Origin of the sequence: Streptomyces sp. NBC_00986, assembly GCF_045162565.1 — a bacterium.
GTDB lineage: Bacteria > Actinomycetota > Actinomycetes > Streptomycetales > Streptomycetaceae > Streptomyces.
The window spans coordinates 5,331,063-5,386,902 of sequence record NZ_CP108733.1 but is presented as its reverse complement, the minus strand read 5'-3'; the positions used below and the strand labels follow the sequence as shown (position 1 = coordinate 5,386,902).

At 69.3% G+C, this 55,840-nt stretch carries 58 protein-coding genes (1 of these 58 running past the window's edge); 39 read left to right on the top strand and 19 right to left on the bottom strand.

Features of this window, described 5'->3' with window-relative positions:
- Both OG504_RS23725 and OG504_RS23720 read left to right on the top strand, forming a co-directional pair.
- Positions 1–731 carry the 3' portion of an ATP-binding cassette domain-containing protein gene (locus OG504_RS23725; protein WP_405991618.1) on the top strand. 64 nt of this gene lie to the left of the window's left edge, so only the last 731 of its 795 coding nucleotides appear in the window; its start codon lies beyond the left edge, outside the window; the stop codon is at positions 729–731.
- 131 nt (positions 732–862) lie between these two features.
- Positions 863–2,053: an aldose 1-epimerase gene (locus OG504_RS23720; protein ID WP_405991617.1), complete on the top strand. Its 1,191-nt coding sequence runs from the start codon at positions 863–865 to the stop codon at positions 2,051–2,053.
- A 315-nt stretch (positions 2,054–2,368) separates the two neighbouring features.
- Here OG504_RS23720 and OG504_RS23715 read toward each other — a convergent pair whose 3' ends face one another.
- Positions 2,369–2,806 carry a hypothetical protein gene (locus tag OG504_RS23715; RefSeq protein WP_019061278.1) on the bottom strand — a complete coding sequence of 146 codons (438 nt, stop codon included), beginning with the start codon at positions 2,804–2,806 and terminating at the stop codon, positions 2,369–2,371.
- A 679-nt stretch (positions 2,807–3,485) separates the two neighbouring features.
- On the opposite strand from OG504_RS23715, the gene hemL reads away from it, so the two are divergent.
- The 9 genes from hemL (at position 3,486) to OG504_RS23670 (ending at position 12,977) form a co-directional block, all read left to right on the top strand.
- Positions 3,486–4,793, top strand: coding sequence for a glutamate-1-semialdehyde 2,1-aminomutase (gene hemL, locus OG504_RS23710; RefSeq protein WP_405996410.1), 1,308 nt, complete (start codon positions 3,486–3,488; stop codon positions 4,791–4,793).
- Positions 4,790–5,476: a histidine phosphatase family protein gene (locus OG504_RS23705; protein ID WP_405991616.1), complete on the top strand. Its 687-nt coding sequence runs from the start codon at positions 4,790–4,792 to the stop codon at positions 5,474–5,476. Before hemL ends, OG504_RS23705 begins: the two co-directional genes overlap by 4 nt.
- Positions 5,477–5,623: 147 nt before the next feature.
- Positions 5,624–6,916, top strand: coding sequence for a hypothetical protein (locus tag OG504_RS23700; protein ID WP_405991615.1), 1,293 nt, complete (start codon positions 5,624–5,626; stop codon positions 6,914–6,916).
- Between the two features lie 77 nt (positions 6,917–6,993).
- Positions 6,994–7,596 (top strand): TlpA family protein disulfide reductase, encoded by a 603-nt coding sequence (locus OG504_RS23695; RefSeq protein WP_398990688.1) that lies wholly within the window; start codon positions 6,994–6,996, stop codon positions 7,594–7,596.
- A gap of 6 nt (positions 7,597–7,602) precedes the next feature.
- Positions 7,603–8,370 carry a cytochrome c biogenesis CcdA family protein gene (locus OG504_RS23690; protein WP_405991614.1) on the top strand — a complete coding sequence of 256 codons (768 nt, stop codon included), beginning with the start codon at positions 7,603–7,605 and terminating at the stop codon, positions 8,368–8,370.
- 3 nt (positions 8,371–8,373) lie between these two features.
- Positions 8,374–10,203 (top strand): cytochrome c biogenesis protein ResB, encoded by a 1,830-nt coding sequence (locus tag OG504_RS23685; protein WP_405991613.1) that lies wholly within the window; start codon positions 8,374–8,376, stop codon positions 10,201–10,203.
- Positions 10,200–11,318, top strand: a complete 1,119-nt coding sequence (gene ccsB, locus OG504_RS23680; RefSeq protein WP_405991612.1) for a c-type cytochrome biogenesis protein CcsB — start codon at positions 10,200–10,202, stop codon at positions 11,316–11,318. Before OG504_RS23685 ends, ccsB begins: the two co-directional genes overlap by 4 nt.
- Before the next feature lie 85 nt (positions 11,319–11,403).
- Positions 11,404–12,024, top strand: coding sequence for an RNA polymerase sigma factor (locus OG504_RS23675; RefSeq protein WP_405991611.1), 621 nt, complete (start codon positions 11,404–11,406; stop codon positions 12,022–12,024).
- Positions 12,021–12,977 (top strand): CU044_5270 family protein, encoded by a 957-nt coding sequence (locus tag OG504_RS23670; RefSeq protein WP_405991610.1) that lies wholly within the window; start codon positions 12,021–12,023, stop codon positions 12,975–12,977. Before OG504_RS23675 ends, OG504_RS23670 begins: the two co-directional genes overlap by 4 nt.
- Positions 12,978–12,990: 13 nt before the next feature.
- Here OG504_RS23670 and OG504_RS23665 read toward each other — a convergent pair whose 3' ends face one another.
- From OG504_RS23665 to OG504_RS23650, 4 genes are all read right to left on the bottom strand, one after another.
- Complete coding sequence (locus tag OG504_RS23665; protein ID WP_405991609.1) at positions 12,991–14,532, bottom strand: ABC transporter substrate-binding protein; 1,542 nt, start codon at positions 14,530–14,532, stop codon at positions 12,991–12,993.
- Positions 14,529–16,667 carry a hypothetical protein gene (locus OG504_RS23660; RefSeq protein WP_405991608.1) on the bottom strand — a complete coding sequence of 713 codons (2,139 nt, stop codon included), beginning with the start codon at positions 16,665–16,667 and terminating at the stop codon, positions 14,529–14,531. The genes OG504_RS23665 and OG504_RS23660 overlap by 4 nt, the downstream gene beginning before the upstream one ends.
- Before the next feature lie 132 nt (positions 16,668–16,799).
- The gene (locus tag OG504_RS23655; RefSeq protein WP_405991607.1) at positions 16,800–17,765 is read right to left on the bottom strand and encodes an isopenicillin N synthase family dioxygenase; all 966 of its coding nucleotides are present in this window, start codon (positions 17,763–17,765) and stop codon (positions 16,800–16,802) included.
- Positions 17,758–18,216 (bottom strand): nucleoside deaminase, encoded by a 459-nt coding sequence (locus OG504_RS23650; RefSeq protein WP_405991606.1) that lies wholly within the window; start codon positions 18,214–18,216, stop codon positions 17,758–17,760. Before OG504_RS23650 ends, OG504_RS23655 begins: the two co-directional genes overlap by 8 nt.
- A gap of 101 nt (positions 18,217–18,317) precedes the next feature.
- On the opposite strand from OG504_RS23650, the gene OG504_RS23645 reads away from it, so the two are divergent.
- Positions 18,318–19,577 (top strand): PucR family transcriptional regulator, encoded by a 1,260-nt coding sequence (locus OG504_RS23645; RefSeq protein ID WP_405991605.1) that lies wholly within the window; start codon positions 18,318–18,320, stop codon positions 19,575–19,577.
- On the opposite strand, the gene OG504_RS23640 is transcribed toward OG504_RS23645, so the two are convergent.
- A complete protein-coding gene (locus OG504_RS23640) occupies positions 19,574–20,518 on the bottom strand; it encodes a transglutaminase family protein (RefSeq protein ID WP_405991604.1) in 945 nt (314 codons plus the stop codon). The two genes, OG504_RS23645 and OG504_RS23640, sit on opposite strands and share 4 nt — an antisense overlap.
- Positions 20,519–20,627: 109 nt before the next feature.
- On the bottom strand, positions 20,628–21,074 hold the full coding sequence (locus tag OG504_RS23635) for a MarR family winged helix-turn-helix transcriptional regulator (protein WP_405996409.1): 447 nt from the start codon (positions 21,072–21,074) through the stop codon (positions 20,628–20,630).
- Between the two features lie 80 nt (positions 21,075–21,154).
- Here OG504_RS23635 and OG504_RS23630 point away from each other — a divergent pair, with 80 nt between their 5' ends.
- Positions 21,155–22,456: an amidohydrolase family protein gene (locus tag OG504_RS23630; protein ID WP_405991603.1), complete on the top strand. Its 1,302-nt coding sequence runs from the start codon at positions 21,155–21,157 to the stop codon at positions 22,454–22,456.
- Between the two features lies 1 nt (position 22,457).
- On the opposite strand, the gene OG504_RS23625 is transcribed toward OG504_RS23630, so the two are convergent.
- Complete coding sequence (locus OG504_RS23625; protein ID WP_405991602.1) at positions 22,458–23,066, bottom strand: TetR/AcrR family transcriptional regulator; 609 nt, start codon at positions 23,064–23,066, stop codon at positions 22,458–22,460.
- A gap of 204 nt (positions 23,067–23,270) precedes the next feature.
- Between OG504_RS23625 and OG504_RS23620 the strand changes: the two genes are divergently transcribed.
- Complete coding sequence (locus tag OG504_RS23620) at positions 23,271–24,011, top strand: VOC family protein (protein WP_405991601.1); 741 nt, start codon at positions 23,271–23,273, stop codon at positions 24,009–24,011.
- A gap of 567 nt (positions 24,012–24,578) precedes the next feature.
- On the opposite strand, the gene OG504_RS23615 is transcribed toward OG504_RS23620, so the two are convergent.
- Positions 24,579–25,562, bottom strand: a complete 984-nt coding sequence (locus OG504_RS23615) for a helix-turn-helix domain-containing protein (RefSeq protein ID WP_405991600.1) — start codon at positions 25,560–25,562, stop codon at positions 24,579–24,581.
- Between the two features lie 198 nt (positions 25,563–25,760).
- On the opposite strand from OG504_RS23615, the gene OG504_RS23610 reads away from it, so the two are divergent.
- The 3 genes from OG504_RS23610 (at position 25,761) to OG504_RS23600 (ending at position 28,073) form a co-directional block, all read left to right on the top strand.
- The gene (locus tag OG504_RS23610) at positions 25,761–26,711 is read left to right on the top strand and encodes an NADP-dependent oxidoreductase (RefSeq protein WP_405991599.1); all 951 of its coding nucleotides are present in this window, start codon (positions 25,761–25,763) and stop codon (positions 26,709–26,711) included.
- Positions 26,712–26,774: 63 nt separating this feature from the next.
- Positions 26,775–27,275, top strand: coding sequence for a cupin domain-containing protein (locus tag OG504_RS23605; protein ID WP_405991598.1), 501 nt, complete (start codon positions 26,775–26,777; stop codon positions 27,273–27,275).
- Between the two features lie 306 nt (positions 27,276–27,581).
- Entirely contained in the window at positions 27,582–28,073 is a 492-nt protein-coding gene (locus OG504_RS23600) for a DUF2505 family protein (protein ID WP_405991597.1), read from the top strand.
- Here the strand turns inward: OG504_RS23600 and OG504_RS23595 are convergent.
- Together OG504_RS23595 and OG504_RS23590 are read right to left on the bottom strand one after the other, a co-directional pair.
- Positions 28,058–29,503, bottom strand: coding sequence for a purine-cytosine permease family protein (locus OG504_RS23595; protein ID WP_405991596.1), 1,446 nt, complete (start codon positions 29,501–29,503; stop codon positions 28,058–28,060). The two genes, OG504_RS23600 and OG504_RS23595, sit on opposite strands and share 16 nt — an antisense overlap.
- A gap of 87 nt (positions 29,504–29,590) precedes the next feature.
- On the bottom strand, positions 29,591–29,890 hold the full coding sequence (locus OG504_RS23590) for a PLD nuclease N-terminal domain-containing protein (protein WP_366497422.1): 300 nt from the start codon (positions 29,888–29,890) through the stop codon (positions 29,591–29,593).
- 76 nt (positions 29,891–29,966) lie between these two features.
- Here OG504_RS23590 and OG504_RS23585 point away from each other — a divergent pair, with 76 nt between their 5' ends.
- Positions 29,967–31,418, top strand: a complete 1,452-nt coding sequence (locus OG504_RS23585) for a menaquinone biosynthesis decarboxylase (protein WP_405991595.1) — start codon at positions 29,967–29,969, stop codon at positions 31,416–31,418.
- Positions 31,415–32,317 carry a menaquinone biosynthesis prenyltransferase MqnP gene (gene mqnP, locus OG504_RS23580; RefSeq protein WP_405991594.1) on the top strand — a complete coding sequence of 301 codons (903 nt, stop codon included), beginning with the start codon at positions 31,415–31,417 and terminating at the stop codon, positions 32,315–32,317. Before OG504_RS23585 ends, mqnP begins: the two co-directional genes overlap by 4 nt.
- Here the strand turns inward: mqnP and OG504_RS23575 are convergent.
- Entirely contained in the window at positions 32,314–32,922 is a 609-nt protein-coding gene (locus OG504_RS23575) for a rhomboid family intramembrane serine protease (RefSeq protein ID WP_405991593.1), read from the bottom strand. The two genes, mqnP and OG504_RS23575, sit on opposite strands and share 4 nt — an antisense overlap.
- Positions 32,923–33,064: 142 nt before the next feature.
- Between OG504_RS23575 and OG504_RS23570 the strand changes: the two genes are divergently transcribed.
- The 6 genes from OG504_RS23570 to OG504_RS23545 all read left to right on the top strand — a co-directional run bounded on the left by OG504_RS23570 (position 33,065) and on the right by OG504_RS23545 (position 37,080).
- Positions 33,065–33,715, top strand: coding sequence for a UbiX family flavin prenyltransferase (locus OG504_RS23570; RefSeq protein WP_405991592.1), 651 nt, complete (start codon positions 33,065–33,067; stop codon positions 33,713–33,715).
- An 88-nt stretch (positions 33,716–33,803) separates the two neighbouring features.
- On the top strand, positions 33,804–34,259 hold the full coding sequence (locus OG504_RS23565) for an Lrp/AsnC family transcriptional regulator (protein ID WP_019061245.1): 456 nt from the start codon (positions 33,804–33,806) through the stop codon (positions 34,257–34,259).
- Positions 34,260–34,307: 48 nt separating this feature from the next.
- Entirely contained in the window at positions 34,308–35,471 is a 1,164-nt protein-coding gene (gene mqnE / locus OG504_RS23560; protein ID WP_327407132.1) for an aminofutalosine synthase MqnE, read from the top strand.
- A gap of 34 nt (positions 35,472–35,505) precedes the next feature.
- Positions 35,506–36,030, top strand: a complete 525-nt coding sequence (locus OG504_RS23555; RefSeq protein WP_366435931.1) for a GNAT family N-acetyltransferase — start codon at positions 35,506–35,508, stop codon at positions 36,028–36,030.
- 75 nt (positions 36,031–36,105) lie between these two features.
- A complete protein-coding gene (locus OG504_RS23550) occupies positions 36,106–36,417 on the top strand; it encodes a DUF4229 domain-containing protein (RefSeq protein WP_405991591.1) in 312 nt (103 codons plus the stop codon).
- Positions 36,418–36,444: 27 nt separating this feature from the next.
- Positions 36,445–37,080, top strand: a complete 636-nt coding sequence (locus tag OG504_RS23545) for a TetR/AcrR family transcriptional regulator (RefSeq protein ID WP_405991590.1) — start codon at positions 36,445–36,447, stop codon at positions 37,078–37,080.
- 47 nt (positions 37,081–37,127) lie between these two features.
- On the opposite strand, the gene OG504_RS23540 is transcribed toward OG504_RS23545, so the two are convergent.
- Positions 37,128–38,012 carry a MaoC family dehydratase gene (locus OG504_RS23540; protein WP_405991589.1) on the bottom strand — a complete coding sequence of 295 codons (885 nt, stop codon included), beginning with the start codon at positions 38,010–38,012 and terminating at the stop codon, positions 37,128–37,130.
- A gap of 363 nt (positions 38,013–38,375) precedes the next feature.
- Here OG504_RS23540 and OG504_RS23535 point away from each other — a divergent pair, with 363 nt between their 5' ends.
- The 3 genes from OG504_RS23535 to OG504_RS23525 are packed head-to-tail and all read left to right on the top strand — an operon-like array spanning position 38,376 to position 41,159.
- Positions 38,376–40,289, top strand: a complete 1,914-nt coding sequence (locus tag OG504_RS23535) for an AMP-dependent synthetase/ligase (protein ID WP_405991588.1) — start codon at positions 38,376–38,378, stop codon at positions 40,287–40,289.
- A 43-nt stretch (positions 40,290–40,332) separates the two neighbouring features.
- Positions 40,333–40,848 (top strand): hypothetical protein, encoded by a 516-nt coding sequence (locus tag OG504_RS23530; protein ID WP_405991587.1) that lies wholly within the window; start codon positions 40,333–40,335, stop codon positions 40,846–40,848.
- Positions 40,845–41,159 (top strand): hypothetical protein, encoded by a 315-nt coding sequence (locus OG504_RS23525; protein ID WP_405991586.1) that lies wholly within the window; start codon positions 40,845–40,847, stop codon positions 41,157–41,159. Before OG504_RS23530 ends, OG504_RS23525 begins: the two co-directional genes overlap by 4 nt.
- A 77-nt stretch (positions 41,160–41,236) precedes the next feature.
- Here the strand turns inward: OG504_RS23525 and OG504_RS23520 are convergent, their stop codons facing one another.
- The 3 genes from OG504_RS23520 to OG504_RS23510 are packed head-to-tail and all read right to left on the bottom strand — an operon-like array spanning position 41,237 to position 42,666.
- Positions 41,237–42,061, bottom strand: a complete 825-nt coding sequence (locus OG504_RS23520) for an oxidoreductase (protein WP_405991585.1) — start codon at positions 42,059–42,061, stop codon at positions 41,237–41,239.
- Positions 42,062–42,094: 33 nt separating this feature from the next.
- Complete coding sequence (locus OG504_RS23515) at positions 42,095–42,478, bottom strand: hypothetical protein (RefSeq protein WP_405991584.1); 384 nt, start codon at positions 42,476–42,478, stop codon at positions 42,095–42,097.
- Between the two features lie 59 nt (positions 42,479–42,537).
- Positions 42,538–42,666, bottom strand: a complete 129-nt coding sequence (locus OG504_RS23510) for a hypothetical protein (protein ID WP_405991583.1) — start codon at positions 42,664–42,666, stop codon at positions 42,538–42,540.
- 192 nt (positions 42,667–42,858) lie between these two features.
- Here OG504_RS23510 and kstD point away from each other — a divergent pair, with 192 nt between their 5' ends.
- From kstD to OG504_RS23480, 6 genes are all read left to right on the top strand, one after another.
- Positions 42,859–44,634 carry a 3-oxosteroid 1-dehydrogenase gene (gene kstD, locus OG504_RS23505; RefSeq protein ID WP_405991582.1) on the top strand — a complete coding sequence of 592 codons (1,776 nt, stop codon included), beginning with the start codon at positions 42,859–42,861 and terminating at the stop codon, positions 44,632–44,634.
- A gap of 215 nt (positions 44,635–44,849) precedes the next feature.
- On the top strand, positions 44,850–45,344 hold the full coding sequence (locus tag OG504_RS23500; protein ID WP_405991581.1) for an SAV_915 family protein: 495 nt from the start codon (positions 44,850–44,852) through the stop codon (positions 45,342–45,344).
- Positions 45,344–45,646, top strand: a complete 303-nt coding sequence (locus OG504_RS23495) for a DUF6317 family protein (RefSeq protein ID WP_405991580.1) — start codon at positions 45,344–45,346, stop codon at positions 45,644–45,646. Before OG504_RS23500 ends, OG504_RS23495 begins: the two co-directional genes overlap by 1 nt.
- On the top strand, positions 45,646–46,941 hold the full coding sequence (locus OG504_RS23490; protein ID WP_405991579.1) for a WXG100 family type VII secretion target: 1,296 nt from the start codon (positions 45,646–45,648) through the stop codon (positions 46,939–46,941). The genes OG504_RS23495 and OG504_RS23490 overlap by 1 nt, the downstream gene beginning before the upstream one ends.
- Entirely contained in the window at positions 46,919–47,455 is a 537-nt protein-coding gene (locus tag OG504_RS23485) for a hypothetical protein (RefSeq protein WP_405991578.1), read from the top strand. The genes OG504_RS23490 and OG504_RS23485 overlap by 23 nt, the downstream gene beginning before the upstream one ends.
- Entirely contained in the window at positions 47,452–47,973 is a 522-nt protein-coding gene (locus OG504_RS23480) for a hypothetical protein (protein WP_405991577.1), read from the top strand. The genes OG504_RS23485 and OG504_RS23480 overlap by 4 nt, the downstream gene beginning before the upstream one ends.
- Here OG504_RS23480 and OG504_RS23475 read toward each other — a convergent pair.
- Together OG504_RS23475 and OG504_RS23470 are read right to left on the bottom strand one after the other, a co-directional pair.
- Positions 47,926–48,624, bottom strand: coding sequence for a methyltransferase domain-containing protein (locus OG504_RS23475; RefSeq protein ID WP_405991576.1), 699 nt, complete (start codon positions 48,622–48,624; stop codon positions 47,926–47,928). The genes OG504_RS23480 and OG504_RS23475 overlap by 48 nt on opposite strands.
- Before the next feature lie 255 nt (positions 48,625–48,879).
- Positions 48,880–49,083, bottom strand: coding sequence for a cold-shock protein (locus OG504_RS23470; RefSeq protein ID WP_003992177.1), 204 nt, complete (start codon positions 49,081–49,083; stop codon positions 48,880–48,882).
- Between the two features lie 288 nt (positions 49,084–49,371).
- Between OG504_RS23470 and OG504_RS23465 the strand changes: the two genes are divergently transcribed.
- The 5 genes from OG504_RS23465 to OG504_RS23445 all read left to right on the top strand — a co-directional run bounded on the left by OG504_RS23465 (position 49,372) and on the right by OG504_RS23445 (position 54,312).
- The gene (locus OG504_RS23465) at positions 49,372–50,220 is read left to right on the top strand and encodes a menaquinone biosynthetic enzyme MqnA/MqnD family protein (RefSeq protein ID WP_405991575.1); all 849 of its coding nucleotides are present in this window, start codon (positions 49,372–49,374) and stop codon (positions 50,218–50,220) included.
- A 59-nt stretch (positions 50,221–50,279) separates the two neighbouring features.
- The gene (locus OG504_RS23460) at positions 50,280–51,974 is read left to right on the top strand and encodes a serine/threonine-protein kinase (RefSeq protein ID WP_405991574.1); all 1,695 of its coding nucleotides are present in this window, start codon (positions 50,280–50,282) and stop codon (positions 51,972–51,974) included.
- Between the two features lie 16 nt (positions 51,975–51,990).
- A complete protein-coding gene (locus tag OG504_RS23455; protein WP_405991573.1) occupies positions 51,991–52,593 on the top strand; it encodes a hypothetical protein in 603 nt (200 codons plus the stop codon).
- A 98-nt stretch (positions 52,594–52,691) separates the two neighbouring features.
- Entirely contained in the window at positions 52,692–53,891 is a 1,200-nt protein-coding gene (gene mqnC, locus OG504_RS23450) for a cyclic dehypoxanthinyl futalosine synthase (RefSeq protein ID WP_405991572.1), read from the top strand.
- Positions 53,892–53,898: 7 nt separating this feature from the next.
- Positions 53,899–54,312, top strand: coding sequence for an imidazolonepropionase-like domain-containing protein (locus OG504_RS23445; protein WP_405991571.1), 414 nt, complete (start codon positions 53,899–53,901; stop codon positions 54,310–54,312).
- A 138-nt stretch (positions 54,313–54,450) separates the two neighbouring features.
- Here the strand turns inward: OG504_RS23445 and OG504_RS23440 are convergent, their stop codons facing one another.
- Positions 54,451–55,500, bottom strand: coding sequence for a chitinase (locus OG504_RS23440; protein WP_405991570.1), 1,050 nt, complete (start codon positions 55,498–55,500; stop codon positions 54,451–54,453).
- Positions 55,501–55,840: the final 340 nt, after the last annotated feature.

The window sequence follows — 55,840 nt, the reverse complement described above, 5'->3', positions numbered from 1 at the left end:
TCGGCCGGGTCGTCGGCCTGAACGACGTCGACCTCACCCTCTACCCCGGCGAGGTCCTCGCCGTCATCGGCGACAACGGCGCCGGCAAGTCCACCCTGATCAAGTGCCTCTCCGGGGCGCTCGTCCCCGATCAGGGCAGCATCCTGGTCGACGGCTCCGAGGTGAACTTCAAACGCCCGCAGGACGCCCGCGAGGCCGGCATCGAGACGGTCTACCAGACCCTCGCCGTGGCCCCGGCGCTGGACATCGCCAGCAACCTGTTCCTCGCCCGCGAGATCCGCCGCAAGGGGGTGCTCGGCTCGGTGTTCCGCATGCTCGACACCGGCGAGATGAAGCGTCAGGCGGCCGACCACATCAAGCGGTTGGGCATCAGCACCCTGCAGAACATCAACCAGGCCGTGGAGACGCTCTCCGGCGGCCAGCGCCAGTCGGTGGCCGTCGCCCGCGCGGGCGCGTTCGGCGGGCGGGTCGTCATCCTCGACGAACCCACCGCCGCGCTGGGCGTCCGCGAGACCGGCCAGGTGCTCAAGCTCGTCCGCGACCTGCGTGACCAGGGCCTCGGCATCATCCTGATCAGCCACAACATGCCCAACGTCTTCGACGTGGCCGACCGCATCCACATCCAACGCCTCGGCGGCTGCGCCGGAGTCATCACCCCGCAGTCGCACTCGATGGAGGACGCGGTGGCCATCATGACGGGGGCGAAGAAGCTTGTTCCGGAAGCGGGGTGACGGGCCGTGGCGGGGGTGAAGGGGCTTGTTGCGGAAGCGGGGTGACGGGCCGTGACGGGGGTGAGGAGGCTTGTTGCGGAGGCCGGGTGACGGGGCATGGCGGGGATGAAGAGGCTCGTTCCGGAAGCCGGGTGACGGGCGGGGGCGGTACGGCGGACACGTACCGGATCACCGAAGGCCGCCTCGGCGACGAACCCACCGTGACCGTCTCCGCACCGGACGGTGCCGTGCGCGTCGTCCTAGCCCTGCGCGGGGCGACGCTGCTGAGCTGGCGGGTCGCACGCGGAGCGGCCGGGCAGCTCACCGAACCGACGGAACCGATGGAACCGATGGAACCGACGGAACCGACGGAACTGACGGAACCGACCGACCCGACGGAACTGACGGAACCGACCGACCCGACGGAACTGACGGAACCGACCGACCCGACGGAACTGACGGAACCGACCGACCCGACGGAACTGACGGACGGCTACCGCGACGAGGCGGAACTGCGGTCGCAGGACGGGGTACGGGCGGGCCTGCTCGCCCCGTTCTCCAACCGCGTCGCCGACGGCCGCTACCACCACGGCGGCCGCGACCACGACCTGCTGCCCGGCCGCGTCGGGGACCGCACGGTCTACCACGGCTTCGCGCGCGAGGCGCCGTTCCGGCTCGTCGGGGCCACCACGACGCCCGACTCGGCGCGGCTGCTGCTGCGCAGCACGAGCATCGGACCGGACAGGTACCCCGGTTACCCCTTCGCGCTCGACCTCGACGTGGAGTACACGATCGGCCGCCGCGAGCTGGGCATCGGGATCCGGGCGACGAACGTAGGGGAGACGACAGCCCCCTACGCGTCGGGCTGGCACCCGTACTTCACCCTGTCCCGCCCCCGTCCCATCGACGACCTGGTCCTGCAGATCCCCGCCCACACCCTGATCCGCACGGACGCGTCCCTCATCCCCCTGCACGGAAAGGAGGCCCTACTGCCCCTGGACCGCTGCCCCGACATGGACTTCCGTACGCCCAGACGGCTCGGCACCGCGGTCATCGACGCCTGCTTCGCAGACCTGGCCCCCGGACCCGGCGGCCGGACCGAGACGGTACTGAGCGACCCCGCGACCGGAGCCGAACTACGGCTGTGGCAGTACGGCGGCTACATGCACGTGTTCACCGGCGACACCCTGGCCCGCGACCGGCGCGCCTCCATCGCCCTGGAACCCGTCGAGGTACCCACCGACGCGTTCAACCGCCCCGAACACGCCGACGCCCTGGCCCTGGAGCCCGGCCGGCAGCGGGAATTCCGTTTCGGGGTCACTTATCGGCCCTCGACGCGCTGAGCAGCGGCAGCGGCTCGCGGGCGGACTCGGCGGACTCGGCGGTGGACCCTACGCGGACGGCCGGAAGTCCGACGAACCCTTCGTCCAACGCAGCGCGCAGATGAGGGCTCCGCACGCGGCCTGGACGTCAAGGGCCCTTATTTGTAAGGCCGTTCACTCGTCCTGCTCGATGCCCTTCAGCGGGACCAGGGCGCGATCCACCGGCCGAACCTGTTTCCCCGACTGTCCACGCCGGCCAGGCTGATCCGTGTCCCGGCACCAAAAAGGGCGAGGCCCGAAGACCCCGCCCACTACCGCCACCAGCGAACCCTCACCTCACGGCCACACCAAGCAGTACGGCTGATGCCCCGCCTCATGCAACCTGTGGCTGAAGTCCTGCCACTCGTGCAGCAGTTGGTACACATTGAACGCATCCCGAGGCCCGCCCCGGTCCGGCACCGTCGACCAGATGAACGCCGCCGCGCCGACCGCCTCCTCGCCGATTCCGCGCAGGGGGTCGACGACCGTCATCGGGAGCTTGACGACCGCGTAGTCGGGGTGGAGGACCACCAGTTCCAGCGGGGGCACCTTGTTGAGCGGGACGCCCTCGATGCCGGTGAGGACCATCGCGGCCATCGTCTCCGGCTTGATCTTGGTGAACATGCCGTTCATCCCGAGCTCGTCGCCGCCGAGTTCCTCGGGGCGCATCGAGATCGGGACGCGGGCCGCGGTCGCGCCGTCGGGCGCGCCGAAGTATTTGTACGTCACCCCCACCCGACCACCATTCCTGCTCCCCGCCCGCAACTGATCGATCCGACGTTCGATACGTCGCTCATCCCGATCCGACTCACCCGAAACCGAACCTGAGCCCGAGCCCATGCCGGATCCCGATCCCAAGCCGTTTCCCGCACCCGCACCCGCACCCGCACTCGGACCCAAGCCCGATCCAGGCCCGCCCCGTCGTGCCTCGGCCGCTTCCTCCTCGTCGCGCCGGTGCTTCCCCCGCCGGGCACGCCGAGGACCCAGGTCGTCAGTCCCCTCGCCCAGTCCGCCACCGCGATGCATATCTCCACCCGACTGCTTTTCCAGGACGCGTGACCCTCGCCGCGCAACCCGATCATCGTGTCAGTGACCTCCCCCACGGCCGCCCGCCGAAACGTGCGCTGAAACACCTGTCCGCAGGATCTGCGCAAGCCCTGAACACCGTCGCCCGCATGAGCTGTGTGTGTCTGTGTGTATCAGGTCCCAGTCTCGCAGACGGGTGGGGGCCCCTGCCCGGTCTCCCGCCGCCTACCCTGAGGAGGTCACTGAGTCGCCGGAGCCCAAGAACAGCGGGAAGTCCCGGAAGTCCCAGAAGTCCGAGAAGCCGGAGAAGTCGCAGGTCATGACCGAAACGTCCAGCGGAACGCCCAGCGAAACGCCCAGCGGAGGGGCGAGCGGAGCGCCGCACGCCCTGCCCTATCCATACGACGCGCCCGTCTCGCAGGCTCTCTTCGACCGTGCGTCGGTCGTCACACCCGGCGGCGTGAACTCCCCGGTGCGCGCCTTCCGCGCCGTCGGCGGCACGCCCCGGTTCATGGTCTCCGGCAACGGCCCCTACCTGACGGACGCCGACGGGCGCGAGTACGTCGACCTCGTCTGCTCCTGGGGTCCCATGATCCTCGGGCACTCCCAGCCCGACGTGATCGCCGCCGTCCACGACGCCGTATCCCGCGGCACCTCCTTCGGCACCCCCGGTGAGGGCGAGGTCGCGCTCGCCGAGGAGATCGTCGCCCGGGTCGAGCCCGTGCAGCAGGTGCGGCTCGTCTCCAGCGGGACCGAGGCGACCATGTCCGCGATCCGGCTCGCCCGCGGGTTCACCGGGCGGCCCAAGGTCATCAAGTTCGCCGGGTGTTACCACGGTCACGTCGACGCGCTCCTCGCCGCCGCCGGTTCCGGGGTCGCCACCTTCGCGCTGCCCGACACCCCCGGTGTCACCGGCGCCCAGGCCGGCGACACGATCGTGCTGCCGTACAACGACCTCGAAGCCGTCAACGAGGCCTTCCACCGGCATCCCGGTGAGATCGCGTGCGTCATTACGGAGGCTTCGCCCGGGAACATGGGCGTCGTGCCGCCGACGCCCGGGTTCAACCAGGGGCTCAAGGACGCCTGCTCGAAGAACGGTGCCCTCTTCATCTCCGACGAGGTCATGACCGGGTTCCGCACCAGCAGGGCCGGGTGGTTCGGGATCGACGGGGTCCGTCCCGACCTCATGACCTTCGGCAAGGTCATGGGCGGCGGTTTCCCCGCCGCCGCGTTCGGCGGGCGCGCCGACATCATGGCGCACCTCGCTCCCGCCGGGCCCGTCTACCAGGCCGGCACCCTCTCCGGTAACCCCGTCGCGACCGCCGCGGGCCTCGCCCAGCTGCGCCTCCTCGACGACGCGGCCTACGACACGATCGACGCCGTATCGACGCAGATCCAGTCGCTCGTCACCGAGGCGCTCACCAAGGAAGGTGTCGCGCACCGGATCCAGAACGCCTCCAACATGTTCTCCGTGTTCTTCACGGACCGCAGCGTGCGCACCTACGAGGACGCCAAGGCGCAGGAGTCGTACCGCTTCACCGCGTTCTTCCACTCGATGCTGGCGCAGGGTGTCTATCTGCCGCCCTCGTCCTTCGAGTCCTGGTTCGTTTCCACGGCCCACGACGAACGGGCCATCCAGCGGATCGCCGACGCCCTCCCGGCGGCGGCCCGAGCGGCGGCGGAGGCCACCCGATGACCAGCAGTGACACCGACATCACCGTCGTCCACGTGATGCGGCACGGCGAAGTCGCCAACCCGGAAGGGGTGTTGTACGGCCGCCTGCCCGGCTACCACCTCTCCGAGCTGGGCCGGCAGATGGCCGACCGGGTCGCCGAGCACCTCTCCTCGCGCGATGTCACGCACGTCGTCGCCTCTCCGCTGGAGCGCGCGCAGGAGACCGCCACGCCGATCGCCAAGGCGCACGGGCTCGACCTCGGGACCGACGGGCGGCTCATCGAGGCCGACAACGTCTTCCAGGGCAAGACCTTCGGCGTCGGCGACGGGGCGCTGAAGAAGCCCGACAACTGGAAGTACCTGGTCAACCCGTTCAAGCCGTCCTGGGGTGAGCCCTACGTCGACCAGGTCGTCCGCATGATGGCCGCGCTGGACGCCGCCAAGGACGCCGCGCGCGGGCATGAAGCGGTGCTCGTGAGCCATCAGCTGCCGATCTGGATCGTGCGGTCGTACGTCGAGCGGCGCCGGCTGTGGCACGACCCGCGCAAGCGGCAGTGCACGCTCGCCTCCCTGACGACCTTCACGTACCGCGGCGACAAGATCGTGTCCGTCGGCTACACCGAGCCGGCCCGCGATCTCGTCCCGGCCCACCTCCTCGCCGGCGCGAAGCCCGTCAAGGGCAAGGACAAAGCGTTCGGCGCCTGACAAAGACGGTGTGACCACTCGTCAGGGGCAGGTCTCGTGACAGCCCTGTGACATTTGTTTCGCAACCCACATCGTTAACGGTGAACTTTCTTGTCCGCCGCGTCCTCTCACAGGTAGACCACAGAGGACGCGACGGATGGGGAAGCAATGCGGAGTCTCACTCGACGAGGAGCGCTCGGAGTCGGTGCGGGCGCCGCGGCGGCCGTAGGACTCGCGGGGTGCGGGACGCTCGGCTCGGACGGGTCGAAGCCCTCCTCCGGCGGCTCCGGCAAGGGCTCCTCCGGCGGCCCCACCAAGTCCCTTGAGCCCCGCGCCAAGCCCATCGGTGACGGCTCCACGTCCTTCACCGGCGCCCAGCCCAAGCAGCCCGCGAAGCCCGTGCCGCTGGAGCCGGGGCAGACCCCGCCGCAGTTCGTGATCTTCTCCTGGGACGGCGCCGGCGAGGTCGGCAACGGACTATTCCCCCGCTTCCTCGACCTCGCCAAGCAGCATGGCGCGAGCATGACCTTCTTCCTCTCCGGCATCTATCTCCTCCCCGAGTCGAAGAAGCGCCTGTACAACCCGCCGAACAACGCGCGGGGCGCCTCCGACATCGGCTACCTCACCGACGAACACGTCAAGGCGACGCTCACCAACGTCCGCCGCGCGTGGCTGGAGGGCCACGAGATAGGCACCCACTTCAACGGCCACTTCTGCTCCGGCTACGGCACGGTCGGCAACTGGACGCCCCAGCAGTGGCGCAGCGAGATCGACCAGGCCAAGTCCTTCGTCAAGGAGTGGCGCACCAACACCGGCTGGCACGACCTGCCGTCCCTGCCCTTCGACTACGAGAAGGAACTCGTCGGCGGCCGCACGCCCTGCCTCCTCGGCCAGGACAACCTGCTGCCCACCGCCCGCTCGCTCGGCTGGCGCTACGACGCCTCCTCGCCCGGCGGCCGCCAGGTCTGGCCCGTGAAGCGCAACGGCGTCTGGGACTACCCGCTCCAGGCCGTCCCCTTCCCCGGGCACAGCTTCGAAGTCCTCTCGATGGACTACAACATGCTGGCCAACCAGTCCGTCAACTCCACCAACGCGCCCGCCTACAACTACCCGGGCTGGCGTACCCAGGCCGCGCAGGCCTACATCTCCGGCTTCCAGCGCGCGTACGAGTCGAACCGCGCCCCCTTCTTCATCGGCAACCACTTCGAGCACTGGAACGGCGGCATCTACATGGACGCCGTCGAGCAGGCCTTCAAGCACATCGCCCAGCTGAAGGAGAAGGGCGAGGACGTACGCATGGTCTCCTTCAAGCAGTTCACCGACTGGATCGACGTGCAGAAGCCCGAGGTGCTGGCCCAGTTGCGCACCCTCGATGTCGGCCAGGCACCGGCCGGCGGCTGGAAGTCCTTCCTGGCCGCGAGCCCGACCGCCTCTTCTACGGCCACTGGAGACGCCGCCTGAAATGCGGTTTTCCGCCCGCTGGGCGCCCTTGAGGGGGGCGCGCAAGATCCCCAGAACGGGCATGCGAAACTTTTCACATGAGTGCCGCCAGTCGCGCCCGTAGCCGCGCCGTCCTGTCGACCGCCGGTGTAGCCGTCGCCGCGTTGGTGCTGTCCGCGTGCAGCTCCGGAGGCACCTCCGGAGGTTCGGGCAACACCAACTTCATCACCGGCTCCGACGGCATCGCGACCGTCAAGAAGGGCGACCGCCAGGCCGCCCCCGACCTGTCCGGCAAGACCATCGACGGCAAGACGCTCAACACCGCCGACTACAAGGGCAAGGTCCTCGTCGTCAACGTGTGGGGCTCCTGGTGCTCCCCGTGCCGCGCCGAGGCGGACAACCTGGTCCAGGTCGCCAAGGCCACGGCGAACAAGGACGTCCAGTTCGTCGGTCTCAACACCCGTGACACCAGCACCGAACCGGCCGTAGCGTTCGAGAAGAAGTACGAGGTTCCGTACCCGAGTCTCTACGACCCGACGGGCCGGCTGATGCTCCGCTTCAAGAAGGGCACGCTCAACCCGCAGGCCATCCCCTCCACGATCGTCATCGACCGGGACGGCAAGATCGCGGCCCGCGCACTCCAGGCACTCAGCGAGGACAAGCTCCGCGAGATGCTCGACCCGGTCATCGCGGAGAAGTGAGCTGACGTGCTGCTCGCCGCCGCCGCCCTGCCGGGCCAGAACCAGACGGTCTTCAGCGGGGCCCTGTTGCTCGCCCTGCCGATCGCCGTACTCGGTGGGCTCGTCTCCTTCTTCTCGCCGTGCGTCCTCCCGCTCGTTCCTGGCTACCTCTCCTATGTCACCGGGGTCAGCGGCACCGACCTGGGCGATGCCCGGCGGGGCCGGATGGTCGCCGGCGCCTCCCTCTTCGTCCTTGGTTTCACCGCCGTGTTCGTGTCCGGCGGGGCGCTGTTCGGGTTCTTCGGGCAGACGCTGCAGGAGAACCAGGACGTCCTGTCCAAGACGCTGGGCGTGCTCATGATCCTCATGGGTGTGTTCTTCATGGGGCTGATGCCCTGGCTGACCCAGCGTGAGTTCCGGTTCCACAAGCGGCCGACGACCGGGTTGATAGGAGCTCCGCTGCTGGGCGCGCTGTTCGGCATCGGCTGGACCCCGTGCATCGGCCCGACCCTCGCGTCCGTGCAGGCGCTCTCCATGAACCAGGCCAGTGCCGGTCGCGGCGCCATACTGACCGTCGCGTACTGTCTCGGCCTGGGTGTCCCCTTCGTCCTCACCGCGGTCGCGTTCCGCAAGGCGCTCGGTGCCTTCGGCTGGGTCAAGCGCCACTATGTCTGGGTGATGCGCGTCGGCGGCACCATGATGATCGTGACCGGCGTGCTGCTGCTCACCGGCGCCTGGGACGCGCTGGTGCAGGACATGCAGGGCTGGTCCGACGGCTTCACTGTAGGGATCTGATCGATGAGCAAGACGACCGCCGACTCGCCCGCCGAGACGCCCCGGGCCGACCCCGCCGGCGACGACCAGGACCTCGGCGCCGCCGGCTCCCAGCTCTCCACGGCCCCCGTCGAGACGGCCATGCCCGGCTCCTTCGGCGGCAACCGCAGGCCCGGCCTCACCGGCTGGCTCGCCTGGACCGGCCGTGAAGTGCTCGGCTGGGCGCGCTGGTTCTGGCGGCAGCTGACCTCGATGCGCGTCGCGCTGATGCTGCTGTTCCTGCTGTCGCTCGGCGCGGTCCCCGGCTCGCTGATCCCGCAGTCCGGCACCGACGCGCTGAAGGTCTCCGAGTTCCAGGACGCGCACAAGACGCTCGGCCCGATCTACCAGAAGCTCGGCCTCTTCCACGTCTACGGCTCGGCCTGGTTCGGCGCGATCTACGTCCTCCTCTTCGTCTCCCTCATCGGCTGCATCATCCCGCGCACCTGGCAGTTCGTCGGCCAGCTCCGCGGCCGCCCGCCGGGCGCGCCCAAGCGCCTTAACCGCCTTCCCGCGTACGCCACTTGGCGCACCGCCGCCGAGCCGGACGAGGTCCGGGAAGTCGCCCTCGCGACCCTGAAGAAGCGCCGCTTCCGCGCGCACGTCGACGGGGACGCCGTAGCCGCCGAGAAGGGCTACCTCCGCGAGACCGGCAACCTGCTCTTCCACCTCGCGCTGATCGTGATGCTGATCGCGTTCGCCTGGGGCCAGCTCTTCAAGTCCGAGGGCGACAAGCTGATCGTCGAGGGCGACGGCTTCTCCAACACCCTCACCCAGTACGACGACTTCAAGTCCGGCAACCTCTTCAGCGACGACGACCTGGTGCCGTTCAGCTTCAACCTGAAGAACTTCGTCGGTACCTACGAGCGCACCGGCCCCAACCGCGGCACTCCGAGCACCTTCCAGGCCGACATCACCTACAGCCTCGGCGCCTACGGCAAGTCGGAGAAGCACACGATCAAGGTCAACGAGCCGCTGGAGATCGGCGACTCGAAGGTCTACCTCGTCAGCCACGGCTACGCCCCGGTCGTCACCGTCCGGGACGGCAAGGGCAACGTGGTCTTCCATCAGGCCGTGCCGATGCTGCCGATCGACTCCAACGTCACCTCGCAGGGCGCGATCAAGGTCCTCGACGGCTACAAGAACTCCCAGGGCGTCGCCGAACAGCTCGGTTTCGCCGCCCTGTTCGTGCCGACGTACGCGAAGAGCAGCGGCACGATGTTCTCCCAGTACCCCGGGCTCGACTATCCGGTGCTCAACGTGACCGGCTACCACGGCGACCTCGGCGTCAACTCGGGCATTCCGCAGAACGTGTACCAGCTGAACACCAAGGGCTTGAAGCAGTTCAAGACCGCCAAGGGCGCCATCCTCAAGTCGCAGCTGCTGCCCGGCGAGACGATGAAGCTGCCGAACGGCGCCGGGTCGATCACCTTCGACAAGCAGATCAAGGAGTGGGCGGGCTTCCAGGTCGTCCAACAGCCCGGCACCACCTGGGCCCTGGCCGGCGCGCTCACCGCGATCGTCGGACTGGCCGGCTCCCTGTTCATCCAGCGCCGCCGCGTCTGGGTGCGGGCCACGCGCGGCGCCGATGGGGTAACGGTCGTCGAAATGGCCGGCCTCGGCCGCAGCGAGTCCGCGAAACTCCCCGAGGAACTCGGCGACCTGGCCGCGCTGGTGCACGACCGGGCCCCGACGAAGACCGACGACGATCTGAAGTCTGACGACGACCCCAAGACCCCCACCTCCGACGCCGACACCCACGACTCCGACTCCGGCGTCGAACCGCCCGTACCCGCCGAAGGGGCTGAGAAGTGACTCTCGCCGCCGCAACCGACATCGCCTCCGTGACCAATCTGGCCGCCGCGACCAACGAGCACCTGGCCAACCTCAGCAACACGCTGATCTACTCCTCGATGGCCGTCTACACCCTGGCCTTCCTCGCGTACATCGCCGAATGGACCTTCGGCAGCCGCAGCAAGATCGGCCGTACGGCCGCCGCGCTGACCGGTGCCGAGGCGAAGAAGGCGGCCGCGCCCGCCGTCGCCGTCAAGAACGCCGGCGGCACCACCGTCCTGGAGCGGCCGAAGGTCGTCGTCCGGGCCGCGTCCGGCTCGCGCGATGTCCCGGACGGTCCCGGCGCGCACGGCGGGGACGAACAGGGCGACCTCTACGGCCGTATCGCCGTGTCCCTCACCGTTCTCGCGTTCCTCGTGGAGCTCAGCGGCGTCCTCGCCCGCGCGGCCTCCGTGCAGCGGGCGCCCTGGGGCAACATGTACGAGTTCAACATCACCTTCTCCACGGTCGCCGTCGGTGTGTACCTCACGCTGCTGCTGCTCAAGAAGAACGTGCGCTGGCTCGGCCTGTTCCTGGTCACGACGGTCCTCCTCGATCTCGGCATCGCCGTCACTGTCTTGTACACCGCCAGCGATCAATTGGTTCCCGCCCTCCACTCGTACTGGCTGTACATCCACGTCTCGACGGCGATCATCTGCGGCGCGGTCTTCTACGTGGGCGCCGTGGGCACGCTGCTCTACCTCTTCAAGGACTCGTACGAGAACAAGCTCGCGAACGGCGGCAAGCCCGGCGCCTTCGCCACCTCCGTGATGGAGCGGCTGCCCGCCTCGGCGAACCTCGACAAGTTCTCCTACCGCGTCAACGCGGCCGTCTTCCCGCTGTGGACGTTCACGATCATCGCGGGCTCGATCTGGGCCGAGTCGGCCTGGGGCCGCTACTGGGGCTGGGACCCGAAGGAGACCTGGGCGTTCATCACCTGGGTCGCCTACGCCTGCTACCTGCACGCCCGCGCCACCGCCGGCTGGAAGGGCCGCAAGGCCGCCTATCTGGCCCTGATCGCCTTCGGCTGCTGGATCTTCAACTACTACGGCGTCAACATCTTCGTCGGCGGCAAGCACTCCTACGCCGGCGTGTAACCCGCAACTTCCGTACGGCACAGGCCGGTTCCGTGTGACATGGGTCACCGGAACCGGCCTTCGTCGTCCGGACAGGTAGAGGGATGTGGATACGAATCTGCAGTTGAGGAAACGCATCCGCGCGGGGGACCACGACGCCTTCGGCGAGCTCTTCGACGCGTACGCACGCTCCGTCTACAACCATGCCTTCCGGCTCACGGGGGACTGGGCGCAGGCCGAGGACATCGTGTCGCTGACCTTCCTGGACGCCTGGCGCCTGCGCGGCAAGGTCGACGATGAGGGCGGCTCGCTACGGCCCTGGCTGCTCGGCATCGCCACCAACGTCACGCGCAACACCCGCCGCGCCGCCCGAAGACACGCGGCGGCGCTCTCCCGGCTGCCCCGTGACGAGGTCGAGCCCGACTTCGCCGACGAGGTCGCCGCCCGCCTCGACGACACCGCCGAACTCGCCCTCGTACGCACCGCGTTGGCCACCCTGCGCCGCGCCGAGCGCGAGGTGCTCTCCCTCTGCGTGTGGTCCGGCCTCGACTACAGGGCCGCGGCCGAGGCGCTCGGGGTGCCCGTGGGCACCGTACGGTCGCGCCTCTCGCGGGCGCGCGCAAAGCTCGCGAAATATCTCAAAAATACGGAACTCCCCCTGCGGGACGGACAGATGAAAGGTGACCGCGGCAGTGCGGTCGGGCCCCTGAGGGAGGGACAGCGATGAACCAGCTCCCGGAACTTCCCGAGAGAGACCTTCCGCCGGGCCGTCACCGACTCCTCAAGGAGCATCTGATGACCGAGATCCGGCACGAGACCGCACCCGTCCAGGAGGGCGCGCCCGCTCGCCGGCGGAACAAGTGGTTGCGGCCCGCGCTCGCCGCGACCGCCGTCGCCACCGCCACGGCCGTCGCCTTCGTGGTCATGCCGTCCTCCGGCTCCTCCCCGGCGCCCGCGCAGCCGCCGCGGAAGTCGACGGTCGCGCTCCTGGAGGACATCGCGCTCGCGGCCGAGCACGAGAAGTCCTACGGCACGGTGCGCGACGACCAGTTCGTGTACGTGGACAGCAAGGTGTCGTACGCGAACTCCGGGGAGGGGATGAAGACCCGGATCGATCCGCTGCACCGGCAGGAGGTGTGGATGTCGGTGGACGGCCTGCACGTCGGGCTGGTGCGGCAAGCGGGGATGGGGGAACACTCCGTCCCGGTCGACGTGAAGCCGGGCAAGGCCGGCTGGGACGTCTCGTCCTTCTACAACCACGTGAGGACACTGCCCACCGACGCCGACGCGATGTACGACTACCTGGCCACGACCGCCCCGAAGTACGGCGGTGACGACAAGAACCAGGCCATGTTCGTGCTGGTCGGCGATCTCCTCCGCGATTCCATCGTGCCGCCCAAGCAGAGCGCGGCACTGTTCCGGGCGGTGGCCAGGATTCCCGGAGTGACGACGGTCGAGGGGGTGAAGGACGCCACCGGGCGGCCCGGTGTCGCCATCGCCCGGACCGACCCCTACAACCCGCTCCGGGACGAGTGGATCTTCGACGCGAAGACCCACGAGTTCCTGGGTGAGCGCGAGGTGGCCACCAAGGACAACGCCGGCGTGAAGAAGGGCACGGTCACTGCCGACACCGCCGTCCTGCGCCGGGCGATCGTCGACAAGGCGGGCGAACGACCTTAGGGGACAAGGGTGTTCAGGCCGGAGGCAGGCAGTCCTTCGCGGGTGGTTTGTCCTCCGGCCAGGCGATCCTCACGAAGCGGGAGCCGCCCTGTGGGGTGAGTTCCACTATCGGGACGGCCTTGTCGTACGGGTTGCCGTGGACGTCCAGGCAGATCCACCCGCTCGCCCCGTTGACCCTCAACGACCCTTTCACCTGCGGCCATTGGAGGCCGACGTCGGCCAGCGGCGGGATCTTCTGCTGGTCGGGGGTGGCCTCGCGGATGCCGTGGACGGCGAGGCGCATCGCGTCGTAGGCGATGATCGCCTGGCCGTCGTCGAGGGAGACCGGGCCGATCGGGCCGACGGGGGAGGTCTTGGCGGTGGCGAGGAGTTTGTCGAGGTCCTGGGTGTCCTGGGGCGAACCGCCCGTCGCCGGGGGGTTCTTGACCCAGGCGTCGGGGTGGGCGAGGGCGGTGTAGCGGACGGCGACGCCGTGTTGGAGGGCGGTGCGGTCGAGCTTCTTGTCGCCGGTGAGGTACGAGCCCTCGTCGCCGGTGAGCACGGTGAAGGTGCGGGACTGGCAGCCTCGGCGGCCCAACGCGTTGATGAACTGCCGGAGTTGGGTGTGCCGTCCGGCGAAGAACACGGTGTTCAGCTTGGCGTCCGTGTCGCAGATGAGGTCGGTGATCTGCCGGAAGGTGTTGGGCGTGCTGCCTTCCTGGCTGCGGTCGGCGGGCGGGGTGAACGGCCAGGAGCCGTACGGCGAGCCCTTGAGCAGGGTGGCGAAGGCCTGTTGGAGCGTCTTCGTGTACGGGTCGCCGGGCTTGTCGTAGACCAACAGGGCCCGGTCGGCCGTCACCTTGGCGTAGGCGGCGAGGGCGCGGGCCTCGTCGGTGTTGGTGGGGGAGACGCGGGCGAGTCCGGGGTAAGGGTCCTTGCCCTGCTGGCCGTTGGCGAGGTCGTCGGCGGTGATGGAGGTGCCGATCACCGGGACGCCGAGCCGGGTCAGTTCCGCCACGGCCTTCTTGTTGTTGTCGGTGCTGGTCCCTATCCCGGTGACCGCGCGCAGCCGGTCGGACGACGTCGTCATCGTCACTATCCGGTCGACCGTCCGCTCCCAATAGGCGCCCGTGGCACCGGGGTTGGCGAGCACCAGCCGGATGTACGGGGTCTCGCCGTTGTCGTCGTGGTTGGCCCGGTACTGCGCGAGATAGGAGCCCTGCAGCTCGTGCAGCACGTCGTTCGTCATGTCGGCGTCGGTCGCGGTGAACGGCTCGAAGAGCGCGACGGTGACGTACGTGCCGGCCCTGAGGGAACGGTTCTCGCGGTCTATCGCCCTGATGGTGTCGGCGAATTGACGCTGCCCGAAGTTGAACGAAGAGGTCGACACACCCACGCACTCGGAGCTGTCCTCGGGGCGGGCCACCCCGGCCGCGCAGGAACGGTCGTCGTGCAGAAGGGTGCGGGTCAGCTGGACCAGCCCGAAGACCAGCGCGGCGGCGACCACGAGGGCCGTGTAGCGGTAGATCGGGATCGTCCGGATCCGCTGGAACAGCTCGTGCAGCCACGCTCTCATCGCCCGCCCCCGTCTCGGTCGTCGCCGGCCGGCACTCTCAACGGGCGCCCGGCCAGGGCCTGTTCGGGCCACTGCTGGGCGGCCCGCCAGAGCGGTTCACTGCCCGCGGGCCAGATGTTCGACAACTGCTCCAGATCGAAGTGCATCCGCCCCGCGACCTCCTCGTCCGGCAGCACCAGCGGATCCGTCACCTGCCACACCGCGTGCAGCAGCCGCCGTACCGTCAGATGAAGGGCCGGATCCACGCCGGCCGGGGGATCCTCCTCGGCGTCCGTACGGGCCAGCGCGACGGCCTTGCGGTGGTCGCCGGGGGCGCCGATGTCGCGGCCGTGCGGATCGTGTGCGTGGTAGTAGGGCGCGGCGGTGACGAACAGCAGCGTCTCCAGCCAGGCGTACGGCGTGATGGTGCGGAAGGTGGTCCGCAGGTACGTGACCGCGTCCGCCGTGTCGCCCAGGGCGAGTTCGTGGTGCAGGCGGTAGCGGGCGCGGGCCGGGGTGTCCGGGTTGCCGGGCAGGCCGTCGTAGTGCGAGAGCAGTGAGCGGTGGACGGCGCGCCAGCGGCCGTGGTCGGCGTCGTCGAGGTGGAGGCGGAGCAGGAGCAGGGTGCGCAGGAAGGGGTCGCCGACGAAGTAGCCCTCGGCCGGGGGGAGTCCCTCGGCGGTGAGCTGGGTGCGCAGCCGGTTCACCCCGGCCGCCCCGAAACTGTCCCCGAGCCGGGCCTCGGCCAGTGCCCGTGCCGAGTCCCCGTCGTGTGCGGTGGCGAGCACGGCCAGTTCCTCCGCGAGCCCCGGCGGCACCAGCCGGTCGAGCAACTCCCGGTACACGGGCCGCCGTTCGCCCTCCGTGTCCCCGTCCGGCTTCAGCCCGGCGGTCAGCAACTCACCCGGACTGACGGCCCCCACGGGCCGGTTCTGCCGTACGGCCTGCCCGAGCACCGCGGCCCCCAGCGGACTGCCGGCGGTCAACCGGTGGATGGCGTACGGCAGTTGGGGCGGCACCTCGACACGCGTAGAGCCGTCGGCGTCGGTGGCGCACACGTCGGCGATGACGCGCCGCGCCTCCTCGGGAGTCAGCGCCGGCAACGTCACCACCAGGGCCCGGGACGAGGGCGAGGCCCCCGGCACCCAGCCGCTCCCGCGGGCCACCTCCGGCAGCGGATGCCGTACGGCGTCCGGCAGTTCGGGGTGACGACGGCCGCGCAGACCGGCGAAGAACACCACCTGGTCACCGGTGCCGTCGGCACGCTCTCTCAGCACGGCCTTCATCAGCCCGGGACCGGGCCCCGACTGCACGTTGTCGACGAGGACGACGGGCCGCCCGACCCGGCGCATCCGCTCCCACCGGCGCTGGTACGTATCGCTCAGATCGGCCAACAGGGCGCGCAGCAGCCAGCGTTCGGCGTCCGCGCGGGAGGTGCCCTCGGCGCGGAAGTCGCGGGCGATCTCGATCAGCCCGCGCTTGGCGTCACCGCTCGCGCCCGGGTAGGCGCTGTACCAGTCGGCGCCCGCCTTCAGCAGCCCGTTCGGCGTCCACACCAGGTCGAAGAGGGTGTCCAGGGTCGCCTCGATGACGGCCTGCCCCACCGGCCCCGTACCCGACAGATTGGCGATGAGCCGGGAGGCGACCTTGCCGGCCCAGCCCTGCGCGATCACCGCCCAGCGCCGCGCCGGGTCGCTCAGCAGCAGGATGCGCCGGGCCTCCTCGCGGGCGCTGTCCTCGTCCCGCGAGCCCCAGCCGGTGGCGCACACGGCGAGCAGCCCGGCTTCCAGCCGCGGGAAGTCGATGCTCCCGGCGCCGCGCACCACCGGCTCCCGCAACTGCTCCGCGACGGTCGCCAGCGCCTGCCACACCGGCGACCAGGTCGCGGCGGGCCGCCCGTCCGGCAGCCGGGTGAGCCGGTCGGCCTCGCAGTCGATCAGCGCGACCGGCGTGTGCCCGCGGTACGCGCTCCGCAGCTCGGCCAGCGCCATGCTCTTGCCGAGTCCGCGCGCGCCCGCGAGCACGACGAAGGGCGGTTCCGGGTGTTCGTACGGCGAGGTGAGCAGCTCGTACGGCCGCAGGCCGATCAGGCGCGAGGCGAGACCGGGCGGCTGTGCCTCGAACAGCGCCCCGCGTCCATGCAGCCCTCTTCCCACCGCATCTCCCCCTGAGCGGTCGCCTGGCACCGGAACCTGTCTATCAACACCAGGGTAAATAGGGGGAGTTGTTTCGTACTAGGGCGCGTGGTGTCCGTTGCGTTACGAAAATGTCGGAACGGGAGCCTTGGTTCAGTCGACGGTGATCGAGTCCAGCTTCTCCCGCAGATAGACGTGCGAGTCGACGGCCTCGTACGCCACCCGCCCGACCGGCGCGGGCACGGACTCCACGCGCGTGCCCGGGGTGCACTCGCCGAAGTACACGAGCGACATCAGCTCCTCGGCGGGCGCGTCGGCGGGCGGCGGCAGCACGCGGTGCCGCCCGGAGCGCCACCGGTCACCGGTCCAACGGGCCATCAGATCACCGATGTTGATGGTGAACGCCTCCGGATCGAACGGCGCGTCCTCCCACCCGCCCTCGTCGGTGAAGACCTGAAGTCCCCCCTTCCCGGCCTGCCGGTCGAGGATCGTCACCGTCCCGAAGTCGGTGTGCGGCCCGATCCGGAACTGTCCCGGCTCCGGCTCCCCGACGACCTCGACACCCGGGTACCAGTTGATGTTGAAGCCGTACGTCGGATGGTCCATGTGCTGGGAGAAGAAGTCGGGTTCGAGCCCGAGCGCGACCCCGAGCAGCGACAGCAACTGTTTCTCCAGCTCGCCCATCCGGTCCAGGTACTCCTCGCAGAGCGCCTGCAGCTCGGGGATCTCCGTCGGCCACACATTGGGCGCGTACCACTCGGCGTTGATCACCGGGTCCTCGAAGGGCCGGTGCGTGGCGAAGGTCAGCGACTCCTTCAGATCGGGCGGGGTCTCGGTCCCCTCCGAGTACCCGTTGGCCTCGGCACCGGGCCCGAGCCAGCCGCGCCCGCCGACCTTGGCGGAGTAGGCCTCTTTGACGTCGACGGGGAGGGCGAAGAAGGCGCGGGAGGCCTCCCGGATACGGGAGCGGAGACTCGGGTCGACCCCATGCCCGGTGACGAGCAGGAACCCGGCCGTCTGGAGGGCGTCGTCGACGGTGCGGGCGATGTCTTTCCGCGTCTGCTCGTCCCCCGAGATCCAGGGCTTCAGGTCGATCGTGGGGATGCGGGGCTCAGTCACCGATGTCCTCGTTCCAGAGTGCCGGGTTGTTCTTGATGAAGTCGCGCATCAGCGAGGTGCACTCGGGGTCGTCGAGGAGGACGATCTCCACGCCGTGCTCGGCGAGCCAGTCGTGCCCGCCGTGAAAGGTGACGGCCTCCCCGACGACGACCCGCGAGATCCCGAACTGCCGCACCAGCCCGGAGCAGTACCAGCAGGGGGAGAGGGTCGTCACCATCGTCGTGCCTTTGTACGACCGCTGCCGCCCCGCCGCCTTGAACGCGGCCGTCTCCGCGTGCATCGAGGGGTCGTCGTCCTGGACGCGCCGGTTGTGGCCGCGACCCAGCAGGGTGCCGTCGGCGCCGTAGAGCGCGGCGCCGATCGGGATGCCGCCCTCGGCGAGCCCGGCGCGGGCCTCCTCGACGGCGGTGGCCAGCCAGGTCCGTGCCTGTGCCTGATCGATGCGGTTCATGGGTCCCACTCTCCAGTGGCCGAAACACGAGGGCAACGTGCGGAAAGTACTCTCCCCGCAACCCGTACCCGGACGAACTGTCAGCGCCCCTGGAGGTGCCCGTGCCCGCACTCACCCTCCGTGAGGTCCTGGCCCTCGACCCGGTCCGCGCCACCGAGCCCGAGCTCCTGGCCGGCGAGGCCGCGCTCGACCGCCCCGTGCGCTGGGTCCACTCCAGCGAGGTCTACGAGGGCGCGAACTTCCTCGACGGCGGCGAACTCCTCCTCACCAACGGCTTCGGCCTCACCGACACGGACGCGGAGATCCGCCGCCGCTACGTCCGCGAGCTGGCGGCCCGGGGTGCGTCAGGCCTGGCGGTGGAGATAGGGCGCTCCCTCCCGACGATGCCGGAGGAGGTCACGGACGAGGCCCGACGCCTGGGCCTTCCCTTGCTGGCCCTCCACCGGGTCGTCCCCTTCGTACGGATCACCGAGGCGGCCAACCGGGCGATCGTGGCCCGGGGCCTGTCCGGCCGTTCCGTCGTACGACCGTGGGGCGACGACCACACGGCCGCCCTCCTGGCCGACCTGGCCGACCGTGCCGCGCTGAACCAGCCCGAGGTCGAGGCGCGATCCGCCCTGGCCGGCTTCCACCCTGGCCCGGGCGCCCGCCTGATCGGGGTCTCCGTGCACGGCGCGCGCGACGTGACGGCCGTGGACCGGGCGGTACGGCTGCTGGGCGGGGCGAGTGTGCTGCGGGCGGCGTTCCCGGGCGACGTCCTGGCCCTGCTCGCGCTTCCGGGGTCCGTCTCGGGCGACCCCATCCGAACCGTCCAGGAGGCCTTCCGTACGGCCGCGGATCCCGGCCTGACGGTGGCGGTAGGGCACGCGGTCGAGGCCGGGAGCGGGTGGCTCCGCTGGAGCGACACGTTGCGGGCGGCCCGTACGACGTTGGAACTGGCCCTGACGGTCCCGGCGGCCGAACCCGCCGTCCCCGAGGGCCCGTTGGTGACCTCGGCGCGAGCGCTGGCCCTGGAACGGGAGCTGACGCGCGGCGGCATCGACGCGAACCGGGACCGGTTGGCGCGGCTGGTGCAGCACGCGCTGGGCCCGCTGCTGGCGTGGGAGGCGGCGCACCCGAGCGACCTGGTCCGCACGTTGGAGGTCCATCTGCGGCACGGCTGCTCGCCGACGCGGACGGCGGCCCTGTTGCACATCGGCCGCCAGTCCCTCTACCAACGCCTGGAACGCATCGAGTCGTTGCTCGGCCTGGAGATCGACGACCCGGATCTGCTGGGGGAGTTGCTGGCGGCGGTGTGCGCGCATCGGGTGGTGCGGGGGATGGGGGCGGCGCAGGTGCGTGGGCTGCGGACGGTCGCCTAGAGGTCGTCGCTCCGGCGCAGGGTGACTTCGCTGGGCCCGTTGAAGGGGGCGTAGCAGGTCACGGTGGGTGGGGTGCGCAGGGTGTCGTCCTCGGTGAACAGTTTCCGTACGGCGTCGAAGGCGACCTCGCCGCTGACGACCGGGGCGACACGGTCGTAGAACGCGCGTGAGGCCTCCGGCAAGGGCTCCCCGGGCTTGCCCTCGTCCTCGCTCCACACATCCCACAACAGGGTCTCCACCTTGTTGAGGGCGGCGAGGTCGAGGCGGATGTTGCCCGCGATGAATCGTTCGCCCCAGAACGGGCCCTCCTCCGGCCGGTGCAGTCCGAAGGTCTCGGGGTCTTCTCCGCCGGTACGGATGGCCTGCCAGGCCTCGCCCGCGACGAGGAAACGATCCCGGGGTACGTCCATCGGGTCGAAGTCGACGTTCCAGTGGGCGGTGACGGTCGGGTCGGTGAGCTGAGAGTCGGCGAGGAGCCAGCCGCGGTCGTCGGCCCAGTACTCGGTGACGACGTGGTCGCCGTGGAAGAGCCGGGAGGCGTCGGTGTCGGGCGAGTTGAAGTAGTCGGCGAAGCCGGAGCGGATGCGGGCCGGGATGCCGAGGTGCCGCAGGAACGAGCAGTGCAGCAGCGAGAAGTCCCGGCACACTCCGACGAACCGGTCGCCGGGTTCGCGGGGCAGGGTGAGCGGGGTGTCGTTCCGGGCCACGATGATGCGCAGGATGTCGTCGATGTAGCGGGTCTCGGCGTCGTTGTGGAGGCGGTCGGTGGGGTGGGTGTGGTCGTAGAGGCCGGCCTCCAGGCGGTGGATGAGCAAGTCCCGGGTGCTGCGGGCGAGTTGGGCCGGATCGCGGGGGAGGCCGGCGTAGCGGTGGGCGAGGGCGCCGGGGTCGGAGTACGTGCTCTGGGCGCCGTAGAAGGCAAGGTCTGCGCTGAGGGGCATGACACCTGACCGTGTCAAAATTCGCCCCGGATTGTCCAGGGCCGGCGTCAGTTGCGGCCTTGGATCATGTCGGACGAACTGGGCTCTCAGCCGTAGCGGGCCGAGAGAGTCATCGTTGATCGGCGAGTTCCGCGTCCAGGTTCGCGAGGAATCTGCGCAGCAGGCCGTGCAGGGCCTCGATCTCCTGTGGGCTGAACCCGTCGAGCGCCCGGTTGTTGGTGTCCAGGAGTGCCGAATGGGCCTGGGGCAGTTTCGCCTGCCCCTCGGCGGTCAGGGAGATCAGGCTGACGCGTCGGTCGTTCGGGTCGGGTGCGCGTTCGACCAGTCCGTCCCGCTCCATACGGGCCAACAGCTGCGCCATGGACGGCTGTTCGATCCGGGCCAGCCGGGCCAGCTCCTTCTGGGACAGCGGGCCTCCCTGTCCGAGGGCGGCCAGCACCGGCACCTGCCCGAAGGCCAGCCCGAGTGGTCGCAAGCGCCGGTCGTTGATCCTGGCCAGCACGCGGGCAGCGGTGTTGACCAGGGTGGTGGGCGGCGAACTCGGGGTCGGAAGCATCACGCGCACAGCGTATAGGAACCTATGTATAGTCGATGCATAGGTTCCTATGTAACTCACCGTGCTCCACGAAGGGATGGATGACCTTGATCATCAAGGATGTGACCGTCATCGACGGCACCGGCGGCGTTCCACGAGCCGGCATGGACGTCCTGATCGCGGACGGACGGTTCGCGGACATCCGCCCGTCGAGCACCGACACCTCCTCGACGCCGGCCGGGGAACCCGAACTCGACGGCAGTGGCGGCTACTTGCTGCCCGGTCTGTGGGAGAGCCACACGCACCTGAGGGACTACGGCGCGTCCCTCCCCGAACCCGAGCGGTTCGCCCACCTGCAGGACGTACTTGCCGGGTATCTCGCCGAGGGCGTCACCTCGGTGTGCGATCTCGGAGGGATGCCGGAACTGAGCCCCAGGCTGCGCGACGCGAGCAGGGCGGACACCGCCGTGGCGTCACTCTTCACCTCTGAAGCGGTCTTCACCGGTATCGACGGCTGGCCGGTGACCGGCCTCCTGGGTCACCGGTCCGGGATCATGGAAGTAGGCAGCGCCGACGACGCCCGCCGGTACCTTCAAGGCTCGTCGCTCGACGAGGTCGACTACGTCAAGTGCATGTTCGACGGCAAGCCCGGAGGCGGCCAAAGGCTTCTCCCGGCCGCACTTGAGGTGATCATCGCCGCCGCGCACGAGGCGGGCAAGAAGGTGCTGGTGCACATCGCGACGGGCACCGACATGCGGGAGGCGGTCCTGGCGGGCGCCGACTGCATCGAACACTCCCCGATTCCACGGGATCCCGGCGACCTGAGCGAACTCGACGAGCTGGCCGGCCTCATGGCTGATGCGGGAACGCTCTACTGCCCGACTGTCGCCACCTGGGAACAACTGGCCTACGGGGCCTACCCCGACTATCTGGAACGGCTCATCACCGACGGCATTCTCACGCCGGACGGCGCCGAAGAGATCAGGGCGCGTCCCACCTACGGCCAACCGTTCCCCAAGCATCCCGCGGAGGAGTGCCGGGTCCGATTCGAGTACGCGATGCGTACGCTGCCGGTCTTCCACGAAGCGAATGTCAAGCTCGTCGCCGGTAGTGACATCGCAAGGGTCATGCCGACGCCCGCCCGCGCGCTGCTGCGCGAGCTGCAGTTGTTCGCCAAGGCCGGAGTGCCGAGCTCCGCAGTCATCGCCTCCGCCACCGGCCGGGCGGCGGAGAAGGTCGGCAAGCGGGAGGCGACGGGAACTGTCGCTGTGGGCAGCGTCGCCGATGCGGTCCTGCTGGACTCCGACCCTGTCGCGGACATCTCTCATCTGATCGACCGGCGACACCTTCGCGCCGTTGTCAGCTCCGGCCGCATCGTCCACCGCGGGCAGGCTGATCTCTAAGTCACTTCGGGTCCGCGGCGACCGATCGCCAGATGCGGTCCGGGAGGACGCGGGCGGCCTCGTCGAGGTCGATTTCGATGTCGTCGATTCCGGAGAGCCAGCGGCGGACGACGCCGACCAGCGGGCCCAGGACGAGGGATTCGAGCAGGGGCAGCGGCAGTGGGATCAACTCGCCCGAGTCGACGTGGGATTGGATCCACACGGCGAACACCGACAGCCTGGCCTCCTGGGTGTCACGCAGTTCCCTGGCCTGGATCATGTTCCGCTGGTCCGTTCTGGCGGAGTGCAACAGCAGGGCCGCGTCCCGGTGTTCGCGGACGAAGGTGAGGTGCGTCCGTACGATCGCTCGGATTCCCGTGCGGGCGGTGCGGGTTGCCTGGAGTGCGGTGATCAACTCGCCCAGCAACCGGCTCAGCCAGCGCTCCGTCAGCGCCTCGAACAGGCCGTCCAGGCTGCCGAAGTGGTGGTACAGGCTGCCGAGGCTGACACCGCTGGCCTTCGTCACGGCGTTCACGGTCAGGCCCTGCTCGCCCTGCTCCGCGAACAGGCGCAGCGCGGCGTCGAGGATCAGGTCTGCGGTGACCTCGCCGCGTTGTTGCTTGGGGCTCATGCGGGACAGCGTATTGGGAACTCGGTTCTAGAGTGAATTTCTAGAGCAGATTTCTGGAATCCTCTTCCGGTCTGGTTATCCGGCGGTCCAGACTTGGCGGTAGCCGGGCCCGCGTTCGTCCGTCTCGGGGGATGCGGATGGCCGTGGGTCCGGTGGGTCCGGTGGGTCCGGTGGGCTGAGTGGGTGGTGCATAGGATCGGCGGCATGGCGCTGCGTCCCGTTCAGGTGAATATCAAGGCCGTTGACGGCCTGGCGGTTGGCCGGTTCTGGGGGGAGGCGCTCGGGTGGAGTGTCTTCAGCCCTGGTGTGACGACGTATGTCGGGCCGGGCGGCGGTCGCGTCTGGCCCGAGCCGGTTGGGCTCGGTGTCGACATCGTTCCCGTTCCGGAATCCAAGACGCCGACGAAGAATCGTCTGCACCTCGATCTTGCCACCACGTCTGTGGCTCACCAGGCGGAGTTGGTCGGGCGTCTACGGTCTCTTGGTGCGACGCCCGTCGACGTGGGTCAGGGGGATGTGCCGTGGACCGTGCTCGGTGATCCGGAGGGCAACGAGTTCTGTGTGCTGGAGCCTCGGGAGAACTATCGGGACACTGGGCCGATCGCTGCGGTGGTCGTTGACTGTGTGGATCCTCGGGGTATGGCGCGGTTCTGGGGTGAGGCGATGGACTGGGTCGTGCTCGAAGTCTCCGACGATCAGGCGTCGTTGCGGTCGGTTGAGGGGGTTGGGCCTTGTCTGGAGTTCCTCCGCGTGCCTGGGGCGAAGGCCGTAGCTGATCGCGTCCATCTTGATCTGATGCCGTATCCCGGTGACGACAAGGAGGCGGAGGTGGGGCGGCTGAAGGGGCTTGGGGCGAGTGACCTCGATCTCGGGCAGGGTGATGTTTCGTGGACCTGTCTGGTCGATCCGGAAGGGCACGAGTTCTGCGTTCTGGCTCTGTCCTGACGCGGGGCCTTGCTGATGTCCCGGTGTTTTTCAGTGGGCGTTGGACCACTCGCTTCTTGGTCAGTGTCGGGCTTCCGCGGCCCGAGTAAAGGGCGCTCCCTGCGGTCGCGTCGGCTGCGCCGATTCCGCTGCGCTCCACCCTTGACTCGGTCCGCTCCAGCCCGTTTCAGAAGCGAGCGAGCGGCCCGGAGGGATGGGTGGCCAGGTAAGCATCCCCTTGTCTGAACTGTGTTGCCGGCCGGTGTGGAGGGGACGCGTCCGCGTCTCGCCTGCACGCCGGGTCGGCTCAGCGGCCAACGCCGGGTGGGTGGTTGCTGGAAGCCGGGGGTAAAACTAACCACCTTCATGACCTTTGAATGGTTAGAAAAGGTCCCAGTCTCCAGAGGAAGCAGGGCCGGGGCCGGGGCTGGGGCTGGGGCTGGGGAGGGGGGGAGGGGTAGGCGAGTCGGAGAAGTGTGACACTTTCCTCTCGACTGTCACATTTCTGTGGGTGGCCTGGCCCGGCTCCGCGTTTGGATCCGGCATCGCAATGGCGACTTGTCACTCGGCGGCGGTCGGAGGGAGGCGTTACCGCAGGTGGCGGGCGAATTGGGCTGGTGTTGCTTGGTACTGCTTCTTGAAGGCGCGGATGAAGTGGCTGCTGTCGGTGAAATGCCAGCGTGCGGCGGCCTCGGAGATGGTGAGCTGGGATCCGGAGGCGGTGAGTGCCCTTGCCGCCTCCTCTAGGCGTCGGCGGCGGATGTAGGCGCTCAACGACTCGTCCAGACTTGCGAAGGCCCGCTGCAAGGTGCGTACGGATACGTGCAGTTGGGCGGCTATCGCCGATGGTGACAACTCGGCGTCGGTTAGGTGGGCGTCGGCCAGGTTCTTGGCTGTTCGGGCGAGGGCCGGGGTGAAGGTGGGCTCGTGGTCGTCGAAGTGGTCGAGGATCAGTCCTTTGGCGAGTTCGAGCAGGGCGTTGCGGGACGCGTGTGCTCCCGCTGGGCTGAGGTCGCTCACGGTCCGTTGCACCGCGCTGGTGTGGGCCATGAGGATCTGCGCTGCGGGCGAAGTGGTCTGGCCGGTGCGCGGGTTGCCGGTGACCAGGGAGCGCAGGGCGTCGCCGGGGAAGATGAAGATGCGGGTGCCGATCACCGGAGTGGTGTGGAAGTGGTTCTCCGTCACGACGTGGTGCATGAAGTAGGTGCCGGCCGAGACGTGCGCGTCACCGCCCTGGTCGTGCGGGTCTTGTAGGGCCACCGCGCCGCGTAGCCCTACGTACAACCTGACCTCGTCGTGCTCGTACGTTCCGACTGCCCGGGTGCTCACGGGGGAGGATGCCCAGAGTTCGTTGACGGCGGTGTCTTCCAGGGCCACCGAGCGCATCGTTCCCTGGAAGCCGTCGACTGTGGAGGCGCTGAATTCCGGCAGCGGGTACAGGTCTCCCATGCGGTCGTTCCAGGTGTCGATGAACGGCTCCCACGTTCCCCGGCCGGGGCCGGTGGAGTCGGCGTCCACGGTGAATGTGCCCACCTTGTCGCCCGGGCCACGGAACGGCGGCCTGCTCGTCATGTGTCCTCCGCCTCGATGAGAGTGTCGCCGGAATCCCATTCTGCGTCGCGTCGGTACACCCGTTCTACGTACGGCCGTTCCTAGGGTTGGTGGGGTTGGTGGCGCTTCGACCTCCACAACGATCTACCGCCTGCCGGCCGTGCCGCACGGCGACCGCGACCCCACAGGGCAACCTCGCGGGCGAAAGTGAGAAGAACTATGAAGGCAGTGCGTTTTCATCAGTACGGCGATCCCGATGTCCTGCGTTATGAGGACGCGGAGCAGCCGGTTCCCGGTGCCGGGCAGGTACTGGTCCGTGTTGCGGCGACGTCGTTCAACCCGGTCGACGCCAACATCCGCGCCGGTTTCATGCAGGGGCCGATCCCTGTGACGCTGCCGCACACCCCCGGCATCGATGTCGCCGGTACGGTCGACGCGCTCGGCGACGACGTGACCGGCATCCAGGTCGGGGACCAGGTCGTCGGCTTCCTGCCGATGGCGGGACCGGGCGCTGCCGCGGAGTATGTCGTAGCACCGGCGGAGGCCCTGACGCCGGCACCCAAGAGCGTCACGCCGGCCGACGCGGCCGCACTGCCGCTGGTCGGTCTGACCGCATGGCAGGCGCTGTTCGAGCACGCTGAACTGACCGCCGGGCAGCGCCTGTTGGTCAACGGCGCGGGCGGAGCGGTCGGCGGCTACGCCGTGCAGCTGGCCAAGCAGGCCGGCGCCCACGTGATCGCCACCGCCGGCCCGCGCAGCAGTCTGCGCGTCACGGCCGAGGGTGCGGACGAGGTCATCGACCACACGACCGCCGACGTCGTCGCGGCGGTGAGCGGGCCGGTCGACGTCGTACTCAACCTCGCGCCGGTCGAACCGGCCCAACTGGCCGCGCTCCTCGGCCTGATCCGCCCCGGCGGCGTCCTGGTGAACACCACGGTGTGGATGCCCGCGCCCGGCGACGAGGAGCGCGACGTGCGGGGCATCGACCTGTTCGTCCGCAGCGACGCGGAGCAGTTGGCGCACCTGGTGGAGCTGGTCGACGCCGGCGAGCTGCGCGTCGAGGTCGCCCGGCGGATCCCGCTGGCCGAGCTGCCGACCCTGCACGCCGACGCCGCCGCGGGCGCTCTGCCCAGCGGCAAGGTCGTAGTCACGCTCACGCCCAACGCCTGACGCTCACCTGGCCGACCTGGCCGACCTGGCCGACCTGGCCGACCCGCGAAGGAAACGACCCCGATGCTCCCCGACGACGATCCGTCCCGCTCGCTGACCGTGGCGAACCCCGACGACCCCGGCACGACGTACATCTCACTGGTGGGCAACACCTACGGCATGCTCGTCACCGGCGAGCAGACCAACGGCCGGTACTGCCTGATCGACATGCACATCCCCGACGGCGGCGGCCCGCCCCCGCACCGGCACGACTTCGAGGAGATGTTCACCATCCTCGAAGGCGAGATCGAGTTCACCTTCCGCGGCGAAAAGCACACCGTGCGGGCCGGGTCCACGATCAACATCCCGGCCAACGCACCGCACAACTTCCGCAACGCGTCAGGCACATCGGCCCGCATGCTCTGCATGTGCACCCCCGCCGGCCAGGACGAGTACTTCACACGCATCGGCGATGTCGTCGCGGGCAAGGACGCACCACCCCCGCGACTGTCGGACACCGAACTGGCAGAACGCCGCCGCCACGCAGCCGAGTTGGCCCCGACCTACCGAAGCGAGTTCCTGTAACTCGCAGCCCCGGCAGCCTCGGCAGGGAGCCCGTCCTCTCTGGAAGCTTCCACCCACCCAGGGTTGGCCGCTGAGCCGAGGCGGTGTGCTGGCGAGGCGCGATCGCGTCCCTCCACACCGGCCGCCAAGACGGTTCAGGCAAGGGGGTTCCTGCCTGGCCCAACGTCCACGTATGAACAGGGATTCAGCCCCGCGGCCGCGGTGACGTCATCGTTGGTCAACGGCCCGGTGCCGGTCGTCACCCGTTCCGCTTGGTCCGCGTTCACTACCGCTTACGGTGCGTACCCACGCTGATACTTTGCGCGCATGAAGTTCACCCTTACCTATGACGTGGCCGGTGCCCCCGACGAGTTCTTCGCCTGGTTTCTTGATTCGGCGCGTGAAGAGGACCTGTACAAGGGCCAGTTGAAGTACAGGAGCTACGCGATGTCGGGGCGGCGTGAGAGTGAAGAGCGGGTTGTCCGGCGCACCGTGTTCCAGCGGTCGGTGCAACTGCCCTCCCCGGTCGCCAAGTTGCTCGGCGCGGACTTCAGTGAGGTCGAGGACGGAACCTTCGAGAAGGCCGACCGCCTGTGGACCTGGAAGGTCACGCCGAGCAGCCAGGCGGACAAGATCCGCCACGAAGGCCACCTGAGGGCCGAGGACATCGACGCCGTCCGCAGCCGCCTCCGCCTGGACTTCACCTACGAGGCGAAGATCTTCGGCGTCGGCGGCCTGCTGGAGAGCTTCACGGAGAAGACCCTGCGCGAGGAGTGGGACAGGACCGTCCCGTTCTACAACCGTCAGGCCTCGGCCTGAACGGACGCGGAAGCAGACACGGACGCGGACGTCGTGGTCCGTCCCGCGACGCGGCTGAACACCACGTACAGCACCGCGCTCAACACGAAGCCCACGATCGGCGTGCTGTCACCGAAGGACGGCCAGTGCTTCGGGACGTAGCCGACGTAGTCCTCCTGGTTGGAGAAGAGCGGGACCGACACCCCGATGCCGATCAACAGGGCTGCCAGGCCAGGCCAGTTGGTGAAGGTGGGGTCGGTCAGGCGGGGGGCCAGCTCCGCGGTTGTGGTCGTGGCCCTGGACTGGAACCAGCGCTCCACCAGCACCACGCCCAGCCACGGCGCCACCCAGTACGCGATCACCAGCAGGAACGCCTCGTACGCCGAACCCGCGTCGGACAGTGACGCCCACGCCGCCGCCGTACCGGCCACCCCGGACACCACGACCAGGACGCTGCGGTTGAGCCACGCGGGGAGTTTCAGACCGAGGGCGGTGAGGGAGATCGCGCCGGAGTAGACGTTCAGGGCGTTCGCCGAGATCGCGCCGAGGATGATCGCGATCAGCACCAAGTTGCCGAGCCAGGACGGGAGATGGCCGGTGAAGGCCGCCGTGGGGGTTGCGTCCTTGGGGGCGAGGAGCGTCGCTGAAGCCGCGCCCATCACCGCCACGAACGTCACCGACACGAACAGGCCCAGCGCCGGGTACAGGATCGTCCTGAACTTGTTCGCCGTGCGGGGGAGATAGCGGGAGTAGTCCGTGGCGTAGGGGTTCCAGCCCGCCGCGTAACCCCACGCCGCGCTCAGCGCCAACAAGAAGCCGCCTATGCCGCCACCCGTGCCGCCTCCGCCGAGGTGCGCGTCCTTGAAGGTCCAGATGCCGGCCAGCAGGAAGATCACCGCGAGCGCCGGGAACGCGTACTTCTCGAAGGTGTGCACGAAGTTGTGGCCGATGAAGCCGATCAGGATCTCGGCCACCACCACCAGCAGCAGGGACGGGAGGGGACGTAGACCCGTCAGTGTGTTCAGTGCGAACGCCGCGCTCACGCTGTTCACCGCGAACCAACCGACGCCCGCCACAAGGCCGTTGGCCGCCGACGGGAGGATGTTGCCGCGGAAGCCGAAGGAGAAGCGGCCGATCACCATCTGCGGGACGCCGAAGCGCGGGCCGTCCAGGGAGAGGAAGCCCTGCGTGATCGCGCCGAGGGCCGTGCCCAGGACGATCGCCGCGGTCGCCTGCCAGAAGGACAGGCCGAAGAAGAGGACCGAGATCACGCCGATGTAGACGGTCGCGAACTCGATGTTCGGGGAGGCCCAGGTCCAGAGGAGCTGGAGCGGGCTGCCGTGGCGTTCGGCGTCGGGGATCGGTTCGGCGCCGGCCGTCTCTACGGCGATGACCTTGTCACCGTATTCGGGGGCGAGGGTGCCGGTCGATTCGGCGGGAGCAGTCGTCATGCGAGGTAAGTGTCCGGTTCCTGCCGGTCCGGGCCCAGAGGCGCATTGTCCGTACCGGGCCGCTCACCGGCGTACAACCTGCACGTATCACTCGGCCTTGGGGTCGTCCTTGAGGTCGTCCTTGTTCAGCGACTTCAGGAACTCGGGGTTGTCGTCCGGCGCGATCCACTGGCCCGGCGCGGCCGTCGCCTCGGCCCCGGTGCGGCGCGCCCGGCCCGCGATCAGCCATGCGATCGGGCCGACCAGCACCTCGCCGAAGAGCAGGATCACGAACACCCACGCCAGTTTCGGCATGCCCCGCACGTCCTCCTCGGGCGTGTTCAGGCAGTCCACGAAGGCGTAGATCCACAGGGCCAGGACCAGCAGGAAGGGCAGATACCTGAGCATGGCGGCGAGATTCTCCTGAGTGGTGGGACGGCCCCGGTGACGGGGCCAGGTTAGCGGGTGCCCGATACTTGGACCCATGGCTTACGACGATCTTCGCTCCCTGCTCAGGGCACTGGAGCGCGAGGGAGACCTCAAGCGCATCAAGGCCGAGGTGGACCCCTATCTGGAGGTCGGGGAGATCGTCGACCGGGTGCAGAAGGCCGGCGGACCCGCGCTCCTCTTCGAGAAGGTGAAGGGGTCCTCGATGCCCCTCGCCATGAACGTCTTCGGGACCGACCGGCGGCTGCTGAAGGCCCTGGGGCTGAAGTCGTACGGCGACATCTCCGAGAAGATCGGCGGGCTGCTGCGGCCCGAACTGCCGCAGGGGTTCGTGGGGGTACGGGACGCCTTCGGGAAGCTCGGGTCGATGACCCACGTACCGCCGAAGAAGGTCAAGGAAGCGCCAGTGCAGGAGGTGGTGCTCACGGGTGACGACGTCGACCTCGACGACCTGCCCGCCCTCTTCACCTGGCCGCAGGACGGCGGGTCCTTCTTCAACCTCGGGCTCACGCACACCAAGGACCCGGAGAGCGGGATCCGCAATCTCGGGCTGTACCGGCTCCAGCGCCACGACAAGCGCACGATCGGCATGCACTGGCAGATCCACAAGGACAGCCGGAACCACTACCAGGTCGCTGCGCGGCGCGGGGAGCGGCTGCCGGTCGCGATCGCCTTCGGGTGTCCGCCCGCCGTGACGTACGCCTCGACCGCGCCCCTTCCCGGTGACATCGACGAGTACCTCTTCGCCGGGTTCATCGCGGGCAAGCGGATCGAGATGGTCGACTGCAAGACCGTGCCGTTGCAGGTGCCGGCGCAGGCCGAGGTCGTCATCGAGGGGTGGCTGGAGCCCGGCGAGATGCTGCCGGAGGGGCCGTTCGGGGACCACACCGGGTTCTACACACCGCAGGAGCCCTTCCCGGCGCTGACCATCGACTGCGTGACGATGCGGAAGCGGCCGTTGCTTCAGTCGATCGTCGTAGGGCGGCCTCCGACGGAGGACGGACCGCTGGGGCGTGCCACGGAGCGGTTCTTCCTGCCGCTGCTGAAGATCATCGTGCCGGACATCGTGGACTACCACCTGCCCGAAGCGGGCGGATTCCACAACTGCGCGATCGTCTCCATCGACAAGAAGTACCCGAAGCACGCCCAGAAGGTGATGCACGCGGTCTGGGGTGCGCACATGATGTCCCTGACCAAGCTGATCGTGGTCGTCGACTCCGACTGCGACGTCCACGATCTGCACGAGGTCGCGTGGCGGGCCCTCGGCAACACGGACTACGCGCGGGACCTCTCGGTCGTGGAAGGACCTGTCGATCATCTCGACCATGCCTCCTACCAGCAGTTCTGGGGTGGCAAGGCGGGGATCGACGCGACGAGGAAGTGGCCCGAGGAGGGCTACACGCGGGACGGCGGCTGGCCCGAGATGGTCCTGTCCGACCCGGAGACGGCGGCGAAGGTCGACCGCCGGTGGAAGGAGTACGGACTGTGAGCAGCGCGTCTGCCGCGATCCCGCAGCCGGGGCGCACCAAGGCGTTCCTACGCCTCGTCATGATCGAGCACTCCGTCTTCGCCCTGCCCTTCGCGTACATCGCCGCGCTGACCGCGATGTTCGAGCTGGACGAGAACATCCACTGGGGGCGGCTGCTGCTGGTCACCATCTGCATGGTGGGGCTGCGGACGTTCGCGATGGCGGTCAACCGGATCATCGACCGCGAGATCGACGCCCGTAACCCGCGCACCGCGCACCGCGAGCTGGTCACCGGCGCGATGTCGGTGAAGCACGCGTGGACGGGCGCGCTCGTCGCGCTGGTCGTGTTCCTCGGCTCGGCGGCCCTGCTGAATCCCCTCTGCCTGGCCCTGGCACCCATCGCGGTGATCCCGATGGTGATCTATCCCTACGGCAAGCGGTTCACGAACTTCCCGCAGGCCATCCTCGGTCTCGCCCAGGCCATGGGCCCGGTCGGCGGCTGGCTCGCGATCTCCGGCGAGTGGTCCTGGGACGCGGTGATCCTCGGTCTCGCCGTCGGCATCTGGATCGGCGGCTTCGACCTGATCTACGCCTGCCAGGACATCGAGACCGACCGCGAGATCGGCGTCATGTCGGTCCCGGCCCGTTTCGGCATCCCGGCGTCGATCTGGGGCGCCCGCGTCTGCCACGCGATCACGACCGCCCTGCTGGCTTGGTACGGCGCGGCTACCGGCGCCGGCGCCTTCTTCTGGTTCGGCCTGCTGATCGTCGCGGGCGCGTTCCTGTACGAGCACTCGATCGTCCGGCCGCATGACCTGTCCCGCCTCAACCGGGCGTTCTTCAGCGTCAACGGGTTCATCGGGATCGCGTTGTTCGTGTGTGCGCTGCTGGATCTGCTGGTGCGGGGGCTCACCGTCTAAGCGGCGGCAAGCGGAGTCCTCGGGGTGGGCCTGCGGCGGAACGCGAACGCCGCTCCCACCCCCGCCGCCAACCCGATCAGGTGCGCCTGCCAGCTGACCCCCGACTGGGTCGGCGCCAGGCCGAACAGGATCGAGGTGCCCCAGACCGCGCCGACGAGCAGGCCTACGACGATGCCCAGCGGGCGGCGCTCGGCGAAACCGCTCACCAGCAGGAAGCCGAAGAGGCCGAAGATCAGGCCCGACGCGCCCGCCGTGTTCGTGTGGGCCGGGGATATCAGCCACACGCCGAGGCCGTCCGCGACGATGATCAGCGCGGACATCAGAAGGAACCGGCGGATGCCGCCCAGTGCCGCCAGGAATCCGAACACCAGCAGCGGGACGCTGTTCGCGGCGACATGCGCGAACCCGAAGTGGATGAACGCGGCCGGGACGATGTCGATCAGTTCGGACGGCTCGCGCGGGACGATCCCGAGGCTGTCGAGGGCGTGGCCGGACACCACGTCCACCACTTCGAGCAGCCACAACAGCGCGACCCAGCCCACCATCAGCTTGGCCGCGGCCTTCGCGCGGTCGCCCTGCGACCACTCCAACTCCGTACCGGACATGGCACCCCCCACGACTCACTCGTCCCCACAGAAGAACGCCCCGGCACCCTTGGCCGGTTCCCGCCCCGCGACGCCAGCTAGGCTCGGTGTCGTGAACCCAGTCAAGCCAGGAGAGACGCCGCGTACGCCTTGGATCGTAGGGGTGTCCGGCGCTTCCGGCACCCCATACGCGGCTGCCGTCCTGCGCGCGCTCCTCGACGCCGGCGAGAGCGTCGACCTCGTGGTGTCCCGCGCGTCCCGGCTCACGCTCCTCGACGAGACCGGGATCGCCTACCGGGACGCCCACTGGCAGGACGACCTGCGGGAATGGCTGGCCCGCGGCGCCGACGGCAAGCCCGGCACCTTCCAGCCCGCCATCGACACCGACGCCGTACGGCACTGGAGCGCGGGCGACCTGGCGGCGGGGCCGTCCTCGGGGTCGTACCCCTCGAAGGGGATGATCGTCGTGCCCGCGTCGACGGCCTGTGTCGCCGGGATCGCCCTCGGGCTGAGCAAGGACCTGTTGCAGCGGGCGGCGAGCGTCACCCTCAAGGAGCGGCGGAAGCTGGTGGTCGCCGTACGCGAGACGCCGTTGAACGGGCAGACGCTGCGGCACCTCGTGACCCTGGACGACCTGGGCGCGGCCGTGGTGCCCGCCTCGCCCGGGTTCTACGCCGGGGCCACCCACATCCAGGACCTGGTGGACTTCGTCGCCGGGCGGGTCCTGGACTCGGCGGGCGTCGAGCACGATCTGTACCGGCGCTGGAAGGGCGACCTCGGCGCCGGCTTCCGCACCACCGACACCGTCAACTGACGTACGGCACCCACGTATTCATCCATCCTCACCGGCATCACATTCTCGGCATCACATTCGTCGTCATCACCGGAAGGCAATCGATCGCATGGACGCGGTGGACAGGCAGCTCATCCAGGCCCTGAGAGAGAACGGCCGGGCCTCCTACGCGGAGCTGGGGCGCCTCGTCGGCCTGTCGGGACCCAGTGTCACCGACCGCATCAACCGGCTGGAGGCGGCCGGTGTCATCACCGGCTACCGCGCGACCGTCGACTCGGCCTCGCTCGGCCTCGGCGTCATCGCCCTGATCGGCATCTCGCTCTCCGACGCCGCCGACCACGAGGACGTGGCGCGCCGCATGAAGGACCTCGGCGAGATCGAGGACTGCTGGTTCATCGCGGGCGAGGACTCGTTCATGCTGAAGGTGCGGGCGCCCGACGTGGACGGCCTGGAGAAGACCATCCGGCGGTTGTCAGGGACCAAGGGCGTCTCCCGTACCCGTACCACCATCGTGCTCTCCACGAAGTGGGAGAACCGGGTCGGAGAGCTGCCCGAAGAGGCGTAGAGGTCTAGGCGTACCGTTGAGCGAGCTGTCTTAGGAAGAGGTATGGGCATGGATGTCGGGCTCAAGCGCGAGCTGGAGCAGAAGGTCCGCTCCGGTGAGCGGCTGTCCCGTGAGGACGGCATCGCGCTGTACGAGTCGGACGACCTGGCCTGGCTGGGTGGACTCGCGCACGAGGTGCGGACGCGGAAGAACGGCGATGTCGTCCACTTCAACGTCAACCGCCACCTGAACATGACCAACGTGTGCACCGCGTCCTGCGCCTACTGCTCGTTCCAGCGCAAGCCGGGCGAGAAGGACGCGTACACGATGCGCATCGAGGAGGCCGTCCGGCTCGCGAAGGCGATGCAGGGCGAGAACCTCACCGAGCTGCACATCGTCAACGGCCTGCACCCGAACCTCCCCTGGCGCTACTACCCCCGGTCGCTGAGCGAGCTGAAGAAGGCCCTCCCGGAGGTCTCCCTCAAGGCCTTCACGGCCACGGAGATCCACCACTTCGAGACCATCTCCGGGTTGAGCGCGAGCGAGATCCTCGACGAGCTCATCGACGCCGGCCTCGAATCGCTCACCGGCGGCGGCGCGGAGATCTTCGACTGGGAGGTCCGCCAGCACATCGTGGACCACCGCACGCACTGGGAGGACTGGTCCCGGATCCACCGCCTGGCGCACGAGAAGGGGCTCAAGACCCCGTGCACCATGCTCTACGGCCACATCGAGGAGCCGCGCCACCGCGTGGACCACGTGCTGCGGCTGCGGGAGCTCCAGGACGAGACCGGCGGGTTCCAGGTCTTCATCCCGCTGCGCTACCAGCACGACTTCGTGGACATGAAGGACGGGAAGGTCCGCAACCGCCTCCAGGCGCGGACGCAGATGGCCACCGGCGCGGAGGCTCTCAAGACCTTCGCGGTGTCCCGTCTCCTCTTCGACAACGTCCCGCACGTCAAGGTCTTCTGGGTCATGCACGGTGTCCAGACCGCCCAACTCGCCCTCCAGCACGGCGCGGACGACATGGACGGCTCGGTCGTCGAGTACAAGATCACGCACGACGCCGACAACTACGGCACCCCGAACAAGCTCACCCGCGACGACCTCCTCGACCTGATCCGCGACGCCGGTTTCCAGCCGGTCGAGCGGAACACGCGGTACGAGATCATCCGCGAGTACGACGGCCCGGACCCGGCGCGGCGCGAGTCCCCGCAGCCGATGCGGGTGTGACGACCACCTTCTGAAACGATCACGGCTCTCCGACATGTCACTGACTTTTGAACTGGACCCCGCGATAACGCCTGCCCTGCGCGAGGAGATCCTCACCCTCTGGGCGGACGTCTCCAACGCGGGGGGCTCGGTCGGTTTCGTCGCACCGGTGACGGTGGACGAGATACGGCCCGAACTGGTCCGGCACTTCGTCGCCATGGCGGAGGGCCGCACCCGGCTGCTGGTCGGCCGCGACGAGACGGGCACGGTCGCCGCGACCGTGTTCCTCGCGTTCAACACGCACCGCCTGATGCTGCACTGGCTGTGGCTCTACACGGTGATGATCCACCCCCGCCACCAGGGCAAGGGCTACGGCCGCGACCTCCTCGCCGCCGCCGAGCAGGCCGCCCGCGGCATCGACGGCATCGAGGCGATCCGCCTCACCTGCCGGGGCGGCCACGGCCTGGAGCGGTTCTACGGCTCCTGCGGCTACAAGGAGGTCGGGCGGGTGCCCGGCGCGATCCGGGTCGCCCCCGGGGACGATCGCGACGACATCTTCATGCTGTTGCCGCTGCTGTGACCCCCTTGCAAGATCCGTGCGGCACCGTGCTTCACTGATTGGTGCCCTTGTCCCGAATCGGAAGAGTGGATTGAGATGTTCCGCTACACACTGTGGCGCCTCGGAGTCTTCGCGGGCTGCCTCGGCGTCGTCTGGGGCCTCGTCTATCTCGGCGTCTTCCCGCGCGGCTTCGGTGAGTCCAACGGCATGTGGATCGTGCTGCTGGCGCTGGTGATCTCGGCGCCGATCAGCTTCGTGGTGCTGCGTGGGGTGCGGGACCGTGCCTCGGTGCAGATCGTCGAGCGGGTCGACCGGATGAAGGCCAACCTGGACGCCAACCGCAGCCAGGAGGACGAGACGGCGGACGCCGCTCAGCCGACGTCTCACCCGCAGGGCCAGACTTCCTAGTTCCTGGGCCCAACTACCCTTGCCCCCATGGGTGCCGTGAAGACCAAACGGATGCCGCGGGCGGTCCGTGAGCAGCAGATGCTCGACGCCGCCGTGCAGACCTTCGGGCAGCGCGGTTACATGGCCGCGTCGATGGACGAGATAGCCGAACTCGCGGGCGTCTCCAAGCCGTTGGTGTATCTCTACCTGAACTCGAAGGAAGACCTGTTCACCGCGTGCATCCGGCGCGAGGGCCAGTCGCTCACCGAGGCGGTACGGGCCGGCGTGGACACGGGGTCGCCCGCCGACCGCCAACTCTGGGACGGGCTGCGGGCGTTCTTCACGCACACCGCGCAACACCCGGACGGCTGGGCCGTGTTGCACCTCCAGTCCCGTACCCACGGCGAACCCTTCGCCGCCGAGGTGGCCGCGATGCGCGCCGAACTCGTCGCGTTTGTCACCGAGTTGATCGCGGTCGCGGCCCGCGAGGCGCACCGCGACCCGGATCTCCCCGAGCACGAGGTCGCCGGTCTGGCCGAGGCGTTGGTCGGCGCGGCCGAGTCCCTGGCGGCCTGGTCGAACGCGACCCCGGGCGTCACCGCCAAGCAGGCGGCGGCGACGCTGATGAACTTCGCGTGGGCGGGGCTGGGGCAGTTGATGGAGGGACGGCCGTGGACGCCGTAGCGCTCATCAGCTCGTAAAGATCATGCGGCTCATGCGGCTCATGCGGCTCATAAAGGGAGCGGTCGGACGAGGCCGTCCACATGCGTGCGCTCGCCGCTCCGCAGCTGGAAACGGCCACCTTCCGCCGCGTACTCCACCACTCCCGGCAACAGCACCGGCGCCCTGAACTCGGCCCGCACGTACGCCGATTCGGGTGTCCCATGCGCCGCGAGGCACCGGGCGGCCGTCCACATGCCGTGGGCGATCGCGCGAGGGAAGCCGAAGAGGCGGGCGGTGAGCGGGGAGAGGTGGATGGGGTTGCGGTCGCCGGACGCGGCACCGTAGCGCCGGCCGACGTCCTCGGCGAGGCGCCACGCGGCGACGGTGGGCAACGGCTTCCGGACTTCCCGTACTTCGCCCGCTTCCCGCTCTTCGGGCGCCCGCGCGTCGGTGCGGTGGTGCCGGGCGAGATACGTGCTCCGCGACTCCCAGACGAGCTTGCCCTCGCCCTTGTTGTCACCGCCCGCCCGCATCTCCGTCGTGACCGTCGCCTCCGTGCCACGCCGATGCGGGGCCAACTCCTCGACGTAGACGGTGAGTTCGTGGTCCCCTGTGGCCGGTACCGCCGCATGCCGGGTGATCTCCACCGACGTGTGGACCAGACCGAGGAGGGGGAGCGGGAAGGCCCGGCAGCTCATCAGGCGCATGGCGAGGGGGAAGCCGAGGACGTGGGGATACGTGATCGGGAGGGCGTCGTCGCCGGTGGCGAAGCCGCAGACGCGTTCGTAGGCGGCCAGTTTCGCCAGGTCGACGCGGACGCCGGGCAGGACCAGGCGGGTGCGGGGGAACCGGGCGTCGGGGCGGGGCCGTTTGAAGGGGGAGAGGATGGCGCCGCGGAGGAGGAGCGGGGTGAGTGCGGGGGTGTCGGTGAGAGGCGGATAGGGATTGGCCATGTCCCACTCCCGGGTGGCTTCCTGGGCGGCTCTTTTCGGCTTACTTCGCAGTAAGGTTACCGCAGGTAAGGCCAAGTGGGGCGAGCCGGGCGGTCCACGGCGGGCGCATGGCCGACGCAGAGGTGACGCAGGGCCGACGTATGGCTGACGTACGGCCGACAAAGCCGCGCGAACCCGCCGAGGTTGCACAGGCCCGGCTCCGTACCACCCCCGAACCCGCACGAAGCCCCCACGAGGGCCCCGTACGATCTTCGACCTAACCCGAGGTAACACCCCGGTCGCGGGCCGGGATGAACGCCTCGGTACGCACCATGCGTACCTAATGCAGCAGAGCGGTACAAGCTGCACGCCACAGGAGCTGCCATGTCCCTCGCCTATCCGTCCGGCTACGACTACGACGGCGTGCCCGTGCTCGTCGAGCCCGAGATCCGGCGGCTGGACGGCGTGGTGCGGGAGGTGTCCGTACCGCCGTTGGTGCCGCCGGCGACGCACGGCTCGCTCGCCGACCTGCCGTTCGAGAACGCGGCGGCGGCGCCGGAACACGTGGTCCTCAGCAGGCAGGACGAGGACGGGAATTGGCGTGATGTGACGGCGACGGAGTTCGCCGAGCAGGTGCAGGCCGTCGCCAAGGGGATGATCGCGGAGGGGCTCGCGCCGGGCGACCGGATCGCGGTCATGGCGCGGACGTCGTACGAGTGGACGCTCCTCGACTTCGCCGCGTGGGCGGCCGGTCTGGTGACCGTCCCGGTGTACCCGACGTCCTCGCTCTTCCAGATCCGGTGGATCCTCCAGGACTCGGGTGCGGTGGCGATGGCCGCCGAGACGGTGGCCCAGGCGGCGGCGCTCGGTCCGGAGACGCCGCGGCTGCCCGACCTGCGGCACATGTGGGTCTTCGAGAAGGGCCACCTGGACCGGCTGGCCGAGCTCGGCCGGACCGTCCCGGACCAGGAAGTCTCCGTACGGCGTGGGGTGTTGCTGCCCGACACGCTCGCCACCGTCATCTACACCTCCGGTACTACGGGCCGCCCCAAGGGCTGCGCGATCACCCACGGCAACTTCCTCGCGGAGATCGACAACGCGATCGAACTCCTCTACGGCGTCTTCAAGAACAAGGCGGACGAAGAGCCCTCCACACTCCTCTTCCTCCCGTACTCCCACGTCTTCGGCCGCATGGTCGCGGTCGCCTGCATCCGCGCCCGGGTCCGCCTCGGCCACGCCGCGAGCCTCAAGTCCGAAGACCTGCTTGCCGACCTGGCGAGTTTCCAGCCGACGTTCCTGCTGGCCATCCCGTACATGCTGGAGAAGGTCTTCAACAACGCGCGGGCGAAGGCCGAGAAGGGCGGCCGCGGCAAGGTCTTCGACCGCGCGACGAGCGTCGCCCGCCGCTACGGCGAGGCACTGGAGGCCCGCCAGTCCGGCAAGGGCCCGGGCCCGACCCGCCCGTTGAAGACCGCCCGCGCCTTCTACGACCCGCTGGTCTACCGCAAGATCCGCAACGCCCTTGGCGGCAAGCTCCGTTACGTCATCTGCGGCGGCTCCCCGCTGGGCCGCCGGCTCGCCGCGTTCTACGCCGGCGCGGGCATCGAGATCTTCGAGGGCTACGGCCTGACCGAGACGACGGCGGCGGCCACCTGCACGCCGCCGCTCAAACCCCGGCTGGGGACGGTCGGTTGGCCGATGCCGGGCACGCGCGTGCGCATCGCGTCGGACGGCGAGATCCTGCTCTCCGGCGGTCAGGTCTTCCGGGGTTACTGGGATCCGCACGGCGACGGGGTGATCCCCGCGTCCCAGGACGGCTGGTTCGCGACCGGCGACATCGGCCGCCTCGACGACGAGGGCTACCTCACCATCACCGGCCGCAAGAAGGAGATCCTGATCACCGCGGGCGGCAAGAACGTGGCCCCGGCCCCCCTGGAGAACTGGCTCCGCTCCCACCCGTTGATCGCCCAGTGCATGGTCGTAGGCGACCGCCGCCCCTACGTCGCCGCCCTCATCACCCTCGACCTCGAAGGCATCACCCACTGGCGCCAGATGAACGGCAAGCACCCGGTACCGGCCGAACTCCTGGTCAACGACGAGGAGTTGATCGGTGTCCTGCAGCGCGCCGTCGACGACGCCAACAAGCTGGTCTCCCGCCCCGAGTCCATCCGCCGCTTCAGCATCCTGCCGGTCGACTTCACGGAGGCGGCGGGCCATCTGACGCCGTCGATGAAGCTGCGACGGGAGTTCGTCATGCAGGAGTTCGCGAAGGACATCGAGGGGCTGTACGCCAACTAGGTTCCGGGCGGAGGGGCGTTGGTCCGTTCCGGTGACGTACCCCGTGAACGCATCTGATCAGCGGGCGGCCGGTGATGTCATCTTCGCCATGAAGAGGATCATGACGCTCGCCGCTGCCATGACGTTCGCCGCCTCGCTGCTGTCGGGGACCGCCGGTGCCGCTCCGTTGCCCGGGGAGACACACCCCTGGGACAAGCGGGCCAAGTGCCAGACGGACGACCCGGACAACAGGCACATCGTCGCCCGGTACGGGAACTCGGAGCTGGGCTGGCACCACTTCACCAACCGTCACAACATCAAGAAGTGCTCCACCCTGTACGCGGCCTTGCACGGCGAGGTGGACCGGGACGACCATCATGGCCATCTGGAGTACGACGCCGTCGAGGTCGAGACGGGCGTGTTGAGGCCGCGGCAGGTGAGGATCACCGTCGTGGTGCAGTACACGCGCAAGACCACGGACGGGAAATACGATGCCGGTCGCGGTCAGAAGATCGGCGTCATCACCGCGTACTGCCACAACCAGCAGGGAAACAAGTGTCCGGCATGGGCCAAGCTGTGAACTCTCCCGAACCGGGTGCCGAGCAGGCCGCCACGGGTCGGCTGCTCGATGTCGTCCGCTCTCTCGTCACCACGCACGTGCCGTGGAAGCCGCTGTTCATCGGCGCGGTGATCACAGGCGACGACCGCATGCGCCTCTATTTCCGTTCACCCGAGCGGGACCGCACCTACGGCGTGGACGTGCTGATCAGTCATACGGGCCCGGGCCTGCTCGGCGCGATGGTGTCCCCGGCGTTCCTCGCGAACGAGCAGCTGCACCAGCCGTCCGACGATCCGCACTGCGATGTGATCGTGGATCTCACCGATTACTGACGCTCGCCCGCCTCGTCGGGCCGGAGCGGCCCACTCGGCCGCCGTGCGCCCTGTCAACTCGTCAACTCGTCAACTCGTCAACTCGTCTTGAGCATTCCGCCGTCGATGACGAGGTCGGAGCCGACGATGTTGGAGGCCTTGCCGGAGACGAGGAAGGCCACGAGTGCCGCGACCTCCTCCGGTTCGGTGAGCCGGCGCGAGGCGATTCCGAACCGGTCCGGGAGAGCGGCCGGCAGTTCCTCGTGCGATACGCCCTGCGCGGCCGCGACCCTCGCGCCCACCAGGTCGGCGCCGCGCCAGGTACCGGTACCGACGACACCCGGTGACACCGTGTTGACGCGGACTCCGCGCGGTCCGAATTCCTCGCTGATCCGCTTGCCGAAGGCGGTGAGCGCGGCCTTTGCCTCGCTGTAGGCGATGGGCCCGATCGCCGGGAGACGCGCGTTGATCGAGGAGATGTTCACGATCGCACCGCGCCGGTCGAGGAGGCTCGGCAGTGCGGCGCGGGTCGTCCAGACGGCGCTGAACAGGTTGATGTCGAGGGAGTGACGCCACTGACCGTCGGTGGTGTCGAGGAACCCGCCCAGCGCCAGCCGGTCGATGTCACCGCCGCCGACGTTGTTGACCAGAATGTCGATGCCGCCGAGTTCCTCGAGCGCGGTGTCCACGAGTGCCGTCGCGCCGTCCGGGGAGCTCAGGTCCACGGGGACGGTGGCGACCGCGGCCTTCCTGAGTTCGTCGGTGATCGTACGGGCGGCTCCCACGACCCGTGCGCCCTCGGCGGCCAGAGTCTCCGCGATGGCCAGGCCGATGCCACGGCTCGCCCCCGTGACGACCGCGGTCTTGCCGGCCAGTTCGAGATTCGTCGGTCTCTCCTTTTTGAACGGCAGGTCAAAAATCAAGGCATGCGGAAAGCCGCCGGTGCGGCCGACCGGTCAGAGGGTGGTCAGCGCCACGTCGATGATCCGGTGCAGGGTGCGGACGTCGTTGGTCTTGGTCAGGATGCGCAGGCCGGCGCTGGTGCTGAACAGGAACTCGGCCGTCGCTCGCGCATCGATGCCGGGGCCGACGTCGCCGTCACGGCGACCCTGGTCGATGCGGGCTGCCAGGACGGCGACGATGCTCTCCTCGATGGCGCGCAGTCGGGTCCGGCCCGGCGGGAGATGCTCGGCCTGGACGCGAGTAACGTCGTCGGACTGCTCGTCGGGGACGAGATCCTCCACGCGCTCACCCTCGGGGAGCGCGCAACGCCGCACGGGCTGTTGGTGCGCGCGGTCGGCGCCGATCACCCCGAGTGGGACGCGACCGAGCCGCATCACGAACCGGCCCCTCCCTGCGACTGAAGAGCGCGTGGCGCCGGTGGTTCAGAGGCATGCAGTCAGCTCACGCGGCGGAGGAGAGTCGGCGGGGCGCCGGGCCGCTCCGCGATGCCGTGGATCTCTTCACGGGTCAGGTTCGGAGCCGCACAGATGATGCCGGTCGCGGCCATCACGGGCGACGACCGCATCCGCCTCCACTTCCGTTCACCCGGCTCCTCGCGAACGGGCAACCGCACCAGCCGTCCGACGATCCGCTCCGCGCTGTGACCGTGGACCTCACCGGCTGCTGACGGCCGTGCCGCACCTGTCCCCTGGTTATTGACTTCACAAGACCCCCGCGCGACATTCCCAGCCCATCTCCCCGTCGGGCTGGAGCGGCCATGACCACGAGCGCGGACGGACAGGTACAACTCCCCGGTAGAAGACGTGTGTTGGCCGGTGGTGCGGTTGCGGCGCTCGGTGTCGTCGCCGGGGTGCGGGACTCGGCCCGTGCCGCCGATCTGCCCCTCCTCGGTACCTACGACGTCGTTGTGATCGGCGCGGGGGCGGCCGGGATGACGGCCGCGTTGACCGCCGCGCGGCAGGGGCTGAGCTGTGTGGTGGTGGAGAAGGCGCCGACGTTCGGGGGATCGGCGGCCCGTTCGGGGGCGGGGATCTGGATCCCCAACAACCCGGTGATCCTGGCGGCCGGAGTCCCCGACACCCCCGCCAAAGCAGCCACCTACCTCTCCGCGGTCGTCGGCGCCGACGTCCCCGCCGACCGCCAGCAGTCCTTCCTCGCCCACGGCCCCGCGATGATCTCCTTCGTGATGGCGAACAGCCCGCTGCGCTTCCGCTGGATGGAGGGATACAGCGACTACTACCCGGAGTTGCCGGGAGGTCTCCCCAACGGCCGTTCCATAGAACCCGATCAGCTCGACGGCAACATCCTCGGCACCGAACTCGCCCACCTCAACCCGCCCTACCTGGCGGTCCCTTCGGGCATGGTCGTCTTCAGCGCCGACTACAAGTGGCTCGACCTGGCCGCGGTGAGCGTGAAGGGCGCGGCCGTCGCGACCGAGTGCCTGGCCCGGGGGACGAAGGCGGCGCTGCTCGGCCAGAAGCCGCTCACCATGGGCCAGTCCCTCGCCGCCGGCCTGCGCGCGGGGCTGCAGTCCGCGCAGGTGCCGGTGTGGCTCAACACCCCGCTCACCGACCTGTACTTGGAGGGCGGTGTCGTCACCGGCGCGGTCGTCACGCGCGCCGGAGCCGCCGGGCTGGTGCGTGCCCGGCGCGGGGTGGTGGTCGGCTCCGGGGGCTTCGAGCACAACGCGGCGATGCGTGCCCAGTACCAGCGCCGGCCCATCGGCACGGACTGGACGGTGGGCGCGAAGGAGAACACCGGCGACGGCATTCAGGCGGGCCAACGCGCGGGCGCGGCACTGGCGTTGATGGACGACGCCTGGTGGGGCCCGGCCATCCCGCTCCCCGGCGACCCGTACTTCTGCCTCGCCGAACGCACCCTCCCCGGCGGCCTGTTGGTCAACCAGGCCGGTTCCCGCTTCGTCAACGAGGCCGCGCCGTACAGCGATGTCGTACACACGATGTACGACCGCAATCCCGCCGCCCCCGACATTCCGGCCTGGCTGATCGTCGACCAGAACTACCGCAACCGGTACCTGTTCCGGGACGTGTTGCCGACGTTCACGTTCCCCGACGACTGGTACAGCTCGGGCGCGGCGTACAAGGCGTGGACGCTGGACGCGCTCGCCACGTCGATCGGGGTCCCGGCGGCGGCCCTGCGCTCCACGGTGAGCCGCTTCAACTCCCTTGCGGCGAACGGCAAGGACACGGACTTCGGGCGCGGCGACAGCACGTACGACCACTACTACACGGACCCGGCCGTCCTCCCCAACTCCTGCCTGGCTCCCCTGTGGTTGGCCCCGTACTACGCCTTCCGCATCGTCCCCGGCGACCTCGGCACGAAGGGCGGCATGCGCACGGACGCACGGGCTCGGGTGTTGCGGGCGGACGGTTCGGTGATCCCCGGTCTGTACGCGGCCGGGAACGCGAGCGCGGCGGTGATGGGCCACAGCTACGCGGGCGCGGGCTCGACGATCGGTCCGGCGATGACGTTCGGGTATGTGGCGGCGATGGATCTGGCGGGGGCGTTGTAGTCGGCGGGCCGCAGCGGTCGTAGGGCTGCGGGTTCGGCCTGGTCATCACCCGGTCAAGGGATGGCCAGGCCGGGATCAAGCGGCCGTATGCATTGCGCATGCAACGGGTCGGTAGGGCTGACATAGCCGGATTTGGGCCCTCGGTCGGTGGCTACTGTGTTGGCGCGAACACGTCCACAGCGACCACGACGACTTACGGGGAAGAGGAGACGGCGGTGGGGGAGCCGAACCGTTCACGCCTTCTTGACTACACGCAGGGGCCCGCGGCGGCGGGGGTGCCCGAGGCGCGTCGGTCGAGTCTGCTCGACTATGCGGAGGCGGGGCCGCGGGTTCACGCGGCGCCGGACGGGCGGCCGGGGCCCAAGCCTGGTGTTCCGCCGTACGAGACGGCCGTATTCGTGCCCGCGCATCCCCGGTACGTCGACACGACGTACGACGACGGCCGTCCGGTCCGCGTGCCGTTCATCGCGTATGAACTCTTCGCGCACCCCACCGACGTGACCGGGACCGTGGCCTTCGCCTTCACGACCCTGGAGAAGCTGGTCACCGCGCTCGGTGACGCCCAGCCGTGGGTCGCCACCTCCCTCGGGCCGCTGGCCGAAGGCGTGGGCGAGCAGGGAGTCACCGTGCTGCTCGACCCGCGGGTGGCTCCCGGACGGCCCAACTGGCAGTTGGCCGATCTGGCCGCCTACGCGCGGGAGGTGCGCTGATGTCGGCCGACTTCAAAGCGGTCATGAGCGACCTGACCTCGATGGCCACCACGTTCCACGACCAGGCCACGGACTATCGGAAGCTGCACGACCAGGTGGCCCCGCCCGTGGTGAGTGGTGGGGACTCCGCCCTCGACCACGCCATCAAGGAGGTCGCCGATCTCATCGTCGCCCTCCACATCGGCTTCGCCGACCGACTGGACGACCGGGGCGACAAGGTCGCGTACGCCCGCGACTCCTTCCACCGGCACGACATCGACGTCCACGGCGTGTTCGACGACCTGATGGTGGGAGAGGGCTGATGGGCGACAGCTGGGTCGGCGGCGACATCGGCGGACTCCGCACGATGGCCACGACGTACAAGAACGCCAAGGACAAGCTCGACGACGTCATCAGTCCCCTGACCCGCGCTGTGGACGCCCTGGTCGACGACGCGGGCTGGAAGGGCGAGTCGGCGGAGTCCTTCCGTGCCACGTACACCGAGGACGCCGTGACCGCCGGTGCCTTCGCAGCCCTCGTCCACGAGGCGGGCGACATTCTGGACACCCTCGCCGACGCGCTCTCCACCTGCGAGACGGCCCTGCAGAACGCCGAGCACGTGGCGACGAAGAAGGGCGTGTCGACGGGGGACAGGGGTGTCCCGCTGCCGACGGTCACCTCGAATCCGCCCGGCGCGGACGAGCAGAAGACGCTCTCCGCGATGAGCGAGTACGACACCGTGCGCAAGGAAGTCCTTCACACGGCGCAGAAGGCACGGCTGGTGGCGGCGGACCAGTTGCAGGCGCTGTACGCGGAGGTGACCGGCAAGGCGGAGGTCGCCGCCGGCGACAAGATCACCGTCGTCGACTATCTGCGCGGTCTGTACGCCTTCGACGCCGAGGACGCGCGGGTCGACGGCGCCAAGGCCCGCACGAAGATCGACGACGCCAAGGCCGAGGAGCGGGCGGCCAAGAAGGAACTGCGCTCCGAACGCAAGGCGTTCCAGAAGGCCGGCCGCTCGCTCCCCAAGGACTTTCCCGCCAAGGGCACCTACGCCGACGCCGTCGCCAGGGTCCAGTCCCTGGAGGAGGACATGGCCCGCGCCGACTACGGCAGTACCAAGCTGCCCTACGACCGTGCCCTGAACGTCAAGCTGGCCGATGCGGCAGACGCGCTGCGCGCGGGCGAGAGCCTCGACAAGCTGCCGGACTTCCTCAAGGAGGTCCCAGTACTGGATGTCGCCGCGGCCGGTGCCTGCGGGTTGCTGGAGGCTTCCGAAGACCATGACAAGGGCTGGTCCTGGCAGCATTCCGTGGCGGTGGACGGGGGTGCCAACGTCGGTGGCCTGGTGGTCGGTGCGGCGGCCACCGCAGCCGTGGTGGCCGCCCTGCCCGTCGAGCTCCCCACGCTCGCGGTCGCCGCAGGCGGTGGCCTTGTGGTGATCGGAGCGACCGGCCTCATCGACCACTCCCTGCACGAGCACTGGAGTGAGGACATCCACGACCACGGTGTGGTCGGCGGAGTGCTGCACGGCACCGGAAACGTCCTGTCCAAGACGGGGCAGGACTTCGAACGACTGGGAAAGGACGTGTGGCATGGGGTCACAAGCCTCTTCTGACGTCCCCGCTTCCCGGACACCCGCCAAGATCCCGGCCCTGCCGGGGCTCGGCACCACCTGGTACGAGCGTGGGGCGCGCTACTGGCTGCGGCGGGTGCGCACAGCCGTACTCCTGCTGATCGTCATGGCCTTCCTGTGCTTTGCCGCGATCAGTCTCTATCGGGGCTTCCGGACGGTGCTGCCACCGAGCGCGCGCACGGTGTGGGACTGGGCACAGGTGATCGCTTCGTGCGGGGCCCCGATCTGGGGTTGGGTGGTGCAGCGTCGGAGTCATCACAGGGACCTCCAGGACCCGCCCGCCCCGGACGAGTTCCGCAGCCGTAAGCGCGACGAGACCCGCCGTTCCACGGGCCTGGCCCTCGCAGGCCGCGTAGGAGTACTCATCGCGGCACCCGTCATGCCGGCGCTCGCCGCGTGGGGCGTCGGCTGGTGCGCCGCCATGCTCACCGTCCGCGAATACCCCAGCGAGGTCGGCGCCCGCCGCTGGCTGCGGGAGCACCCGTCGGGAACATGATCCCCTCCGACATCCCGAAGCTGCCCGGGCTCGGTACCACCTGGTACGAGCGCGGCACGGGCTACTGGCTGCGCCGGGCTTCCGGAGCCCTCCTCTGGTTCGTCGTGCCGGCCTTCTTCTGCTACATCGCGCTCGTCCTCCACGGCAGCTTCCGCACCGGCCTGCCGGCGACCGTGCGCACGGTGTGGGACTGGGCGCAGGTGGTCCTGTCCTTCGTCGCCCTGGTGTGGGGATGGCGGATGCAGCGCCGGGACCACCACAGGAAACTGCTCGACCCGCCCTCACCGGACCAGGCCCGGCAGGCCAAACGGGACGAGACCCGCCGCTCCACCGGGCTGGCCGTCGCGGGCCGCGCCCTCTGGCTGGTCGCGGCACCGGTCGCCCCGGCGCTCGCGGCGGGCTGCGTCGGCTGGGTTGCCGCCGCGTTCGCGGTCCGCGAGTACCCGAGCGAGGTCGGCGCCCGCCGAGCCCTAGAGAGTGCCCACCAGCTTTCGGGCGGTCAGAAACGCCTGCGCTGACGACTCCCCGAGCTCCTCTTCCGCCTCCCGCACGGTCCGTGACCGCAGCCTGAACCCCGCCGCCTCCAGCAACTCGGCCATCGCCTCCGGTCGCCGGCGTTCGAAGTCGAGGGTCACCGGGTGACCGAAGGGCCGGTCGAGGGTGAGGGGCTGGTCACCGGACTGGAACGCGAGCAGCAGATACCCGCCCGGTGCGAGGATCCGGTGGAACTCGGCGAAGAGGTACGGGAGTTGGTCCACAGGCGTGTGGATGGACGAGTACCAGGAAACGGCCCCCGCCAGCGTCCCGTCGGGGATGTCCAGCTCCAGCATCGACCCCTGCCGGAAGCGAAGCCCCGGGTTCTCGCGACGCGCGATCGCGAGCATCGACTCGGACAGGTCGAGGCCGAAGACGTCCAGCCCCTGCGCGGCGAAGAACGCCGTGGACCGCCCGGGCCCGCAACCGAGGTCGGCCACCTGCCCACCCTCGCCCTGACTGGTCCCGCCCCGGCTCACCAAGTCGGCGAAGCCCGCCATCACCGTCCAGTCCCGCGGCTTGGCGCTGCGTTCCCCGGCGAAATGGTCGGCGTAGTCCTCGGCGATGGCGTCGTAGAAGATCCGGGTACTGCTCACGAAGTCGGCTTCGGCGGATGTGGAGGACGTCGATGTCATGACCGGGCACCTTATCGACCCCCGCTGACACCCGCGCCCCGTCTTTTGCTTCTGGGGGCGCGGGGAACTGCGCGACCAGCCCCCACCGGACCCGCACCCGAAGACCACTCACACACCCCACCCCCCACCCCGCCCAACCGCCGGAGGCAAAGGCAGGAGCCCCGTCGCCTTGCGGCGCGGGGCTCCTTGGGTCTTGCTTATCTGTTCCGGATCAAAGCACCAGGCTCCGAGACCGAAGGACTGCGATCAGGTGACTCAGACGGGGGTGACGTTCTCCGCCTGCGGGCCCTTCGGGCCCTGGGTCACGTCGAAGGAGACCTGCTGGTTCTCCTCCAGCGAGCGGAAGCCGCTCGCGTTGATCGCGGAGTAGTGAACGAAGACGTCGGGGCCTCCGCCTTCTTGGGCGATGAAGCCAAAGCCCTTTTCGGCGTTGAACCACTTCACGGTTCCGGTAGCCATAAGCCCTCCTTGGGCCCAAAGGGTTGCCCTGCTCCAGAACCCTGCTAAGTGTGAAAACAAAGTCCCGCACTACTGCATACGTCTGAAAACGACTAGAGCCCGCGGTTACATGCTCCGCAGGCTCTGTACTGCAAGGGAAACCAAACTGCAACTTGCGGCGAGCCTAGCACGCGGGCAGCCGAAAGCAATAGAGGCCAAGATCACATCACCCGGACGTTTGAAGATCGCCAAAGGCTTGACTGTGGGGCCGAAGTATGGAGCGTACCGCATGAGGTCTAGCCTCACGTTGTGGACAATTCTCGCACCCGGCCGCGCGTCGGCCACATCCAGTTCCTGAACTGCCTGCCCCTGTACTGGGGGCTCGCGAGAACAGGCACGCTTCTCGACTTCGAGCTCACCAAGGACACCCCGGAGAAGCTCAGCGAGCAGCTGGTGCAGGGCGATCTCGACATCGGGCCCATCACGCTCGTCGAGTTCCTCCGCAACGCGGACGACCTGGTCGCCTTCCCCGACATCGCCGTCGGCTGCGACGGCCCGGTGATGTCCTGCGTGATCGTCTCGCAGGTCCCGCTGGACCAGCTGGACGGCCGCCGGGTCGCCCTCGGCTCGACCTCGCGGACCTCCGTACGCCTCGCGCAGCTCCTCCTCGCCGAGCGCTACGGCGTCCAGCCCGACTACTACACCTGCCCGCCCGACCTCAGCCTGATGATGCAGGAGGCCGACGCCGCCGTCCTCATCGGTGACGCCGCCCTGCGCGCCAACCTGCTCGACGGGCCCCGCTTCGGCCTGGAGGTGCACGACCTCGGCACGCTCTGGAAGGAGTGGACCGGGCTGCCGTTCGTCTTCGCCGTGTGGGCCGCCCGCCGCGACTACCTGGAGCGCGAACCGGTCATCACCCGCAAGGTCCACGAGGCCTTCCTCGCCTCCCGCAACCTCTCCCTCGAAGAGGTCGGCAAGGTCGCCGAACAGGCCGCCCGCTGGGAGGAGTTCGACGAGGAGGTGCTGGAGCGGTACTTCACCACCCTCGACTTCCGCTTCGGCGCCCACCAGTTGGCCGCGGTCGCCGAGTTCGCCCGCCGAGTCGGTCCCACGACGGGTTTCCCGGCGGACGTGAACGTGGATCTGCTCCAGCCGTAATCACCGGCGGGGTGTGCGCACTACCCTGCTGGAAGTCGTACGGGGGAGGGGTGGACGGCATGCAGCCGCTCGGAGACGACGAACCCACGGTCGTGGGGCCCTACCGGCTGCTCGGCCGGCTCGGCTCCGGCGGGATGGGCCGGGTCTATCTCGGACGCAGCGCGGGCGGCCGTACGGTCGCGGTCAAGATCGTGCATCCGCACTTCGCGCTCGACGAGGAGTTCCGCGCCCGTTTCCGCCGCGAGGTCGACGCCGCGCGCCGGGTGGGCGGTGCGTGGACAGCCCCTGTGCTGGACGCCGACCCGGAGGCCGCAGTGCCGTGGGTCGCCACGGCCTACGCCGCCGGGCCCTCCCTCTCCGCCGCCGTCGCGGACGGCGGGCCGCTGCCCACGGCCACCGTACGGGCGCTGGGTGCGGGGCTGGCCGAAGCACTCACGGCGGTCCATGAGTTGGGGCTCGTGCACCGGGACGTGAAGCCGTCCAACGTGCTTCTCACCCTCGACGGGCCGTTGTTGATCGACTTCGGGATCGCCCGCGCGACGGACGGTACCGCCTCCCTCACCTCCACCGGCGTCTCCGTCGGGTCGCCGGGCTACATGGCCCCCGAGCAGATCCTCGGCAAGGGCGCGACGGGCGCGTCGGATGTCTTCTCGCTGGGTGCGGTGCTCGTGTACGCGGCCACGGGCACATCCCCCTTCCCCGGTGACTCCTCCGCCGCGCTCCTCTACAAGGTCGTCCACGAGGAGCCCCAACTCGGCGAGATGGACGGGGACTTGCGGGAGCTGGCGAGTGCCTGTCTGGCCAAGGACCCCGCCGCGCGGCCGACTCCGGGCGAGGTGGCGCGGTGGCTCGCTCCGGACGGGGCCGCTCGGCTGGTGGCCGGGGGGTGGCTGCCGGGGGCATTGGTCGAGCAGGTCAGCCGAAGTGCCGTACAGCTGTTGAATCTTGAGGTGGCGGGGGTTGCCGAAGGGGTGCCCTCGGGGCCGGTCGGGTTCAGCAGCCCCTCTGTGGGAGCAGGGGGCGGGGCCTTCGGGCCGGCGCCGGTGATGCCCAAGTCACCTGCGGGGCCAACCGGGTTCGTACCCGAACCGCGTGACGCGCTCCCGTACGACACCGTCCCGCCGGCCTCCGGTCATCGCCCCGGGAAGGTCTCCGTCTCCGTCGCGGCCACGGCGGCCCCGGGTCCCAACGGGCGTGGGCGCAGGGTCGGTTGCGCGGTGGTGCTCTCCGTCGCCGCGGCGCTGGCGCTGGTGACGCTCGTGCCGGTGTGGCTGTACTGGCTCCAGCCGGACGACAAGGGCAACGACTCGTCGGCGGGCGCGATCCCGACCTCCTCCTCCACTTCCTCTGCTTCCGCTACGGCGACCAGCGCGCCGAGTGCGGGCGCGAGCGGGCCGCTCCAGTCCGTCCCCGACTCCTACCTCGGCACCTGGCAGGGCGAGGGCACCGCGCTCGGCGGCACGCTCGCCGACGGGACCTTCCGGATCACGATCGCCAAGGTGGGCGTGGGACAGCGCTTGGGCATCCTGCGCCAGACCGATCAACTCGGCGGAGTCTGCGACGACGTACTCACCCTGAAGCAGGTGACGAAGACCCAGCTCGTCGCCTCGGCCGCCGGCGCGCAGTCGAACCGTGACGTCTGCAACCAGGACGCCCACACCGTCACCCTCACCCCCACCGGCGACGACCTCAAGTACGCCTCGGACAGTTCCGCAGAGGGCTCCCCGACCGCGCGGCTGTCCAAGGTCAAGTAGGCGTCGGGGCCGTCGAGTGGACTACGACCAGCTGCTGATCGCCATCGCGGGGGTGTGGGGCGCGGGCGCCGGGGCGCTGGTGGCGCGGGTCGGCCGGCGCGGTGTCGGTACCGCTCTCCTTGTCGTGCTGGTGTGTGTCGCCCTGGCCGCCGCCACCGGTACGCGGCCCGAACTGGCGGTGTGGCTGCTGCTCGCGCCCGTCGCGGTGGCGGTGCCGAGTGCGGGGCTTCCCCTCGCGGGTGTTGCCCTCGCTCTCCTCGGTCTCGTCAGCTTCGTGCCCGAGCACGCCGGGCACTGGACGACCGCGCTGCTCGGCGGCCTCGCGCTCGGCGCCGGGTACTTCGGGCTGAGCCGTATCGACTCCGGAGGCGGCGGGGGCGGCGGTGGTGGTCTGGGCATCGGGGAGGTGAAGCTCGCGGTCGGGGCCGGGGTCGTGCTCGGGTGGTACGGGTGGCCGACGGTGATGGTGGGCGCGTTCGCGGGGTTTCTGATCAGGGCGGTCTACGGGGTGTTCGCGGCCCGGGGACGGCGGGACGGCCGGGGGATCGTCGTCCCCTTTGGGCCGTTTCTGCTCGCCGGTGCTTTCCTCGGGCTGCTGGTCGGCGCGTTCACGGCCTGAGGTGCCTGAGGTCCGGGCGGGAAAACCGCTGGCGTAGGCTGGCAAGGTCCGTCAGCACCACCTGCCTGTCCGCAACCCTTGACGAAAGGGACCTCCCGGTGACCGAGAAGGCCGAGCTTCAGTCCGTCCTCGACCGTGCCGCCGAGGGCGGGCGCATCACCCCCGAAGAGGCGCTCGACCTCTACCGCGACGCCCCGCTGCACGCGCTCGGCGCCGCCGCCGACGCCGTACGCAAGCGGCGGTACGCGGGTACGGAGCACATCGCGACGTACATCATCGAGCGGAACATCAACTACACGAACGTGTGCGTCACGGCGTGCAAGTTCTGCGCCTTCTACGCCGCGCCCAAGGACACCGCGAAGGGCTGGACGCGGGACCTCGACGACATCCTGCGCCGGTGCGCGGAGACCGTCGAACTCGGCGGCACGCAGATCATGTTCCAGGGCGGACACCACCCGGACTTCGGCGTCGAGTACTACGAGAAGCACTTCGCCGCGATCAAGGGCGCGTACCCCCAGCTGGTCATCCACTCCCTCGGCGCGTCCGAGGTCGAGCACATGGCCCGGATCAGCGGGGTGTCGGTCGAGGAGGCCATCACCCGCATCCACGAGGCCGGGCTCGACTCCTTCGCCGGCGCCGGCGCGGAGCTGCTCCCCGCGCGCCCCCGCAAGGCGATCGCGCCCCTCAAGGAGTCCGGCGAGCGCTGGCTGGAGATCATGGAGGCGGCGCACAACCTGGGCGTCGAGTCCACGTCGACGATGCTCATGGGCACCGGCGAGACCAACGCCGAGCGCATCGAGCACCTGCGGATGATCCGCGACGTACAGGACCGCACGGGCGGCTTCCGGGCCTTCATCCCGTACACCTACCAGCCCGAGAACAACCACCTGAAGGGCCGCACGCAGGCCACGCTCTTCGAGTACCTGCGCATGATCGCCATCGCGCGCCTCTTCATGGACAACGTCGCCCACATCCAGGGCAGTTGGCTCACGACGGGCAAGGAGGTCGGCCAACTGTCGCTCCATTACGGCGCGGACGACCTCGGCTCGATCATGCTGGAGGAGAACGTCGTCTCCTCGGCCGGCGCCAAGCACCGCTCCAACCGCATGGAGATCATCGACCTCATCCGCAAGGCGGGCCGCGTCCCCGCCCAGCGGACCACGACGTACGAGCACATCGTCGTCCACGACGACCCGGCGAACGACCCGGTCGACGAGCGCGTCATGTCCCACATCTCGTCGACGGCGATCGAAGGCGGCACGGCCCACCCGGAGTTGAAGCTCCTGTCCGCCAACTAGGCCTGTTGTGCTGACGATTCACACGGCGGACGAGGGCGGCGCCGTCGCCGTCGAGGGCGCCCGGGTCGTGGGCGTCGGGACCCTGGCGGAGGTCCAGGACCGCTTTCCCGGCGCCCGGGTGCGGACTTGGCCCGGCGCCCTGGGCCCGGCCCGCATCCACGAGGGCCCCCTCCCGGACGCCCCGAGCCCACGGGAGCGGATCCACGCCGTACTGAAAACGGGCGCGACCGCCGTCCTGGCACAACACGTCGACTCACCCGAACTCCGGGCGGCGGCGGACCGGAACGGCGTGATGATCCTCCCCGGCCCACGTCCCACAGCCCTTGCCGACCTGGGCCGAGCCGACCTCGCCGTATTCGACGAGGCCGGCACCTGCATCGCAACGGTGTGTGCGGGTCGGCTAGTTCACAGACGCCGCTAGGGACAGGTTTTCAGGGGCGCGGGGCTGTGCCATCCTGCGGCTCCTCCGTAAGCGCCGCGCAGGCCAACGCCCTTCTTTTCAGGGGCTCGGGGAACTGCGCGACCAGCCACAACGGACCGTAGGTCGGCGAACAACCAGTCACCCGGCAAACGCTTCCCCGAACGCCCCCGCGGACTGAGTCACCCCACTGCAGTCCGTAGCCGCGTCATCATCCGAACTCTCGCTCTCACACTGCTGATCCCGGAACGTCGACCACATCGACACCCACGCGATCTTCTTCGACTCGGCGAACGTCCGCACCTGCGCCGCATCCGAGAGGGAGAACGTCTCCCCGGAGACGTCGTTCACCCCGATCATCGACGTGAGCGCCATCCCCTGCCAGGCCCCGGCGTCCGACAACCCGAAGACCTTCTTCAGCTGCGTGTGCGTGGCCGTGGCCGACGTGATCGCGTAGTCGCCCATGTCCGCGGTGTACGACTCGCCGTAGTTCATCGTCATGATGTTCACCGTGGAGACCTCGACCGCGTTGTCGTTGGCGGACTCCAGCAGCGCCAGGCTGTCGGAGTCGAGGCCGGACGGCATCACGGGCAGGGTGAAGGAGACCTTGAGGTCGCTGCGTTCCTTCTGGAGCAGGGCTATCGCCTTGGAACGCAGGGCGACCGACGTCGAGTCGGTGAGCGCGTCGCCCTCGATGTCGAAGTCGGCCTGGGTGGAGCCCGCCGCGTCCAGCGCCTCGCCGTAGACCTTCGCGAGCGCGGACGCACTCGTACAGGTCTCCGCCAACTCCTTGCCGGACGCCCCGCCGAAGGAGACCCGAACCGTGGCCCCGGAGGTCTTCAGCGCCGAAATCCTGGACTCCACGGCCGAGTTGTCGATCGCGGTCGTACCGTTCCACTCCGGCGTGCAGCTGCTGCCCTTGGCGATGGCGAAGGAGAGGTTGTACGTCGACGGGGACCCCGAACTGTCCATGTCCGCGGCCGTCGTGACGCTGACGTACGGGGCGTAGGCCGTGCTCGACGACGAGCCCGACGAGGCGGACGACGAAGGCGTCGACGACGGTGTGGACGTGGCGCTCTCCGTCCCTCCGGAGGACGAGTCAGACGAGTCACCGGAGCTGGAGGAGCACCCGGTGACCGCGAGGGCAAACAAGCAGGTGAGCCCGGCCGCCGGTTTCAGGAAACTCCTCATATGAGCATGCACCCTTTCCGTCTCGGGACGGTGATTTCTGTCTCAGGATGGAAACAGAGTCGGTTTCCGAAGGCTAAATGAAGCACACGGGGCTGTGTCTCGCGAAGTCGGAAAGAACATAGGGTACTCACGGGTATCGGCACACGAAACGGTCAAGCCGGGCGGCGAAGCGGAAAATTGGGGACACTACTGACACCGGCCGCTCATAAGGCTTTTCCTGGGTTCTCTAAGGGAAGACACAGGTTCCGCCTTTTTTCTTGGCGGGCTCACAAGAGAAACAGAGTTTTGGTCACATAAAGGCGGCCTAATGTCTGGGGAATGCAATCCGAGTCCGCCATCG

Bases quoted from the DNA above. Each gene is read 5' to 3' on its own strand.
- OG504_RS23705 (WP_405991616.1), top strand. From the start codon at position 4,790: ATGACCAGCAGTGACACCGACATCACCGTCGTCCACGTGATGCGGCAC.
- OG504_RS23700 (WP_405991615.1), top strand. From the start codon at position 5,624: ATGCGGAGTCTCACTCGACGAGGAGCGCTCGGAGTCGGTGCGGGCGCC.
- OG504_RS23695 (WP_398990688.1), top strand. From the start codon at position 6,994: ATGAGTGCCGCCAGTCGCGCCCGTAGCCGCGCCGTCCTGTCGACCGCC.
- OG504_RS23685 (WP_405991613.1), top strand. From the start codon at position 8,374: ATGAGCAAGACGACCGCCGACTCGCCCGCCGAGACGCCCCGGGCCGAC.
- OG504_RS23670 (WP_405991610.1), top strand. From the start codon at position 12,021: ATGAACCAGCTCCCGGAACTTCCCGAGAGAGACCTTCCGCCGGGCCGT.
- OG504_RS23665 (WP_405991609.1), bottom strand. From the start codon at position 14,532: ATGAGAGCGTGGCTGCACGAGCTGTTCCAGCGGATCCGGACGATCCCG.
- OG504_RS23650 (WP_405991606.1), bottom strand. From the start codon at position 18,216: ATGAACCGCATCGATCAGGCACAGGCACGGACCTGGCTGGCCACCGCC.
- OG504_RS23640 (WP_405991604.1), bottom strand. From the start codon at position 20,518: ATGCCCCTCAGCGCAGACCTTGCCTTCTACGGCGCCCAGAGCACGTAC.
- OG504_RS23635 (WP_405996409.1), bottom strand. From the start codon at position 21,074: ATGCTTCCGACCCCGAGTTCGCCGCCCACCACCCTGGTCAACACCGCT.
- OG504_RS23630 (WP_405991603.1), top strand. From the start codon at position 21,155: ATGACCTTGATCATCAAGGATGTGACCGTCATCGACGGCACCGGCGGC.
- OG504_RS23625 (WP_405991602.1), bottom strand. From the start codon at position 23,066: ATGAGCCCCAAGCAACAACGCGGCGAGGTCACCGCAGACCTGATCCTC.
- OG504_RS23620 (WP_405991601.1), top strand. From the start codon at position 23,271: ATGGCGCTGCGTCCCGTTCAGGTGAATATCAAGGCCGTTGACGGCCTG.
- OG504_RS23615 (WP_405991600.1), bottom strand. From the start codon at position 25,562: ATGACGAGCAGGCCGCCGTTCCGTGGCCCGGGCGACAAGGTGGGCACA.
- OG504_RS23610 (WP_405991599.1), top strand. From the start codon at position 25,761: ATGAAGGCAGTGCGTTTTCATCAGTACGGCGATCCCGATGTCCTGCGT.
- OG504_RS23605 (WP_405991598.1), top strand. From the start codon at position 26,775: ATGCTCCCCGACGACGATCCGTCCCGCTCGCTGACCGTGGCGAACCCC.
- OG504_RS23600 (WP_405991597.1), top strand. From the start codon at position 27,582: ATGAAGTTCACCCTTACCTATGACGTGGCCGGTGCCCCCGACGAGTTC.
- OG504_RS23595 (WP_405991596.1), bottom strand. From the start codon at position 29,503: ATGACGACTGCTCCCGCCGAATCGACCGGCACCCTCGCCCCCGAATAC.
- OG504_RS23590 (WP_366497422.1), bottom strand. From the start codon at position 29,890: ATGCTCAGGTATCTGCCCTTCCTGCTGGTCCTGGCCCTGTGGATCTAC.
- OG504_RS23585 (WP_405991595.1), top strand. From the start codon at position 29,967: ATGGCTTACGACGATCTTCGCTCCCTGCTCAGGGCACTGGAGCGCGAG.
- OG504_RS23575 (WP_405991593.1), bottom strand. From the start codon at position 32,922: ATGTCCGGTACGGAGTTGGAGTGGTCGCAGGGCGACCGCGCGAAGGCC.
- OG504_RS23565 (WP_019061245.1), top strand. From the start codon at position 33,804: ATGGACGCGGTGGACAGGCAGCTCATCCAGGCCCTGAGAGAGAACGGC.
- mqnE (WP_327407132.1), top strand. From the start codon at position 34,308: ATGGATGTCGGGCTCAAGCGCGAGCTGGAGCAGAAGGTCCGCTCCGGT.
- OG504_RS23555 (WP_366435931.1), top strand. From the start codon at position 35,506: ATGTCACTGACTTTTGAACTGGACCCCGCGATAACGCCTGCCCTGCGC.
- OG504_RS23550 (WP_405991591.1), top strand. From the start codon at position 36,106: ATGTTCCGCTACACACTGTGGCGCCTCGGAGTCTTCGCGGGCTGCCTC.
- OG504_RS23545 (WP_405991590.1), top strand. From the start codon at position 36,445: ATGGGTGCCGTGAAGACCAAACGGATGCCGCGGGCGGTCCGTGAGCAG.
- OG504_RS23540 (WP_405991589.1), bottom strand. From the start codon at position 38,012: ATGGCCAATCCCTATCCGCCTCTCACCGACACCCCCGCACTCACCCCG.
- OG504_RS23535 (WP_405991588.1), top strand. From the start codon at position 38,376: ATGTCCCTCGCCTATCCGTCCGGCTACGACTACGACGGCGTGCCCGTG.
- OG504_RS23510 (WP_405991583.1), bottom strand. From the start codon at position 42,666: ATGCGGTCGTCGCCCGTGATGGCCGCGACCGGCATCATCTGTGCGGCT.
- kstD (WP_405991582.1), top strand. From the start codon at position 42,859: ATGACCACGAGCGCGGACGGACAGGTACAACTCCCCGGTAGAAGACGT.
- OG504_RS23495 (WP_405991580.1), top strand. From the start codon at position 45,344: ATGTCGGCCGACTTCAAAGCGGTCATGAGCGACCTGACCTCGATGGCC.
- OG504_RS23490 (WP_405991579.1), top strand. From the start codon at position 45,646: ATGGGCGACAGCTGGGTCGGCGGCGACATCGGCGGACTCCGCACGATG.
- OG504_RS23485 (WP_405991578.1), top strand. From the start codon at position 46,919: ATGGGGTCACAAGCCTCTTCTGACGTCCCCGCTTCCCGGACACCCGCC.
- OG504_RS23480 (WP_405991577.1), top strand. From the start codon at position 47,452: ATGATCCCCTCCGACATCCCGAAGCTGCCCGGGCTCGGTACCACCTGG.
- OG504_RS23475 (WP_405991576.1), bottom strand. From the start codon at position 48,624: ATGACATCGACGTCCTCCACATCCGCCGAAGCCGACTTCGTGAGCAGT.
- OG504_RS23470 (WP_003992177.1), bottom strand. From the start codon at position 49,083: ATGGCTACCGGAACCGTGAAGTGGTTCAACGCCGAAAAGGGCTTTGGC.
- OG504_RS23460 (WP_405991574.1), top strand. From the start codon at position 50,280: ATGCAGCCGCTCGGAGACGACGAACCCACGGTCGTGGGGCCCTACCGG.
- OG504_RS23440 (WP_405991570.1), bottom strand. From the start codon at position 55,500: ATGAGGAGTTTCCTGAAACCGGCGGCCGGGCTCACCTGCTTGTTTGCC.